A 57,671-nucleotide genomic window follows, 5' to 3' on the forward strand; every position below is an offset into this window, starting at 1 on the left:
TCACTCAAGAAGGAAAAGCGGATCAAGTGCGATGGATCACAAATGATTTTTCAATGGGGGTCTGGTGAACGGTTACCCCAGAGGTGCCACATGTAGACTTTCATGCATCCCCTTTTTTCGTACCTAGGTTAAAAAGACGGTAACTTAGCCAAGCTGAGCATTATGTGAGTGTAGGTTAATCTGACGTCTATATGAAAAAGCGCCTAATTTTCAATCTCGACTTGGATTTGGTGAGCCTAACTGAGTAAGATGGCGTCTTGTTGTTAGCGGAGTAAGCCCATGCAGGCAGTTTGTTTTGATTTTGATGGTACGCTGGTTGATTCTGAGATTTTCCATGCGCAGAACTGGAGCCATTATTTATCGGGCTTGAATATCAACATCTCAGCCCATGACTTTTTGGCTGATTTTGCTGGCGTTCCTTGGGAGATCGTCGCTAAACATTTCACTTCAATCGCTACCATACCGCATACTACTTCGACCATAGTTTCTGAAATGGAGCAGTTAACCTATCAGGCTATTATAGAAAGAGGGATCCCTGCTAAAGAGGGGGCATTTGACTTGGTCAAGTCGCTCCATGGCTCACGGCCATTGGCAGTAGTTACGGGGTCGCCAAGAAAGTATGTTGAGGGTATCTTGTCCCATCTAGGCTGGTTACATTACTTCGAGCATATATTTTGCGGTGATGACGTCACACAGAACAAACCAGCCCCTGAAATCTATCAATTGGCTTGTCATACCCTTGGTGTATCGGAACATCAGACTGTGGCGATTGAAGATAGCCATACCGGTGCGCAATCGGCGTATTCTGCAGGGTTAAGGCTGGTGGTCGTCAACGATTTACACCCGGTGGGTGTAAACATGACCCCCTATCGCTATGACAATTTGATAGAAGCACAAGCGCAACAAGCTAAATGGCTTGTCGCATAAAAGCTGTAACTATGCCTATGACATAGGCGAAGTATCTAAGATTCAGTAAATAGGCCAAGTTAACGGCCCAGAGAAAGGCATTGCTATGCAAGATGAAGATATCATGACTGGCGATATGCTAGTCGAAACGGTTGAGAACCAACTAGAAGATGGTAACCCAATAAAGGTGAAAGAAACCTTGATGCGCTTGGTGATGACGGGTACGCCAAGAGAAGAGGCGATTCAGATGATAGCCTGTGCATTATCTATTGAAGTGTTTGATGTGGTAAAAAATGGCGGTAGCTTCGATTTGAAACGTTATAGTGAAAATTTGGACGCGTTGCCTGATATGCCTTGGGAGTTTGAAGACTAACTTTTGGTGTAGTTCACAAAAAAGCCGCTTAGAGCGGCTTTTTTTGTTATTTGTTTGTTTTGTTTTTGTTTTTTTATGCGCAAGGGGGCTGAGATTCATAGCGAATTGTTGTTGATGCTTGAAATAGTTAAAACTGTTGCAGTTAACCGATTTAATGTCACTTTTCTTGAAAAAAACACTTGAAAACAACAATGAAACCGAGGGATTTCATTGCCTCTGGTAGTGTTTATGACTGCAAAACGGCTTTCATATTGGTTTAAATGACTGCCTATTGTGGTAAGGATAGGTAACTGGTCTGGTTTGTTTGTTATTGTTGGTTTTTTCTTGTGTGACGGAGTTCAAAAACAGTTTCTTGTGCTGTATCAGAATATAATTCCAGTTTGATTTGTTGGTTATAAGTTAAAAATTGGTCGCACATTCCAAGGTTTTTACTTTATTGTGTTTGTATCTTTTAATGAGGCAGCAAGGAAACAAAAGATGATTATTGGTGTACCTAAGGAAATCAAAGTTCACGAATACCGTGTGGGTATGGTCCCAGCTTCAGTAAGCGAAGCTGTTGCTCATGGACATAAAGTATACGTTGAGACCAATGCGGGTTCTGGTATCGGCTTTAGCGATCAGGACTACATTGAAGCAGGTGCCCAGATTCTGCCGACAGCCGAAGCGGTTTTTGCAGAGTCAGAAATGATTGTAAAGGTTAAGGAGCCACAAGCCGTAGAACGTGCCATGCTTCGTGAAGGCCAAATCCTATTTACTTACCTTCACCTTGCGCCAGACCCAGAACAAACGCATGACCTTATCAACAGCAAGGCTGTATGTATTGCTTACGAAACGGTGACAGACGATAAAGGACGCCTGCCATTATTGGCTCCAATGTCAGAAGTGGCAGGTCGCATGTCAATTCAAGCGGGTGCACAAGCGCTTGAGAAATCAAGAGGCGGCCGCGGCATGTTGCTAGCTGGTGTACCGGGTGTAGAGCCGGCGAAAGTTGTTATCATCGGTGGTGGTGTTGTTGGTGCCAATGCTGCTCAAATGGCGGTAGGTATGCGTGCAGATGTGGTGGTACTAGACCGTAACATCGATGTATTACGTCAGCTTGATGCTCAGTTTGGCGGCGCGGTACAGTGTGTGTACTCGACCAAAGATGCGATTGAAAAACACGTACTGGAAGCTGATCTTGTTATTGGTGGTGTTCTGGTTGCCGGTGCTGCCGCTCCGAAATTGGTTACAGCTGAAATGATCAAGAAGATGAAGCCAGGCGCTGCAATCGTCGACGTTGCTATTGACCAAGGTGGCTGTGTTGAAACATCTCATGCAACCACTCACAGCGATCCTACTTACATTGTTGACGATGTTGTTCATTACTGTGTTGCGAACATGCCTGGCGCTGTTGCTCGTACGTCGACATTCGCTCTGAACAATGTCACTCTGCCATACATACTAAAACTGGCAGATAAAGGCTACAAGGCTGCGCTGCAGGAAGACAAGCATCTGCTAAACGGTTTGAATGTATACCGTGGGCAGGTTACTTGCGAAGAAGTTTCTGAAGCATTAGATCTTGCATACATTACGCCAGAGAAAGCACTTGCTTGATTAACATCGCTTAGATTCAATCACTGATTCTAAATCCCTGCCTCGGCAGGGATTTTTTTGTTTAAAATCTGCGATAGGCGATAGGCGATAGGCGATAGGCGATAGGCGATAGGCGATAGGCGATAGGCGATAGGCGATAGGCGATAGGCGATAGGCCCCCCGTAAAGTAGACACGGCTGAACATTGGAGGTAAGGGATAAGGATTAACAGTGATATTAAAACAAAGACATACTTACTGTGAGTAATCGTTTTTACACAATGATGTCACTATTATTTGTCATCGTTGATAAACGATACTTGAAGCTTAACTTTATGAGAAAGGTTGCTTGAATAAGCAATAAATACATAATGATATATATGAGTGTCAGTTTAATTAAGCATGGGTGTAGATAAAATTAACACCACGCTATATAGCCAATAGCCAGATATAAAAACAGCAGCTTGAATAAGCTGCTGTTTATTAGACAATAATACAGGGGGAGGGAATTAAGCGTGGGCGTAGATAACACTGCCACCCTTGATGATGTCGATAATTTCTCTTGAAAGATTAGTCGGCAATGCCGGACATCCCCAACTGCGGCCTAAATACCCATGGCGATTAATGAAAGACTTGGTTGCGTAATCTGCTCCGTGGATAACGATGTATCGCTTTCTTGCCTTGTCATTGATACCCGGAGTCAACCCATCAAGACGCAGTGAATAGCCATTACCGCCATAATAGGTGGTATCTGTCAGGAAGGTCCCCAGAGACGTTTGGCGAGAGTTCACGGTGTTAGAGAACTTAGTTGCATTTTTACCACCGCTGTTAACGCCATGCGAGACGAAAGTGCGGTATAGCAATTTATTGCTCTTTAGGTCAACAACAAAGAAGCGTTCCTTCGTAGAAGGAAGGCTGTAATCAATGATAGTCAGGACGGACTTTTTACGGCCTTTAGTATTGTAATAAGCCTCGTAGGCTTCCTTAAATACTTGATAATTAATCACTCCATTTAATTTTGCTTTTTTATATACATCTTTAACTAAAATGTCAGCGTGTTGATTATTAGTATGAGGCTGACTTTTTATAACACTGGCAGTCGCCTGTAATGGCAGAATGATTAGTGCCATCACAAATAGTACGGTTAGCTTTTTCATTGTCCCTGTAAAATGTTCATTTTGTCGTTGTGGTTGGTTGAGGCTGACTCTAACACAAAAAAAATGACATTTGATGCTATGGGAAATGGAGGTGATGAGAGTGATTAAAGCAAAAAAATCCTGTTTTATTGTTTGTGCTTGCTTAAAAAATAATTAATTACAAGTAATTAAAAGCGATTGTCATTTTTATATGAAATATTGTCTTAAAGGTAAAAAAATCATCCAAATATATAACTGTTACAATTGTCAATATGATAATGTGTTGTTTGTTATAGCTAAATGCTGTGTCATATTTTGAAAATAAAGAAATGTTTGTTTTTTGACTGTTTGATTGAAAATTGAGCGCTTTATCGCAATTTTTTACTCCTCTCTTTCTCCAAGCAAGCACTTCAAGAAGAAATGTTGCGTTAGAAATATCAGTTTTGTATAAGTTATATGCTTTTTTGAAATGACGATCTGCCTGTTTTTGAGGGTTTTTGGATGAAAAATGCGCAGAGAAGGCCCTGCGCATGATATTTATCGCTTAATGGTTAAATTGTACACACAGTTGACCAGCTGCCGTCGCTCCCCGGTAATGAACCACTCCACCAGTTGGCTTGGTATACCACACCGTTGTGGATGATCTTATCACCTTGGTTTGCATGGCTGGGGTTACCCCCCCAATCAGTCTGTGGCCAGTTAGGGTAAGTGTTGATACCAGTTGTGCTACAGGTTTCGTCGCCACCCCCGTTATTGCCCCCGTCATTACCGCTGCCGATAGTGCCCAGAGGTAAATCAGGCTGCTCAGACTTGAATGCGTAGTCCTTGCCGTTAACGTTAACGCTATAGTTGGCTGGGCCAGAGATTGGTAGGTAGTACACCATATCAAGCTCATAGGTACCGCCTGCAGGAAGGCTCTTCCAAGCCGGCAGGGTGAAGGCGACTCGGTGCATCACGCCGTCGAGGCCACCGATATTATCGGCACGGCTATGGCCTGATGCAATCACAGCCAAGCCACCACCAGATTGATCCTTGGCATTGTCAGGTGCAGATGTTGGGATATCGAACTGGAATTCAGTTCCACCAGGGATATCCTGACCTGTGTTATTGGTAAAGGTCACAGTAGGGTTGATCGGGTAGTTCTGATCGCCGACCTTAAAGCCTGATACATTGACTGCAATATCAAGTGCCTCAGTTGGGATAGCCCCAGTGGCAACTTTGTTGCCATATGGCGTTGCAGACTTGAACTTCTCATAGATGGCTTTAGTCATGGTATTACCCATGTGGTATTCACCATTACCAGTTTTACATGCATTCTCTGTGGTATCGATAGAAGTGCGATTGCCGTTGGCATCGAAAACGTAGCAGTTATAGTCCCCAGCAAGCTCCCAGAACATGATACCGCCGATTTCCTTGTCGATTACATAGTCTGCTTTAACATTGATGGATGCTTTATCTTCTGTTGATAAGAAGACTTTCTTGTCTGCATTCCATAGCCATGGGGCGACGGCAACGTTGTCATAGTGACGGGTATAGTTCCCCGTTAACTGATGGGCCGGGTTGTTGGCAGGGGCTAGGTTGTAAGCTGTGCTATAGCTACCGAAGATACCTTGGGCAAGGTTCATTGCATGCCACATAGGGTTTGAGCCCGCTCCCATTTCATCACCGGCAGCATTTTTGTCATGCCATAGGTTATCAATACCCTCGGCGCCGTAGCCACAGTTATTCTTTTCACCTTCCCCAGTGCCTGGTGCACACTGTGACTGGTTAGGCAGTGCCGCGCGCCCCCATAGCCCATTTTCACCACCGGTTACACCTTGCCAGCCTCGGGTATAGTATGGAACCCCGATGTTGATACGGCCTGCTGGCATAGAACCACGGAAATAGTGGTATGCCCAATCTGTGTTTAGGTAGCCAATACCACCATAAGCGGCAGTGCCATATACGTTCCACTGTGCCAACTCAGAGTCTTTACCCGTGTCAAACAATGCTGCATTGTGACCTACGTGATCGTTCCACGCACCATGCAGGTCGTACGACATAATGTTGATGTAATCGAGGTACTTGGTGACATCAAAGTCTTCCATGCCGCGTAGCAAGTAACCAGACGAAGGTGCAGCAATAGTCAGCATGTAGTGAATGCCGTCCTGCGCAGATGCGTTATCCAGCTTCTGGCGCAATACTTTCATTAGCTCTTGATAAGAAGCCCATAAATACGCACGGCGAGGTTCCATAAAGGTGGTGTCATCAGGGTTACCGGCACCAGCCATAGAGGTCGGGTATTCGTAGTCGATGTCCAGACCGTCGAACTGGTATTGGCGCATCATTTCCACTGCCGATGTGGCAAATTTCTCGATACCTGCATGATTGATAGAACCATCAGCATTGGTGGTCATCGTATAGAAACCACCGTCTGCAACACGATTGTCGTCAGCGCCGAAATGCCCACCGGTTTCAGCCCAGCCACCGATAGAGATCAGGGTCTTAACGTCATGCTTCTTCTTGTAGGTAGCAAGCGCACCAAAGTGTCCTTTGAAGCCTAAGGCTGGGTCAATATCGACGCCCGGCCATTCTTTACCTGTCGCTGGGTTGGTAGGGTCGGCAATATTACCGACGTTCACTTTGCCATCGCTGCCAATGCTGACAAAGGCGTAGTTGATATGGGTAAGTTGATCCCATGGAATATCATTGACTAGGTAGGCTGCTTGCGGATCATCGCCACTGCGCCAGCTTGTGAAGTAGCCGATGACACGACGTGGGTGATCGGCCCCCATTATTTCACGGCCTTGATCATCATAAATTGTACAATACGGGACCGTGACCCCTTCAGTTTTATACAGGCCGTCTGGTCGGCAACTCTGTGTTGTTACCCCTCCATTAACGGCTAGAGATACCAAGCTAGAATCCGACGTTGCGCCAAGATTATCAGTGGCACGGGCTAAAAGGGTGATAGTGCCAGATTGAGTGGGCGTGTAGTCCAGCGTGTAGGGGGAAGTGGCAACGGTGCCGACTAATGAGCCGTTGGCAAAAAAGTCGACCTTCTCAATAGTGCCATCGCTGTCATCAGCTGTAGAGTTAAGGGTAACTGAACCGCCAAACTCGATACTGGATACAGACAGAGAAAGATTGACAGTTGGTTGGCTATTAGCCGTTTCCTGTACAACAACGGCGACGGATGTTTCGGATGATCCGCCTTTGTCATCGGTTACTACTGCCTTGAGTTGTTGGTTACCAGTGACGGCTGTCCAGTTAATTTGATAAGGAGGCTGGAGCGCTGACCCCAGTTTTGATGAGCCCACATAGAAGTCAACGCTTGCGACTGTCCCATCCTTGTCTGTCGCATCAGCCGCGATAGTTACAGTGTCTCCAGCAGTGAATGCTGTGTTAGCGCTAGGAGAGGTGATTGTGACGGTGGGAAGCTGGTTTGTTGCGCCAGTTGAGCAGTCATCGACAAATGACCATTCTTGGTTTGGACCTGAGTGGGCAGAAGGTGCATTCCCCTTTGTCCACCAATTAGCTTTATACACTTTATTTGTTTCTTGAACCTGAGCGCCCCCCGTATAAGCCACGGCGCTATTCCATGTTTCGACGGTTTCACATTCCATTGCTGCATGGGTATTCATCGCCGCCATGCATGAAACGGCGAGGGTACTGAGCTTAAGTGCCCGAGTTATCGCCTGTCCTTGTTTCAGGTGTTCCATTGAATATTTCCTTAATATTGAAACGCGTTAGTTGAATTTGATTACGGCATCTTGGTCTTGTGTTGCGCCGTGAAAAAAGTATAAGAGGAATACCAAGGTTGGCAGGTGATTTTGTTATAAATCACATACTGACTCGCAAAAATATGCTTTTCTTATGTAATTTAAATAGTGTTATTTTGCACCGATAACTAAATTTTTATACCAGGCACGTTAAGACCAACCTACATCAATATTTGATCAGTCTTGCAGGTTAAAATCGCAGTTCTCTGCGTTAGATATTTTGAAATTAGAGCCACTAGTTACTGCAATATCTGCCTTGATAACAACGATTTTTCCAGTGCAAATACTTGATCAACTACTTATCCAGATTGGTATAAAGATTGGCTGATGTGAAGAGGAAATAGGACGGCATGAGGGTCTGTCGATCAGGGGGGAATGAAAAAAGAGCCCGTAGGCTCTTTTTACATCGCTAGGCTCTTATTCTTGATTGATTTTCGCCTTGAAACGCGCTCGTGTCGCTTCGTCAGCCTGTGCATACCAGTAGTCCAGCATGTTTTCGGCCACATTGCGTGTTTGCTGCTGATCGACAGGCGGTTTTGGTGATGTTGATGATGGTGTTGCGGCAGGGAGTGTGACAGGTACTACCGCAGCTGCAGTCGCTGTTGTTGCTACCGCAGCGACTTTGCCTGACTGGTTATAAACAGCAATTTCTTTTTCGAAGTCACGGCCAAGCTGTAGGCCTGATTTAGTGAGTTTGTCCTGCTCAAAGCTGACTTTTTCTCCATTGGCCGCAACCAATGAGAGCTGAGGCGACTTATTGAACTTGCGTGCGTCTTGTGCGGTGCGCAATTTCGGTAGATCAAGCTTTAAGGCTTCATCACTGGCATCAAATTTAACCACGATAACGTCAGACTTATACAGGTAGTCATCGCCATTATTACGGAGTGAGTCAACGTAGGTAAAGGCAAACTGGTTGACACCATTTGGTAGCGTTAACGTGTCGTTACCATCTTGCTCTACGCCATTAACCAGAACAAGATCAGCTTGGTACGGGAGGTCAAGCTTAACGTCAGCAAGTGAAGAGAAGCTGATGCCGCATGCTGCAATAGCCATTAACGCGGTACGAAATTTCATAGCGGTTCCTTGAAAAACAATGTCCGAATAAGATTGTATTTATCGGTATTATCCTAGCAGTTTGTCGCTAGGAAGCTGAATAGGGACTGAACATTGACTTTGATGCCCTGATAATACTCAATAAATTAATCGGTAAATATAACATTTTGTTCGATGTATTGGGTATATTGCTTGTATACAAAAATACGTTACTGCTATGGATAGAACTATACAATGGATATGTCGTTATTGCAGGCTTGCCTGTTGATTGGAACCGGATTCTTGGCTGGGATCATCAATACATTAGCAGGTGGTGGCTCCAACCTTACCTTACCAGCATTAATGGTCATGGGGATGCCAGCTGAAGTGGCCAATGCGACTAACCGGGTAGGGGTTGCGGTGCAAGGCCTTACGGCCTTGCTTGGCTTTCGGCGACACGGCAAGCTGGATACATCAGATACAGGCCCTATCTTATTGCCAACCATTATTGGTGGCTTACTGGGCGCGGTAGGAGCGGCATATGCGCCTTCAACGTGGATCAAGCCGCTACTGCTAGGCACCATGCTAACTATGGCGCTGGTGATTCTACTCCGCCCTTCGATTGTTGCCCCTCCGGCGGGTAGTGAGCCCAAAAAAGTAAGAAATACCCCCAGCTCATGGTGGGGGCTTGGTTTGGCAGGCTTTTATGGTGGTTTTGTGCAAGCGGGTGTTGGTTTTGTCTTATTAGCGGCCCTAGCCGGGACGCTTCGCTATGACCTTGTGCGAGCCAATGCTTTGAAAATGTTGTGTGCCTTAGCTTTTACATCTGTGGCTTTGGTGCTGTTTATTATTGAAGATTTGGTGTTGTGGGGACCGGGATTGATTTTGGCGGGTGGGACAATGGTGGGATCGCATGTTGCTGTGAAAATGGCTATTTCGGCTAGGCCGGAAACACTGAAGTGGTTCTTGTTCTTGATGACCCTTTGCGGCTCAGCTGCGGCAATGCTGACTGGCTAAAAAAGAAGCCAGCATCAGGCTGGCTTCTTTAACGTTTTTTATTTCTAGACGGTTATACCAACCTACATAAATATTTGTTCAACTACTTATCCAGACTGGTATTAGAACGTTGTTACTTCACGTAGCAGGCAAAACCTTTCAGGTAGAAACCTTCTGGGTAAGCACTGTCTAGTGGGTGATCGGCAGCTTGACCGAAGCGCTCAATAAACTGTACCTCACGCTTGGCATCAAGAGCGGCGTCAGCAATGATTTTCTGGAACAGGTTGTTGTCCATCAGACCCGAGCAAGAATACGTCAGCAGGGTACCACCCGGCTTTAGGATCTGCATCGCAAGCATGTTGATGTCTTTGTAGCCACGGCATGCACCGACGAGCTGAGACTTCGACTCGGCAAACTTTGGTGGATCCATGATCACAACATCGAATTTCTCACCGCGTTCGCGGTATTCACGTAGCAACTTGAACACATCAGCATTGAGGAACTCAGCATTATCAAGCGGGTAGCCGTTAGCTTCAGCGTTCATACGAGCAGTGTCTAGTGCCGGCTGGGAGACATCCACATTCACCACATTGCTAGCACCGCCTTTCAGCGCATACAGGCCAAATCCACCGGTGTAACAGAAGCAGTTAAGAACACGCTTGCCGTTGACATACTTAACGGCGGCTTCGCGGCTGTCACGTTGGTCAAGGTAGAAACCTGTTTTGTGGCCACCAACAATATCGACATTGATCTTAACGCCGTTTTCTTCAATGGTGACAAATTTAGGTGGCTCTTCACCAGACAGTACACCAGTACGCTGCTTAAGACCTTCCTTCTTACGCACTGACACGTCTGAACGTTCGTACACACTACATTCTGGGTAGCAGATATTAAGCGCTTCAACCAAGGCGTCTTTCTGTGCTTCGGCACCTGCACTCAACAACTGACACACAAGGTAATCTTGGTAACGGTCAATAGTGATGCCAGGCAGGCCATCAGATTCAGCGGCGATAAGACGGTAACCTGTCAGGCCGTCACGGGCTGCAAGAATGTCACGCAGACCTTGTGCGGATTTTAGGCGGTTGACGAAGAAATCCACATCGATTTGTTCGTTTCGAACAAAAGTCCATACTCGAACACGGATCTGAGATTGCGGAGAAAATGCGCCGCGTGCTAACCACTCACCATTGTGGTCGAAGATATCAACGGTTTCGCCAAGCGATGGTTTACCTTCTACGCGTTGAATGCCACGCGAAAAAACCCAAGGGTGGCGGCGGCGAAGTGATTTTTCACGGCCTTTAACCAGATAAATTGAAGCTGTCATGACTTGCCCAGTATGGAGTAAGGAGTGGGGGCGTATTATGTTGTCGAAACCACATAAAATCAAATTTATATAGCCTATCATTAGGCCTTGCCCGCAGTGCACGGCCCAATGGGCAGGAACTAGGACTTTCAGTCCTCGTCGTCGTGATCCCAGCGCTTCAGCTTGCCTATCATCCAAGTAATTCTTGCTGAACTAAGCACCTTGAAGTTACTTGGGTATATTGCTAAGAGAGATGGGGGAGTGGTTCCTGATTGTTGTGTCGTGATTTCAATACGTTTTTGTTGGTACTCTCAACTAATATTGTTGTTGCGCTTATTGTTTTGTTTGCGGGCGATAACATATTGTTTTCGAGTGGAAAGCAGGAAGCTTGAGGTGATATATGACACAAATTTGTGTAAAGGCGTTAGTTACTGGCATGGTTCAAGGGGTTGGATTCAGGTTTCATACCGCACATGAAGGGCTGAAGTGCGGTTTGACAGGCTATGCCAAGAATTTACCGGACGGCAGTGTTGAGGTCATGGCTTGTGGCTCAGAGGAGCAAGTTAAGCAACTACTTAGCTGGCTTAAAATCGGGCCGAGGACGTCACGTGTAGACTCTCTTAGCTGGGAGCAAATCGACTGGCGACATTATGATGGCTTTGAAATTATGTAACGGGGCGCGAGCCCGGGATATATCACTGCGATGTGCAAGGTAAGTGGTGATAGGCGAGAGGATACCGCTCGCCCATATTAGCTATCACCGTAAGAGCTTAGATACACTTTACAGGCTTTGGTAGGCCGGCCAGCTTCGTTGCTTGTTTTGCTGGCCCTTTCGGGAACAGTTTGTACAAGTAGCGTGAACTGCCTTTTTCTTCGCCGTACTTTTTAGCCATCGCTTTCACCAACATTCTAATCGCCGGTGAGGTATTGAACTCTTGATAGAACTCACGAACAAAACGGACGACTTCCCAATGGGCTTCACTCAGGGTGATTCCTTCTTCTTCAGCCAAGAGAGGAACCAGAGCCTCGCTCCAGTCGTCGGTGTTTTTCAGATAACCGTGGGCATCGGTGTCTATTTGTTTACCTTCAAATTCAAGCATGTTTGCCTCGCATATAGAACGGGCAAAGCATAGTGATATTCAGGTTTGGCTGCAAGGTTACAGCAACAAAAAAAGCGCCATTTGGCGCTTTTTCATTATCTGTGACTGAATCAGAGATTAGTCGTTGCTACCCATGATGCCTAAGATTTGAAGTAGGCTCAGGAATAGGTTGTAGATAGAAACATACAACGTAACAGTCGCAGAGATGTAGTTTGTTTCACCGCCACGAACAATGCTCTGAGTTGTCAGTAGGATAGCTGCTGACGAGAACAGAACAAACATACCGCTGATGGCCAGTGATAGCATTGGCATCTGTAGGAAGATGTTTGCAACAACCATCACGAGGATAGCAACAAAGCCTGCCAGTAGCATGCCGCCTAGGAAGGACAGATCACGCTTAGTGGTCAGTGCATATGCTGAACACGCCATGAAGGTCAGAGCCGTACCGCCTAGAGCAGGGACAATTGCGTGGCCCATGCCGGCACCAATATACATATTGAGGATTGGCCCCAATGTGTAACCCATAAAGCCTGTTAGTGCGAAGGTAAATACAACACCCAAGCTGCTGTTACGGTTTTTTTCTGTCAGGAACATCAGGCCGTAGAAGCCAACCAATGTGATGATTAAGCCAGGGTGAGGCATATTCATCGCCATCGCAAAACCTGCAACGACAGCTGACCATACAAGCGTTAGAGACAGAAGAAAATAAGTGTTACGTAGAACCTTGTTCGTAGAAAGTACGCTTTCGTAAGCTGTGCCACGATTGACCATACGATCGTTCATAAATAGTCCCCTTAGGGTTAGATATGTGATTGCTAATGTAAATGTATATTGGGGCATTTCATCGCTATTGCAAGCCGTTTGTCAAATTAATGTGGCTGTCCCCAAGCAATAATCATTATTGTAACGATATGACCTGAATGATACTTAACAATTCCTTATCTTTGTGGTCAAAGTTGTAAATGAATGTTACGGCACGTGCTTGCTGCGCCTCATTAAGTGTTTGTTTTATCATGTAATCAGGAAGAAAAAGTATCAACCTTTATACGGATTAGTGCAAAATTTGGTTCAAGAATAGTTGGGTCCTGTCTGATTGTGGGTTGTCGAAAAATGCTTGTGGGGTGTTTTCTTCAATAATTTCCCCCATATCCATGAAGATAACCCGGTCGGCAACCTGGCGCGCAAACCCCATCTCGTGAGTCACGCAAATCATTGTCATCCCTTCGTTAGCAAGTTCAACCATGACATCAAGTACTTCCCGGACCATTTCCGGGTCTAGGGCTGATGTCGGTTCATCAAACAGCATTACTTGCGGTGTCATGCATAGCGAGCGAGCAATGGCTACGCGTTGCTGCTGGCCACCAGATAGCTGTCCAGGGTATTTGTTGGCTTGCTCTGGTATTTTCACCCGCTCCAGGTATTGCATGGCGATTTTTTCAGCGTCTTTCTGCGGCATTTTCTTTACCCATATGGGGGCCAAGGTGCAGTTTTCGAGCACCGTGAGATGGGGGAAAAGGTTGAAATGCTGAAAGCACATGCCGACTTCTCGACGAACCAATTCGATATTTTTCAGGTCATTGGTGAGTTCGTTGCCGGCAACGATGATAGTCCCTTTTTGGTGCTCTTCAAGGCGATTAATGCAGCGGATCAAGGTGGATTTCCCGGAACCAGAAGGGCCGCATATCACGATCTTTTCACCTTGCTTAACCGTGAGGTTGATGTCTTTCAAAACATGGAATTCGCCATACCATTTGTTGACCGCCTCCATGATGATCATTGCTGTAGAGCTATTATTGGGGGGGCTCTGGTTAACATAGCCCTTGCTTACCGTGCTGTCTGTCATACTAAATCCTTCTTGATGACTTACCGTTTATGACCGGTATGAAGTTTGTTTTCCAAATATATGCTGTATCTCGACATACCAAAGCAAAACACCCAGAATACGAGTGCAACAAAGACGTAGCTTTCCGTGGCAAAACCCAGCCATCTAGGGTCTGTATTGGCCGCCTGACCGATGCCAAGCACATCAAACATGCCGATAATCAGCACCAAGCTGGTGTCTTTAAACAGTCCGATAAAAGTGTTAACAATGGCAGGAATACTGATCTTGAGTGCTTGAGGTAATACTATCAGGTACATTTTCTTCCAATAGTTTAGACCGAGTGCATCTGCCGCTTCATATTGCCCTGATGAAATGGCTTGCAGGCCGCCGCGAACGACTTCTGCCATGTAGGCAGCACTGAACAAAACAACCCCAATCAGCGCCCGGAACAGTTTGTTGGTCTCTGTTTCGGCGCTGAGGAATAGCGGAAGCATTACGGAAGCCATAAATAGAACGGTGATAAGCGGTACGCCGCGCCATACTTCGATATACACGGTGCAGAGGCTACGGATCACCGGCATATTCGAGCGTCTCCCCAATGCCAGTGCGATACCAATTGGTAACGACACGACAATGCCGACAATGGCAATGATTAACGTGATCAGCAAGCCGCCCCAAAGGTGGGTTTCAACGACCGGTAATCCGAAAATCCCACCATAGAGTAAACCGGCAATAATGAAAGGGTAGATATTGACGAAGAACAACCATATCCATGTGCGACCTGGTGTCTTTTCATAGGCCATTAGCGTAATCAATATCGCCAGGGTGAAGTAAAAAAGCTGGGGCCGCCAAAGTTCTTCTTGCGGGTAAAAACCAAACATAAACTGTTCGAACCGAACCGAAATAAACACCCAGCAAGCTCCGTTTCGTTGGCAGTCGTCTCGAGTTGTGCCGACCCAATCAGCATTGAGAAAGGCCCAATCAACGATGTTCCAAAGTGCCACGATAGCGAAATAGCCCAGAACAAGCGTTAGGCATGTGTTAATGGCATTGGAAAACAGGTTTTTGTGTAACCAGCCGATGATACCAACAGTGTTGGCCGGTGGAGGTAAGTCTGGGCGAAATTGGTGTTGATGCATTGCCTCGTCCTCCTAGTGCTCGACCAGCGCAACTTTGCGGTTATAGATATTCATTATCAATGAAGTCAGTAGGCTCAGAGCAAGGTAAACGGCCATGGTCATGGCAATGATTTCGATAGCCTGTCCGGTTTGGTTGAGTGTGGTACCAGCAAAAACTGACACGAGATCCGGATAACCGATAGCCATTGCCAAGGAGGAGTTTTTGGTCAAGTTGAGGTATTGGCTGGTCAACGGAGGAATAATAATGCGTAAAGCTTGTGGAATGACCACCAAGCGCAGGTTTTTGCCTTGTGGGAGGCCAAGCGATAAGGCGGCTTCTGTCTGTCCGTGACTGACAGCATTAATACCGGCACGAACTATTTCAGCGATGAAAGATGCAGTGTAGACACTCAAGGCAAGCAATAAAGCGGCTAGCTCGGGAATGATGCTGATCCCCCCTCTGAAGTTAAAGCCTTTCAGTTCAGGGGCCTCCATATGAATGGGTTGTCCACTGGCGAAGTAACCGATTGTCGGGAGGATAACAAGCAGGCTAATTGACACCCAAAGGATCGGTGATTGCTTGCCTGTCGCTTGCTGTTTTCGCTTTGCATAAATTGTGTAGCCAATACTCAGTACTATCGCTGTGAGAAGAGCAAGACCTATCCAGTAGGCATTTTGCTCAAAAACGGGTTTGGAAAAATACAAACCTCGAACATTGAGGTAGACACTTTCGCCGAGGCTAATGCTGTTACGGGGAGAGGGGAGCGCTTGTAATACAGCGAAATACCAAAAGAAGATTTGCAGTAACAGGGGAATATTGCGAAACGTCTCGATATAAACTGCCGCAAAACGGCTAACCAACCAATTGGAAGAAAGCCGAGCGATACCGATAAGGAACCCAATAATAGTGGCAAGAAAAATACCTAATACAGAGACCAGAGCGGTATTGAGCAAGCCGACAAAGAAGGTACGGCCATAACTATAGGTTTCATCGTAATCAATCAGACTCAATCCTATACCGAATCCCGCTTGTTCTGTGAGGAAGCCAAACCCCGTTGCAATCCCACGTTGCTCCAAATTGACCAATGCATTGTTGATTATGGAGTAAATAAAAAAGAACAACGCTGCAGCGGCAAGTGCTTGAAACAACACTGCACGAAAAGTAGGGTTATATATTAGGTTAGATTTGTTCGCTGCCAAAACGTCACATCCTGTGTCGGTGATCCTGTGTCGGAAGGTTTTGAAAGGTGGAGAAGGGATCTCTCCACCTTTGACCGCTAATAACTGTTATTTGAATCAGAGCGGTTAGCGAATGGGTGGAGCATATTGCATACCACCGTCAGTCCATAGCGCGTTAAGTCCGCGTTTAATTTCAAGCGGGGAACTCATGCCGACAGTACGTTCAAAGCTTTCACCGTAGTTGCCGACTTGCTTGATAACCTGATATGCCCAATCATCATTGAGCCCAAGTCCTTTGCCTTTCGGACCATCGAGACCCATAAGGCGGCGGATATTAGGATCATTTGATTTATTCATATCGTCAATATTGTGGGAGGACACACCTAACTCTTCAGCATGGATCATGGCATTGAGTGTCCACTTCACAATATTAAACCACTGATCATCGCCCTGACGGACTGCTGGGCCTAAAGGTTCTTTTGAGATAATCTCTGGCAACACGACTGCCGATGATGGATCTTGTAGATTCAAGCGCAGGGCGTAAAGTCCTGATTGATCGGTGGTGAGCACATCACAGCGGCCAGCTTCAAAACCTTTGACTGTTTGAGCGGCTGTATCGAAGACTACAGGGGTGTACTTCATTTCACGATAGCGAAAGTAATCGGCCAGATTAAGCTCTGTGGTAGTACCAGACTGAACACAGACCGCAGCACCGTCGAGCTCTCTAGCGCTCTCTACCTTGAGCTCTTTTTTGATCATGAATCCTTGGCCGTCGTAATAGTTAACACCAGCAAAGTTTATCCCCAGTGCGGTATCACGATGAAGTGTCCAAGTTGTATTGCGGGATAGCAGGTCTATCTCACCAGACTGAAGGGCTGTGAAACGCTCTTTGGCGGTCAGTGGAATATATTTCACCTTGGTTTTATCACCGAGCGTTGCGGCGGCAACGGCTTGACAAAACTCAACATCAATACCCTCCCATTCGCCTTTTTCATTCGGGTTTGAGAAGCCAGGTAAACCCGTCGTCACACCACATTGGATATAGCCCTGCTTTTGAATTTGGGCGAGTGTGTCAGAACTCGCTGAAGTTGCTGGTGCACTACCATCAGACTTGCCCGCAAGTTGATTTTCAAGTTCAGCAATTTTCGCTTTGAGTTCTTCAGTTCCTGACTCAACGGCAGTCACGGCACCACCTGAAGCTTGAGCCAGCTGCTGCTCAAGTGTTTCGACTTTGTCTTGTAGCGATTGGATCATTTCTTTGTCTTGGCTGCTACCACTGCTATCACAGCCATTAAGAATGAGAGCCAGAGTAGATACTGCCAAGGTAGAGGTAAAGGTTCGCTTCATAATTACGTCCTGTTATTTCTTATCATGAGACATTGACGCTTCTTATCGCCATTACTAGCAGTTATCTTTAAAAGGGTGCCCCATGATTTAGCAATCTAATAAGCACTTTCTTTCAGCCATAAAAAATAACTGTCTGTTTTTGTGTCACTATTCAGTATAGAAACAGTTTGAAATAGTTCTAGTTAATAAGTCATTAACATTTCAATGGGCAGGATATATGGGGGAGTACGCTCGAAGTGGCTAAAGAATGAAAGCCCCGCACAGGGCGGGGCTTGATGTTATATCTATGTTAATGAGCTACTTAGCGGTAAACATTGATCTCCACGGTTGCTACATTTGACTCATGGCCTTCACTGTCTTTGACGGTGTAAGTCATATTCATGTTGTAGTCGCGAAGCGGTGTGATAGAAATGCTACCATCGCTGTGAATGTAGTAACGGCATTCAGTACGGCTAGGTGCATTGTGAATCACAATACTGCTTGGGTCGATGCCATAGTCACCGGCAACGTCGTTATCCAGTAGCTTGATAACGGTTGTGCGGCCATATTTCGCAGACACGACGTCATCTTTTGCTTCTAGGTAGTTCGGCGCATCGCCACCAGAGTTAACACCATTGAGGAAAGGCTTGATAGGTTCTAGGCCTTTAGCTGGACGGCCATAAGCACCAACCATTGGGATTTCTAGCCAGTCTTCCTCTGCGGTAATGTCGTTGAACTTCTGTACAACTGCGAACTCATCGCCAACCGCGCCATTTGGAATGAACAGCTGAGGGTGGTCGAATGGTGCTTTCTCTTGACGTACACGTTCATCCGTTAGTGACTTCATGAAGGCAACCAGCGCTTTTTTCTCGTAATCCGTCAAATCGAGGCTTCGAATATCTGGGTCGAGGTTTGAAGAGATGCCATCAAAGCCAGATGAATCACCATTCCCTTCACTGGTACGGTTACCACCACGGTTATAGAACTCAACCACTTGCTCAAGCGTTGCCATACTACCGTTATGCATGAAAGGACCAGTTAACTCTACGTTACGAAGGGTTGGGGTCTTAAATGCACCATGTACGGCGGTACGCTCTTTGCCATTTTCAACACGGCGTGTGATCTTTCTAGTTTGACGGTTTGAATTACATGGATCTTCTTCAAACACCAAAGCCTCAAAGGTACAAGGGTCAACCTCGAAGTTATCTGGTGCATTGTTACCAAGTAACTTGTCGATGTACTGCTCAGTGTGTGAAAGAGGGTTATCCCACGGGTCTCTACCACCTAGACCAATGTCTTCTTTTGTTGGTGTTACACCTATGTTGTAGAAGCCATTGTCATAAAGTGATGTATTCCCGTCGCCCATATGCATTCGCTCTACCAAACCTTCTTCTTGCTCTTCAGCAATCAGGTGGGTCATGGCTTTGGAGAATTCCGGACCACTGTGACAGTTAACACAGCTACCTTTGTCGACAAATACTTCCATACCATGTTTTTCAAGATCGGTAAGAGCATAGTCGTCACCGTCCATATAACGGTCGAAGCGTGAATCATCAGAGATCAGGGTTTTCTCGTAGAGCTGGATAGCTAGGCCCCAGAATAAGCTGAAGTTCTCTTCCATCTGGCTGTAGCCGTCAAAGTCCTCGTCTGAACCCCAGTACTCAATGTTGAAGGCGTCTTCAACCATTTCACGGTAGCTCACATGAAGCCCTTTATTGGGGTAACTGGACATATAACCCAGCTCACTATCCGTCCTGTCAACCTGCTGTAAGCCCAGGGCTTTCAAGTGAAGGAGCTTTTTACCCATATCCCTGAATGCCTTGTTGGCACAGGTCATTTCAAAAGCACTACCCGGAGGCCCAACGGCCTGAGATGCTGCACTGGAGTTGATCAGATCCACTTTTTTCAAGCTAACAGAATCTGTGTATGGGTCGTAATGAACAACCTTAGCGTCAACGTTGCGACGTCCAAATGGGTCAACCCCGTTAAAGCTGTTGTTGGCGCGACCGTCCCAGAAGTTTCGGAAGTTGAAAATGGCATTGATAACGGTTGGTGTATTACGCGGTTCCACACGACGAGTAGTCACACCGCCGACATGGAAGATATCTTTGACTGTTTCACAGCTTTCTCTGCGATCAGAGAACTTAGGTTCTCCGTAGCTACCACCATAGAGTTCATCGAATACTGCGGCAAAAACACCTTGAGATGATACGACATCATCGGTATCAAACAAGACCTCAGAGTCACGATCGTCAGGATTGGCATAGACTCGGAATGGGAAATCTTCAGGCACCAAGGTGTAGTTTGGTCCACCAACCCCGGTTTGTGTCGGATCGAAAATTTCACGCTTGGCCGGGTCGACATTATTTAGTCCCGGGCTGATTTGGTTTTTGGTTCGATTATCAGCACCGGCACTGTAGTGACAGCTTGCACAGGCCTGCCCCTGGCTACCTGCTTGCATGTCCCAGAACAAGGCTTTACCGAGTTTTATCGCGGCTTTTTCATCTTTTACGTATTCATCTAGCCCTGGTACAGGCGCCGGATCAATACCTTTTAAAGAGCCGATACCTGAAAAATCAGGTGCTTCGACTTCTTCTTCGGCATGTACACTGGCGATACCAGATGCCAACCCTAATAATGATGCAGTTACTAAGGCTGTTAGTCGATGACGTTTATATAACGTTTTGTTGTTCATCACTCACCCCTAACGTCCATTGCGAAATGTTGCTTTTATGTACGAGAAGTTCTCGTGCAATAAAGATGGATGAAATTTGATGTCTTAATTATCACTTTTGTGAAAACAATTAAGGTCAAAAAAATCGCACTAATACTTTTGAGGAGGTGAAAAACCGTAAATTGGAATAGCGCATAAAAATGATACAGTTCTTAAATATAAACAAATGAGATAACAAGGAAGTACAAGCGATATATGAGTTACTGTAAAGAGTAAATCAGGGGATGAAATATAGCCAATACATGATGTTATAGCTTTATGGCTTAAAAATAGAACTGAGGTGTTAAGTTTGCACAATTAATATTTTATGCAAAGGTGTGGAATTAATCTTGAAAGAGGGAATGTGAAATCTTGAATGAGAAGAAAAAATAAAAAGCACAGCGAGGCTGTGCTTTTTTATGATCGTCTTTAGAGATTCTTAGGCTTTTGCCAATTTCTTCTCGAGTGCTTCTGCATCAACAGGCTTGGTGATAACAGAAAGCAATACGTTAAATGCCAGCATTACCGCACAGATCGAGTATGCAAGGGTGTAGTTGCCAGAAGCGCCCATAGCGATAGCTGTGATGGCAGAACCGATGAAGCCACTAACACCCCATGCGGTGTATAGCACACCGAAGTTTGCGCCATAGTTTTTCAGGCCGTAGAACTCAGCGGTTAGCGTTGGGAATACCGCAAGTAATGTACCGTAACCAACACCAGCAAGCGCTGCACCAATCATTAGCGTGAAGCTAGAGTCAAAGCTAGCAAACAGTGCCATGTTGATACCCTGCATAATGAAGGCGATAGTCAGTGTACGTAGGCCACCAATTTTGTCAGCCAGCATACCGGCAACAACACGGCCACCTGAGTTGAAGATAGACAGAACAACAACCAGGAAAGCGGCTTCAGTAATGTGTGCCTGCTGTGAAGCAATCAGAGTGATATTACCGATAACCATTAAGCCTGCAGATGACGCAAGAGCGAACATTACCCACAGTGAGTAGAACTGTGGCGTTTTCAGCATTGCACGCCACTGGATGTCTACCGGCTTACCTGCTTTCGCTTTGTAGTTTGCAGGAACCTGTGGTTTGTAGCCTTCAGGCGGGTTGGTGATAGTGCTTGCCAGTGGAACGGCAATAAGCAGGATCGCCACGCCTAGGATCAGGAAGCTGTTGCTGATGCCAAAAGAGTCAATTAGCAGAGATGTTAACGGTGCAAGATATACCGCAGCTAGACCAAAGCCAGCGGCGATTAAACCGTTCACCAAGCCTTTCTTAGAAGGGTGGAACCACTTCATTGCAGAAGGAGCAAGGCATGCATAGCCGAAGCCGATACCGGCACCAGTCATTAGACCGAAAGTGATAAGAAGCAATAGCGGGGTGGTGGCAAAGCTAGAAATGATCATGCCTGAACCGACAAGAACCGTACCCAAGATAAGGATCTTACGCGGGCCCATGCGGTCTTGAAGTACACCAGCTACCAAAAGAGATAGAGCAAAAGTAATTACAGCAACTGAGTATGGCATAGAAGCATCTGCATCCGACCAGCCCATATCTAGAACGAGCGCTTGCTTGAATACACTCCAAGCATACAGGATGCCCATACATAGGTTGATACAGAAGCCTGCCAGCAGGATCTGCTTTGCTTTATCGAATTTAGTCATTGTTTTCTCGTCACTACAAGGGAAACAGTATGGCTTGCATACTGTGCTCAAAATTTTTTTGTCTTTATTAACAAAAGTTGATTGTCACTAAAGGTGCGCGGATTCTAACAATATTTTTTGAATAGGAAACCACTAGAAATATCTAGTTACAAATGTTTCTGTGGTGATTTTATCTGTTTACATGCCGTTAATATTGCTTTTGTCTTTTATTCAATAGCTTATGTACATTTTTGCGAGGCATTTCATATTGACGGGAAAGTGTGAATTTATGTTCACTTCACCGCTTGCAAAGCAGTGAAGTGAACATCATAAACAATGCGAACCATGCAGGATCAGTGTGACAGAATGCTGTAGATTTTATCTTTCAGTTGGACACGTTCTAATTTCAGCTGTGTGAAGTGGCGATCGTCGGTGGGAATGTTGTTGCCTTCAAGGCCTCTAATTTTATGATCTAGTTGGTGGTAACGGTCAGCCATTTGCTTGAAGCCGTTGTCGGATTGTTTTAATTCCTGAATTCTTTCTTGATGCTCAGGGTACTCGATAAATAGTGCATGATTTTCACCTAACATAGTAATACTCCCACGCTCTTTACGATCCTACCGAATTTGACGATAGGTACAGATTCAACGTTCATACCACAGAAGCTTGCGGTAAAAAGAGAGGCCGATAAATTAATAATAGCTTGGAGATGCCGAACGGCAAAGCCGGGCCTGTTAGGCCCGGCAAGAAGGGAGTTTACTGAATGAAACTGATATAGGTCTGCAGTACGATCAGGTTGGCAATGTCGATAAAGAAAGCCCCGACAATTGGTACGACCATGAATGCTTGTGGTGATGGACCATTTCGTGAAACAAGCGCACCCATGTTCATTACCGCAGTCGGTGTTGCCCCCATGCCAAAACCACAGTGACCACCCGCAATAACCGCGGCATCATAGGTTTTACCCATCAAACGGAAAGTGACAAAGTAAGCAAACGCTGCCAGCGTGATTGTTTGTACCGATAAAATCACAATCATAGGTAAGGCAAGGCCGAGCAACTCCCACAACTGAAGACTCATTAGCGCCATCGCTAAGAACAGTGACAGCGAAATTGTACCCAGTGCATCGACGGTTTCATTATTGATCTTGTAGACTTTGGTGGTCTCACAAACGTTGGTAATGAAAACACCAATAAAAAGGGCGTATACAAAGTCAGGGATACGTAGCCAGTTGATGCCAAAGCTGTCGACTAGCTCTTTGACGTGCGCAGCGCCGGCAACACAAATTAGCAAGATAAAAAGTACTTCAATAGTGTTCTTGCCGGTAATGCGATCTTCTTCGTTATCACTGTATGTTACTAAGTCAGGATGCTCGATATGGTGTTTTTCACCGGCACCAAATTCAGACTTTAGCGAGAACTTGGAGATTAGACGCTGTGCAATCGGCCCACCGATGATACCACCCATGACCAAACCAAATGTGGCGGCGGCCATAGAGAGCTCGAGGGTATGCAGGCCATAGATATCTGCAAAGGTCTGTGACCAAGCCGCGCCTGTACCGTGTCCGCCCGATAGGGTTATAGAGCCCACCATTAGTCCAATCAGGGGATCGAGACCAAGCATGGTGCTTAGGCTAACACCGACCGCATTTTGGATAATGATGTACAGCGTTGCGATTGCAAGGAATAAGAAAACCCGCGAGCCACCTTTGGCCAACAGCTTAAAGCTTGCCGCCAAGCCAACCGTAGCAAAGAACATCTGCATTAATGTGTCTTTCAGGCTTAGCTTGAAGGTAATGTCGATACCTTGAGCATGTAAAATTGCAATTAGTATGGCAACAATCAACCCGCCAACAATAGGCTCTGGAATATTGTACTTCCGGAATGCCTTCACTTTGCTATTAATGAAGTAGCCAAGAAAAAGCACAATAATCGCAATGAGAAACGACTCAAGTTCGCTTACTTGTATAACTGAATTCATGATTATGTCTTTTCATTGTTTTTTAGGCGTTAATTTTACCCCCTAAAATGGCGACTGCCTATATTGCCATTTCAACTTCAATAGTGTAGACCCGTGGTTGCGGGTTGGTTGTTTATGTTTTGATTTTGGTGTTTGTGTATATTAACAAGCAAAGCTATGGTGTGCTTTGTTATTGATGTGTTCTCATTGATGATGTTGGTGCTTCTGTGTTGATAATAAGGTTTAAAAATAAGAAAAGTCTTAAGGCGTAAACATGTCTGCTTTAAAATCAGTAGGCTAATGCTGAAGCGATGAATATCTATACGGAAACGGCGGAATATATAAACTAATAAGTATTGTAATTAATATGTTACACCACTAAATTTGTCGACTGTTTTGTAAGCAAATAGGGTGATTAGGCTTAATAATCACCTCTGTGAGTGCTTTTATATCAATATTTTTTTGAATTTTTTTATCACGGACTCTCTTAAACTACAGCTTTGATTGATTTACTGGGAGTGGTGGTTAATAAAACAGCGTATATAATCAGTGTGAGATCAATTTTTTTGCTGTTTTATCTATATAGCGACCAAGAATTCGAATAATTAGGTGATTGCTGCGTACTAATTACGCTGCAAGCGCCATTCAAGCTTACACAGTACTTTCATTAGTATGAAGATAATGCTGTTCAAACTCATTAACAGGCTGGGGACGGCCGAAGAAGTACCCTTGGAATTCTTCTACTCCGATACTGGTTAAAAAATCACATTGAGCTTGAGTTTCGACACCCTCAGCGACAACTTGCATATCTAGGTTGTGTGCTAGTTCTACAATAGAGCGGGTGATGGCAATGTTATCTTTATTCCAGGGGAGATCTTTAATGAACTCACGATCAATTTTGAGTATGTGGATAGGGAAGCGGCTAAGGTAAGCTAACGAGGAGTAGCCGGTTCCAAAATCATCGATTGCAATCTTTACACCCAGTGCTTCAAGTTTAATTAATTTATCGAGAGCGGTATCGACATCTGACATGATAACGGTCTCGGTGATTTCTACTTCGAGATACTGCGGATCACAACCACTTTGAATGATAGCCTTATCAATAGTCTCGACAATATTAGAGCTTAATAACTGTTGAGCTGAGATATTAATAGCAAAATTAAGATAAATATCATTGGATTGCCACGCTTTTAATTGTCGGCATGCTTTTTTTATCAGGTATTCTCCTGCCTCGATAATGACACCCGAGCGCTCAAGAATAGGAATAATATTAAGCGGCGATTCATGCTCGCCGTATTCATTACGCCAACGCAGCAATGCCTCTACACCGCATACACGATGATCACTGGCATTGACTTTGGGTTGGTAGAAAAACTCATAGCGATCTGAACCGACTGTTCGGCGAAGTTCTGATTCTAATTGAATTTGCAGAATACTGTTAACACCCATTTCTTGTGTGTAGAAGCAAAACTGATTGCGACCTTGTTCTTTCGCTCTGTATAGAGCGATATCTGCATACTTGCTGAGATTTTCAGCCACATCAGAATCATCAGGAAAGACGCTAATTCCGATACTCGCGGTCAAAAATAACTCTTTGCCTTCAATGACCAGTGGGGCAGAGAGATACTTGAGAATGCGAGTGGCTATAGTGGTGACATTCTGTAGTTTGGCACTTTGTGTCAGTAAAATAGCGAACTCATCACCACCGAGCCTTGCAAGGAAATCGGTTTCTCTTAATAGGTGGTGGATACGCTTGGCTGTTGTTTTGATCACTTTATCACCGACAGCGTGACCTAAGGAGTCATTAATCTGCTTGAAGTAATCCAAATCCAATGAGAGAAGGGCGATATTCTCACCTGTAATCTTATTGCATTTCACTGCCGCACAGAGTTGCTGTTGCAGTAAAGTGCGGTTTGGCAATTCAGTTAATAAGTCGTAATGAACCAAGCGATGTAAGCGGTTTTCAAATAAGACACGTTCCGTTATATCCTTACCCGTAGATATATAATGGCTGATCTTTCCGCGACTATTTCGGATTGGTGCAATGGTTTTTTCTTCGTATATGATTTGCTCATCACCCTGCTTATGCGCAATAACCCGCTCAATGACATGACCCTCTTTTAACTGCTTTTGGACATGTTTGACGTCGTTGAGGTTATTGAGTGTGTTTCTCAGCAGTTCGTTGGACTGTTTGCCGATAATATCTTTAGATGTTATCCCGTTATGCTTTTCGAAAGAGCGGTTTACATATTCCACTACGCCTCTGCGGTCTGTAATGATGATGGCATCATTACTTTGCTCAAGTGCCCGCGACATACTCTTGAGTTTTTCTTCCCGTTCAATCCAGTAGGTTACATCTCGTAGGTTTAGTAAAATCTCCCGGCTTGAGCTGTAGGTCGTTTCGGTTGCGATGATTTCTATATGTTTTGTTTTCAGGTTGTTAAACTGCAGCCGGATTTTGATTGTTGGCTGCTTTTTTTCTCTTAGTTGATGGAGTTGCTCTATAATCGCTTCGACTTGCCGCCGGGACTGTGAACCGGGTAGTAGTTTTGTCAAGGTGCAGCCGATCACTTCCTTATTACCTAAGGATAGAATTTGTATGGCTGCGTTATTGGCAGTGACAATTTTCATGTCTTGATCAAGAGTTATTAAACCGTCGGGCACATGACGTAATACTGTTGCATACTGCAAGGCTGTATCTTCAATCTTCAGTGTCAACTTACGTTGCGCATTGAGTAATTGAGATAAATGCCAAGCCAGCACCAAGCAGCCTGATACCAGGCTTATGATCAGCCCTGTAAAGATAACCAGCTTTAATATTCGCGTTTGGGTAAAAGCCAGCTCGGTGACCGCGTCTGTCATATTGACGCGTGAAATGATGGTCCATGGTAAATCTGAGCCTTGAAAAGGCAAGGTGAAGCTGTTTTCTCCACTGAAAGCAGAACCTGAAAAAAAACGAGTGAAAGTATAGAGGTGATCATCAATGATGACCTGCCCCGAATCGTTAAGGTTTATGTCTTGCCATAGCTGTGGATAACGGGTGTTGAAATCTTCCTCTTCGGGCTTGTTGATGGAGGGCATGAATTGCCATGCGCTATCAGATGTTGGCCCCAGTAGCCATTGTCCGTGATTATTGACCAACCAGTTTTGAACGTGATCCCAACCGTATTGACCTTTTAGCTCTTCTAGGTAGTCAATCCCTAAGTAATTGAGGGTGATTAGCCAGCTTTGTCCGTTTATTTTGAAATGGCTGACAAAGCGCAACATAGGCTTATGAGGGAGTTCGATTTGACCATTTTCTTGGTTTAAGTCAAATTGGGATGTATAGAAACTGCCTGGCTGGATCCTTAACGCCTGCTTGACATAGTCGCGCTGGCTTTTGTCTTGAAGCTGATTAGAAGGAAGGACTGCTGCAGTCTCACCGACTTTATTGACCCGGATAACTTCTTGGCCCTCGGCATTGAGAAGCCGAACTTGATCGTAATAGTGACGGGTGGTTGATAAGCGCTGGAAGCTGGCTGTTAGAATCTCGTGCTGCCTTTCTATACCTAATGATGTTTCTGAAAGTTCTTTGGCTTTCTCTGTTAAGTACCTCAAATCTTCAATAATTGGGGCGAAATGCAAGCGAGTAATATGGAGTGAAGACTGGTGACGGCTATTTTCACGATCTTGGATACGTTGGTTGAGCTGGTTTAAATCTTCATTGTAGATATAAAAGATAGACGCAGACGTAATAGTCAGTAGGGGAATAAAAAAGAGTAAAAACCGTATTATCGCTGTCTTCATACTTCACCATGACGCATATCAACATGGTTAGTATAGTCTTTTTGTACCTGTTGGTGCATAAGAGTAGGCAAAACTAGACATATTCATCGTAACGCATAGCTTGGATATACAAATTTGTCTGCTGTGTCACTTTTATACGAATAGGACGCTCTCTTTCTCTTGTAGTTAATCGTTTTCACTTATCTTCGATGCCTATTTCGCAGATTGAATCTGATATGGTGCCTAAATATACATTTAAATGCTTGTATTTTAGTCTTTTTCGATTTGCGCCTCACTTATTCTCTGTTTTTTGATAGCTTGGATGCTGACGATAGTGGTGAGATTTTGTGGAAACGTTTACACTGTGTGGGGATGATCACAGATTTCATTTTATGCTTGTTGTTAAAATTGTCCGCAGTTAGGAACAAGACGTTGTGATTTCTGAAGTGACTATTTCTGAAGTGACTATATCTGAGTGAGTCATTGGCAGTGAATTAGGAGAGAGTGATGAAGGTGTTGGTAACTGGTGGTATGGGCTATATTGGCAGCCATACCTGTGTACAAATGATTGAATCAGGCCTTGAGCCAATCATTCTGGATAACCTTTGCAACAGTAAAGACGCTGTGCTTGAGCGAGTTGAAGCACTGACAGGGGCAAAGCCGGCTTTCTATCATGGTGACATCCGTGACCGTGAGATTTTAGATCAGATCTTCTCTGAGAATGATATTCGCTCTGTTATCCACTTCGCTGGCTTGAAGGCGGTGGGTGAGTCCGTTGAAAAGCCACTTGAATATTACGACAACAATGTTCATGGCACATTGATGCTGGTGGATGCTATGAAACAGGCTGGGGTAAACAGCTTGGTATTTAGCTCATCAGCAACGGTTTATGGTGATCCTAAAGAGATCCCAATCAAAGAAACGACGCCTACAGGTCAAGTGACTAATCCATATGGCCGCAGTAAATATATGGTGGAAGAGTGTCTTCGTGATATTCAGGTCGCCGTTCCACAAATGAGCATAACGCTGTTGCGTTATTTCAACCCTGTTGGTGCTCATCCATCAGGCACTATGGGTGAAGACCCGCAAGGTATCCCTAATAACTTGATGCCGTTTATTGCTCAAGTGGCGGTAGGCCGTCGCGAATACCTTTCTGTCTTTGGCAATGACTACCCAACTCCAGATGGTACCGGAATTCGAGATTATATACATGTTATGGACTTGGCCGATGGTCACATAGCAGCCTTGCGGGCTGTGGGTGAAAAGGCTGGCCTTCATATCTACAACCTCGGCACAGGTAAAGGTAGCAGTGTACTTGAGATGGTTGATGCCTTTAGTCATGCATGCGGCCATGATGTCGCTTATAAAATCTGTCCACGCCGCCCTGGTGACATCGCAGAATGTTGGGCTGATCCAGCAAAAGCACGCGTTGATCTAGGCTGGGAAGCGAAAATTGATGTCACTGCGATGGCTGCTGATACTTGGCGCTGGCAGTCGGAAAACCCGAACGGCTATTAATTAGTCTCTCTATGATTTTGGGGCGCAGGCAGCGCTTTCCCTCCTATGTTTGCCTGTTCCTATTTTTATTTTTTTACAGTTAACCTGTAGTTGCGAGTTTATATAATGTCTGAACAAAAATTTAATCCCGTAGACCACCCTCACCGTCGCTACAATCCTTTGACTGGTCAATATATTCTGGTCTCACCACACCGAGCCAAGCGTCCGTGGCAGGGGGCTGATGAGACCCCAGAGCTAGCGGAAGACAAAACGTATGACAGCGAGTGTTTTCTGTGCCCGACCAATACCCGAGTATCAGGTGACAAAAACCCTGATTATGCTGACACTTATGTGTTCAATAACGACCATGCAGCCTTAACTCAAGATACGCCTGATGCGCCTGAGTCAGGCAATCCTCTGTTTCGCTGTGAAAGTGCACGCGGTTTGAGCCGTGTTATCTGTTTTTCGCCGGATCACAGCAAAACTCTCCCTGAGCTTCCTGTCGGTATGATTCGTAAAGTTATTGATACTTGGAACGATCAAATTGAAGAGTTAGGTGAAAAATACGTTTGGGTACAGGCATTTGAAAACAAAGGCTCAGCAATGGGCTGTTCACAGCCGCATCCACATGGTCAAATTTGGGCAAATAGCTTTTTACCTAATGAAATTGCACGCAAAGACGAAAACTTACGCGCTTATTACCAACAGCAAGGCTCAAACTTGCTAGTGGATTATGCAAAAGCAGAAATGGCTGATGGTTCACGCACAGTGGTTGAAACAGAGCATTGGATTGCTGTTGTACCTTACTGGGCTGCATGGCCATTTGAAACCATGTTGATGCCGAAAACCCATGTTCGTCGTATGAATGATCTCACTGACGAACAACGTGATGATCTGGCTGTGGCGATCAAAAAACTGACCAGTCGCTACGACAACCTGTTCAAGTGCTCCTTCCCTTATTCTATGGGCTGGCATTATGCGCCGTTCTTCAAAGACGGTGATACTTCGACAGATCATTGGCAGTTACATGCGCTGTTCTATCCGCCACTGCTTCGCTCTGCCACCGTGCGTAAGTTTATGGTGGGCTATGAAATGCTTGCTGAAAGTCAGCGTGATCTGACAGCAGAGCAGGCGGCAGACAAACTGTGTGCCCTTAGTGACGTACATTACCGTGAAATGACTACTTCAAATAATAAATAAGTAACCCAACAGAAAGATAGGAATATATTATGTCTAAAACACAACTGCTTATTGACGCTGTTAATACATCATTCTCTTCCGTATTGGGTTACGAGGCGACTCATCTGATCCAAGCGCCGGGCCGTGTAAATTTAATTGGTGAACACACTGATTATAATGACGGTTTTGTACTACCGTGTGCGATCGATTATCAAGCGTTTGTTGCTGCTGCTCGTCGTGATGACAACATCGTACGTGTTGTTTCTGTTGATTATGACAACCAAACCAAAGAGTTTGATCTCACGGCTGATATCACTTTTGATGAAGAGTGCATGTGGATTAACTACATCAAAGGGGTGGTGAAGTGTCTACGCGAGCGTGGTTACGAATTCACAGGTGCAGATATTGCGGTAAGCGGTAATGTTCCACAAGGCGCAGGTTTGAGCTCATCAGCGGCACTGGAAGTGGTCATTGGCCAAACGTTCAAGACTCTATTCGCGCTTGAAATTAGCCAGCAGGAAATTGCACTGAATGGTCAGCAAGCAGAAAACGAATTCGTAGGTTGTAACTGCGGCATCATGGATCAGTTGATTTCTGCCGAAGGTCAACAAAACCATGCCTTGCTAATTGACTGCCGTTCACTAGAAACCAAAGCGGTTTCAATGCCGGAAGATATGGCAGTAGTGATTATCAACTCTAATAAAAAACGTGGTTTGGTCGACAGTGAGTACAATACTCGCCGCGAACAATGTGAAGAAGCGGCACGTATTTTCGGTGTGAAAGCGCTACGTGACGTTACTATCGAGCAGTTCAACGCCCGTGTTGAGGAATTGGATGAAATGGTTGCCAAACGTGCTCGTCACGTGATCACTGAAAACGACCGTACAGAAGAAGCGGCTATCGCTCTAAGCCAAGGCGATATGAAGCGTATGGGTGAGCTAATGGCACAATCTCATGCTTCAATGCGTGATGATTTTGAAATCACTGTCCCTGAAATTGATTTTATTGTTGATACCGTGAAAGAGGTCATTGGCGATCAGGGGGGGGTACGTATGACCGGCGGTGGTTTCGGTGGTTGTATTGTGTCTATTGTGCCACCGGCATTGGTTGATGAAGTGGCAGCCGTACTTGCTGAAAAATATGAAGCGAAGACTGGCCTAAAAGAAACGATTTATGTGTGTAAAGCAAAAGCTGGTGCTGGCGCACTTGCCTAAGTTGAGATAACTCAAATAAGGAATGAATATGACACTACCTCATAAAGTGTTAGCGCTGCATGAAACCATGACCATGGAGGTGGCCTATGATGGCCGCCCTGCCAATCTGTTCACCCTGATCAATGCATCGGGAATGACCGCAACCTTCATGGATATCGGTGCAACTTGGTTAAGTTGTACTGTGCCTGTGAGTGGAGACATCGCTGAGAAGCGCGAAGTTCGTGAAGTGATACTCGGCTGTGCAACCTTGGCCGATCACCAGGCGCAAAGTGCGTACTTGGGAGCCACTGTTGGGCGTTATGCCAACCGAATCGCGAATGGTCAATTCACCATCGAGGGGAAAACAACCCAAGTTACTACCAACCAAGCGGGTAACACCTTGCATGGTGGGCCTGACGGCTTCGATAAACGTCGTTGGAGTGTTATTTCGCACAGCGACTCAAAACTGGAACTAAGCATAGTCTCAGAAGATGGTGATCAAGGCTTTCCTGGCAGATTAGAAGCAAAAGTCACATTTGAACTTACGGCTGATAATACGGTTGCCATTAGCTATCAGGCAAACTGTGATCAACCATGCCCGGTGAACTTGACCAACCATGCTTACTTCAACTTGGCTGGTGAAGCTTCAATTGAAGATTGCTTGCAGCATGAATTAATGATCAAAGCTGACTATTTTGTGCCGACGTCTGAAGTAGGGATCCCGACTGGAGAATTGAAATCGGTTGAACAAACGGGTTTTGATTTTCGTGAAAGTAAGACTATTGGACAAGATTTGCTGAGCGATCCCGAGCAGTTATTAGCAAAAGGGTATGACCATGCCTTCATTTTATCGTCTGAACTAGCAAACGGTATTCAAGATTTTGCCAAGGCTGTTTCACCGGATAAAAAAGTAACAATGACGGTGCAAACGACCAAGCCGGCGGTACAACTCTATACCGGTAATTTTTTGTCCGGTATTAAGGGGACGTCAGGGGTATATGGTATTCATCAAGGTTTTTGCTTAGAGACCGAGTACCTGCCTGATGCACCAAACCACCCAGAATGGCCGGGAGAGAGCATCTTACGCCCAAATCAAACCTATGCCCATTACACAGGTTACCGTTTTACTTTTTAGTTGTTTTCTTTTGTTTTCTTTTGTTTAAATTGGGGTTCGCCTGCTCAAGTGAGTGGGCTTTTTTTGGACATGGAGAGTTAGCGAAGTCGCGATGTACGTCATACGTTCGGCTCAACATTGTGCGATTTTCTTTAGCAAGCGGTATACTCCCGCAAAGATATGTGGGATGTGTAATTGGTTGAAGAATGAAAAAAAATACGATGAATTTTATTGTCACTTTTGTGTCGGTTTTTTGTGCAATAACGGTTAAGAACTTCTGTGTTGGCGCTTTCTTGGGGGCGAAAGAGCTACACTTCCTAGTCGATACATTGATATTACTTGTTATTTATGTCCCTATTTACTTCGTTTTCACGAGGCTAGGAAAGCGATTTGTTAGTAATGAATAAGCGAACATTTGGTTGTTAATGGTACAAGCTGGTACTTTTATTTGAGTACCAGCTGTATTAGGTAATAAGTCATTCTCTTGATGGATCTTAACCGCGATTAGCATGATTGAGAAGGTCAATGAGTTCGTTTTCGGTTTTTGGTGTTTTGTCTAATTGTATGTGAGGGGTAGTGCCGCCCCAAAGCATGTAGGCTGTATCGGTGCAGTGGTCATGGTGAAACCATTTTCCGTCTATACAGATGTCGGTATAACATCTTGGGTCTTGAATAAGCTCCATATACGTTCGTCCTTTTTGATTAACATGTATCCAACATACGGCCAACTGATTTGCAATTAATTGATCTTGGTCATTAACGCATAATTTTGGGTATTAAGTGTTTCGCATAATGATTACTAACGCACGAAATAAGAAGCCCAGCAAAATTCAGGGCTTGATTCATTTGGAGGCCAAACCTTAAAGGTTCGTTTGGCGAGAAGGTAAACCAGCCAATAGATTGCTGGAATGTAGCGACTAGGCTGCTCTATCGTCCCTTGAGCATCATGGGCTGAATGTTGGATGTGAGTGGCTATTCGGTAATCTGACGTTTGCTTATCAACATTCGTCGTCTACCTTGAAGTCACGGGGGAAGCGCCTCGTCGTAACAGTACCGTTGGGCGCTATATCAACTACTTCAACTGCAGCGATTTCACATAGGTCGTTGACAGCTTGAAAGATTCGCAAGTGTGTTTGGCAACGGAATACTCAAAAAGTTGTCCGTTATCCAAGTAAGCGCGCTGCGATACGTTCACTAAATGCTCACCTTCAGGAATAATTAACCATTGGCTTTCTTGGTGGTTAGCTTTATCTATAGTTATCGTCAGATTAGCACTGTGGATCCCTTGGTTTAGGGTGTTCGTGATATAGCCATAGATTGAATCTTCAGCTTGCTCCAAAGTTAACCCCTGCACAACGGCAGCTGGCATATAAGTATATTCAACGATGGTTGGTTGGTCATCGATTGAACGTATCCTGGTGATTTCATAAAGATGATCACCGATAGCCCCACAAACGAGCTCGGAAGTTTCATGGTTGGCTTCGACAATTCGAAATTGCTTTACCTCCGTAGCGACTTTCTTCCCCGTGCCTTCGTAACGTAACTTGGTTCCTAGTAAGTGGCTGTCTGGTTGTTGTGGCGGTGTGCTTTTAATGAATGAACCGGCCCCTCTTTTTCGTACAACCATTCCTTCTTTCACCAGAATATCCATCGCTTTCTTCAATGTGATTTCACTGCAGTCAAACTCGGCGGCGAGTTTTTTGCCTTCAGGCAGTTTCTCACTAGGGCTGTATTCACCAGATTGAATGCGAGCTTTAAGTTGCTGATAGATAGCCTGATATTTGCTCATTACTGTTCTATATCTGTTTAGGGTGGAAGAGCAGAATACCTTAAATTTGCTTTGATGGCAGCGCCCAAAAACGCACCAAGTGTGATTAACATCTAACTTTTGGTCTTGATTTGATGTAAAACCATATGGTTTTGTTTAGTGTTTCTCTATCGACGCTGTTTGCAACAAATCGCAAGGGTGTTTTTTTGCATAGTGAATACATTTAACAGTCATGACCTAGGCCACGAAAGTGGATTGCAGGGCAGATCATAGGGTGAAATATGAGTTTTCAAGATGAGTTTTTGTGGGGAAGTGCATCGGCAGCGTACCAGATTGAGGGAGCTGCAAACCTCGATGGAAAGGGGGATTCCATTTGGGACGTGTACTCCCGGGTACCGGGTAACACCTTCAAAAATACCACAGGTGAAGTGGCTATTGATTTCTATCACCGCTTTGAACAAGACATTGCCTTGATGAAGGAAATGGGCCTGCAAGCATACCGTTTTTCGGTGTCTTGGCCGCGTATCATGACTGATGGCCGTTCGGTAAATCCGAAAGGTGTGGAGTTCTATCACAAAGTTATCGATACCCTGATTGCTAATGACATAACACCAATTTTGACGGTTTACCACTGGGATCTACCTCAGGCGCTACAAGATGATTATCAAGGGTGGGAGAGCCGTGAAATCATTGAAGACTTTACCCGTTACTGCGAGATCCTATTCCAAGAATATGGTGACAAAGTGCCATATTGGGTCAGCCTTAACGAACAGAACATCTTTACAAGTTTGGGTTACCTGCAAGCAATTCATCCACCGAAAGTGTCTGACTTCCAGCGTTTTATTAATGCTAATCATATAGCCAACCTCGCGAATGCTAGTGCAGTGAAGAAATTCCGTGAAATGGGTATCGAGGCCAAAATTGGTGCCAGTTTTGCCTATAGCCCAGCTTATGCGCAGTCAGCGAAACCTGAAGATGTCATCGCTGCAGAAGATGCACAAGAGTTGCAAGATCTGTTCTGGATGGATGTGTATGCCAAAGGCCGCTATCCGAAAATTGCTTTGAAGCGGTTGGAAACATTGAACATCCATATCGACTTCCAGCCGGGAGATAAAGAGCTGTTAGCGGCGGGTGTATGTGACTTCATGGGCTTGAATTACTATCAGTCTGCGACTTTTGTTGCTGCAGGGAATAAACAAAGCACCGCGCAAACAGGGAATGCTTCTCAAGTATCAGTTGTTTCTGAAATCAGTGACATTCCTACCGATAAGCTATTTGCTCGCGCTGATAATGAATACTTGGATATGACGGATTGGAACTGGGCGATTGACCCAAACGGTCTGCGTGTTGCACTGCGCCGAATTACCTCTCGCTATGAGCTTCCTATTCTTATCAGTGAGAACGGCCTTGGGGCTTTCGATACGTTGACGGAAGAAGGTAAGGTACACGATGATTACCGAATCAACTTTCTTCGTCGCCATGTTGAGGCGATTTCAGATGCTATTGACGATGGCTGTGAGGTTATCGGTTACTGTACATGGTCTTGCCAAGATCTCTTTAGCTGGCTAAATGGTTACGCTAAGCGCTACGGTTTTATTTATGTAGACCGTGACGAAGAGAGCGAGAAAGAACTAAAGCGTTATAAAAAAGACAGTTTCTACTGGTATCAGAAAGTCATCCAGTCCAATGGTAAGCAATTAGATTAGGAAGATATTCTCGCAATAGTCTCGTTATAAACCCATGGTAATTCATGGGTTTTATTATTTCTAATCATTTATTGTTCTAATACGGAATTGATATCGTTGAACGATTGAACGGCTTATATGAGTTGTTATTTATATTTTGTAATTATTACGCATTAAATCAATAGCTATCAGTAAATTACGATGTTATTAAGTTATATGATTCTCAATAGTGAATCATTATCAGGGCGAAAAATCATGTTCGAATAATTCTAACGACATGGTTAATTCTCAATGTTTATCTATCTTAGTGTTCTTGCTAAATTTAACTCCGAACCTAAACGAATCTTCAAATGGAGAAAATGATGCTTAAATTTACAGGTACTATGATGACTGCGGCGGTATTACTAAGCTCACCAGTGATGGCCTATTTAAACCTTGATGTAACACCACAAAACGAGGGAGCCTGGGTAAAAGTGAGTGATAATGGCACCCCAGTTAGTAACGTGACAATTACTACCAATGCGCCTGGTACCGGCTCTTTTACTACTGATGAGCATGGCCGTATTTTTGTTACTATTAATATTACCGTAATAAAAAGGCCGAAAGACAATTAGGTGTCTTTTGGCCTTTTTTATATGCTAGTGATAACAACGGTTAGTTGTCGATCAGCCAGCCATTTTTAACGGCTAAATTTATTTGTTCGCAAGCGTATTGCCATAGTTTAGGCGTCACTTTTTCTAGGTACGCATTACGGTTTAGGACTTGCTGTTTGGTTACTGTGTGCTTTACCCAGCTACCACCACCGTTGGACATGTTCTGGATCAACGGCAAAATGCGATCCATCGCTTTGGCAAAGCGGGCATCAGCGGTTTCAGCTTGTTCAAATTCCAGCCATAGCGATTTCATTTCGTTGAACTGCGCTTCTGGTAGTAGTCCAAACAAACGGTTGGCTGCAGCCACTTCTTTTTCTTCTTGGCCGTCTAGTTCATGTTGCTCGGCAAAAGCAAAAGTATCACCAGCATCAATCTCAACGATGTCATGGATGAGTAGCATCATGACTGCGCGATTCACATCGACAGGCTCTTCGATATAGTCCTTTAGTACTTGTGCCATAAGAGCAATGTGCCAGCTGTGCTCCGCACTGTTTTCCTGGCGATTGTTATCTGGCTTTACCATGGTTTTGCGGTAGACCGCTTTTAGGCGATCCAATTCATTAATAAAAGCCAACTGTTTGTCGAGATTAAGCATACATTCCTCTTATTGCTTTTCGATCGTTGTGATCGCGTTACTTCTGGGTGACGGACAAGCGTCGTACGAGGGTAGGGACAAACATCCGGGTACACGCCTTGTTTTCATCACCTTTTGCCAATGACAACGATAGGTTCGCTGCTTGCTCTGCCATGATGTTGATCGGGTAACGAACTGTGGTTAGTTTCGGGCTCAAATATTTTGCGATGATACCATCATCGAAACCGATCAGAGAGATATCTTGTGGTGGGGTAAGGCCGTTTTCTTCCAGTACCGATAAACACCCTGCGGCCATGTTGTCGTTGTAAGCGGCAACCGCCGTAATTGGCAGATTTTTGGAGAGTAGATTCATCATCGCATGCTCACCACCGGCTTCATCGGGTGAGCTGTATTCAATGTAGCTGTTATCGGTCGGTAGGTTATAAGCCCGCAGTGCATCGAGGTATCCGGCGAGGCGCTGCTCGGTATCTTCAATGTCATGGTTTGAGCAGGCGTAACCGATATGCTGGTGGCCGTTCTTGATCAGGTATTCAGTCGCGAGATATGAGCCCTTATGGTTATCGAGTGCAATACAGCGATGGGCTATTTCAGGAATATAGCGGTTGATAACCACCATTCCCGGCACCTCATTGGCAAAATCAATCAGCTCTTGATTACTCAGGCCTTTGCTGTGAATGATTAGTGATTCACAACGGCTGTTGATGAGTAGTTCAATGGCTTCTTTTTCGGTCGTGGCGTTGTGATAGCCATTGCCGATCAGGGTTTGCTTGCCGTTTTGCCGTGCTATCTGGTCAATGGCTTTTAACATGGAGCCAAAGAAGGGATCAGAGACATCGCCGACAACTACGCCAATTGTATTGGTGGATTGGTTAACCAAGGCTCTGGCATTGGCATTGGGACGATAGCCAAGCTCTTTCATCGCCTGTGTCACTGATGAAATTGAGGCCTTACTGGCCTTGGGTGATTTATTGATCACGCGTGATACCGTTGCAACGGAAACACCGGCCAGTTTGGCCACATCCTTAATCGTAGCCATGGCTACACATCCTAGCTCAAATCAAACTTGCTGCCTATTAAACACCGACTGTGTAACGGGTGCAATCATATTGCAGTGAAAATCAGTGCGACTTACTATATTTATTAAAAATCAAGGAGAAAAGAAGTGTAACCGTTACCAAATGATCGTTGTTATTGTCTGGTTTTACTTACAATTTTGACGTTGTTTTAACTCAAACCGGTATAGAAAAGGGGAGCAGTCATTAACTACTCCCCATTCGTTTATATGCATCATCCAGTATTTCAATCCATTGGACAAAAATTAGATATTAAATATGTTTGTCTTAACCTACTTATCGTGCAACTTCAAACGCGAGAGCCTTCTTTTCTACCTGTCTGAAAACGAGGGTAAGCACGCCATTGACTGTTAAATAAAAGGCACCCGCGACGCTAAAGACCATTAATGTATCGTAGGTCTGAGCGTTGATACGCTGTGCATACCCCATGATGTCCATAATGGTGATGGTACTGGCAAGTGATGTGCCCTTGAAGACAAGAATGACTTCGTTGGAATAAGCGGGAATGGCGCGGCGAATCGCATAGGGTAATAGTACCCCCAGCGTTGCTTTGGTATCCATTCCCAAGGCTTTACAGGCTTGCCATTGACCAGAAGGAATCGCATTGAATGCGCCTTTGAACAGTTGGGTACTGTATGCCGCTGTATTAAGTGCGAGTGCAAGCATTGCACAGAACCAAGGCTGGCTTAGCCAGTGCCACAAAATGCTTTCTCGTACCCACTCAAACTGACCTGGTCCGTAGTAAATCAAAAAGATCTGTACCAGCAATGGCGTACCGGTAAATAAAGTAATGATCCCCCGGCTTAGCCAATGAAGGCCTGGTGTTCTCAATATAAGCGTTAAAGTCATCAATAACGCCAATGTACAACCCACGATTAAGGACACGGCTGTTAGCTCAAGACTGACGACTAACCCTTCGAGCAGTTGCCAAACGTGCTGTTCATTCATGCGCTTGCTCCTTTTACTGGATTAGCGGGTGCTGGCTTGTTTTGTACTGATTTACTTTTAACAGATGTGCTTTGTGGTGAGTTGCCATCTTGTACGCTAAATTTTTTATCGAGCTGTTTAACAACGCGTTGAGTGATCAATGTGATGACTAAATAGACGGCTGCTGCACAGGCATACCAAGTAAAACTTTCGTGGGTAGCCGCTGCTGTTAACTGGGCCTGTTTTAGTAGGTCAGTAACACCAATCAAAGAGACCAGCGCTGTGTCTTTGAGCAGCACAAGCCATTGGTTCGTCAATCCAGGAAGGGCATGTCTAACCGCTTGTGGCAGAACAATCTTAAAGAATGCACGTAGTTTGCTGATCCCTAATGCACTTGCCGCTTCGCGCTGACCGCTAGGTACAGCCTTTAGCGCGCCTCGCAATGTCTGGGAGGCATAAGCAGCAAAAATAAGGGATAAGGCAATGACCCCTGACAGAAATGGGCTAACTTCGATGAAATCTCCGGTCAGCAAAAACAATATTTGCGTTGAGCCGAAGAAGATAAACAGTACAACCAATATTTCAGGTAAGCCCCGAAGCACGGTGACCAGCGCGGTAACAGGCCAAGCTATGGCACGAAACCGTGACATTTCACCGCTGGCAAACAATACAGCCAAGACCAACCCAACAGTGACGCTGGCTAGGCTAAGCTGGATAGTCACCCAGCTTGCCTCAAGTAGCGTCAGAGCATAACCTGATAACGCCATAGATTACTCACCAAAGTACTTGTTGAAGATTTCATCGTACTGGCCATTGTTCTTCACGGTTTTCAGTGCCGTGTTCAGTTTGTCCAGCAGTTCTTGGTTGTCTTTATTGATGGCAATACCAAAACCGTTACCGAAGTATTTAGCGCTGGTTACTTGATCACCTACATAAACAAGGCTGTCGTTCTTCTTGAACCATTCAGCCACTACGGCGGTATCACCAAATACAGAGTCGATACGACCATTTTGCATATCGATAAATGCATCCTGGTAGCTTCCATATGGAACGGCGGTGACACCGTCAAGTTGTTCGGTTAAGTAGCTTTGGTGGGTTGAACCATTTTGTACACCGACACGTTTGCCGTTTAGTGCAGCTTGATCTGCAACCTTGCCGTCTAGGGCAACAAAAGCGGCTGAGTTGTCGTAGTAAGCGTTAGTGAAGTTCACTACTTGCTGGCGCTGTTCAGTAATATCAATACCTGAGATGGCTGCATCATAACGACGGAATTTTAGAGCTGGGATCAGGCTATCAAAAGGTTGGTTGTGGAAAGTACATTTTGCCTCAATGACATCACACAGTGCATTGGCCAGATCAACATCAAAGCCTTGAATCTCATTATTCTCGTCAACGTATTCAAATGGGGCATAAGTTGCTTCCATCGCAAACTTAATTTCTTCCTGAGCGGCAGCGTTAGCTGAAACCAAACCAATCAATGTAGCCAATACAATCTTTTTCATCGCGATACTCCGTGCGTCGTTAGGTGCAGCATCAAGTGGGTAGGTGATGCTGAAAATAGGGTATGTTCCCAATGTCTTTGGGTATATAAATCAATTTAGTGGGTGAGGTATTCCGCAAATTCCGGTGTGGCCGGATGGGTAAATGCCTCTTTGGTGCCGTGTTCCACCATGCGGCCTTTTTCAAGGTACAGCACGTGGCTGGCGATTTTCTTGGCGAATTCTACTTCATGGGTTACCACCACTTGGGTGATACCTGTTTCACCAAGATCATTGATGATTTTGACAACCTGATTGGTAATTTCAGGATCGAGTGCGGCAGTTGGCTCATCAAATAACAGCACTTCTGGCTTCATCATCAGGGCGCGGGCAATAGCAACTCGCTGTTGTTGCCCACCCGATAATTGCAAGGGCCAAGCTTCCGCTTTATCTGCCAGCTGTAATTTTGTCAGCAATGTCAGGGCTTCGTCGGTTGCCTGAGTCTTAGAAATCCCTGCAACTTTCATCGGCGCTTCTATCAAGTTTTCCATCACAGTAAGGTGAGGCCATAGGTTGTACTGCTGGAACACCATACCGACTTTACGTCTTAATTTTAGTGCCTGCTTTTCACATATTGACTGGGCAAAATCATAGGCTTCGTTGGCGACCTGTAGCTGACCACTGCTAGCGTTTTCCAGTAAGTTCAGCACTCTTAGTAAAGAGCTTTTGCCTGCGCCACTTGGGCCAAGCAATACCAAGGTTTCCCCTTTGCCACAGGTGAACTCAACATCATGAAGAACCTGGGTATTACCATAGAATTTATTAACACTCTTTACTTGAATACTCATGCTGACTTACTGCATTAAACGTCATTTGATGGTTATATTACCCAGAGTGAGATCTTATGCAAGAAAAATGTATAAAATATTCCGTAGGTTGCATTTTTGTTTGATTTTTGTTCTGTGGTTTGGGTTTTTTGCCATTTAAACCACTGTAAATACACAAATGGTGCGGCAGATGTGAAAGGGACAAGAAAGTGAACAAGAGAGAGGGGAATAATTACGCATTTGTTTGGCGAAAAGAAAAGCGAGAATGTTGATACCCTGCATAAAGCAGCAGATGTAAAAAAGGCCACTTAGAAAGCGGCCTTTGACTGTCTGGGGTTTACCGTGTGATGAAATTATACCGTTTGGGCAATTTCGGCTGTTTCGCGGCGGGCTTTAACGACAAACGTATAACCAATAAGTGCTACAAAACCGGTGATAAACATCGCAATGGTTACCGTTATCAAGCCGTGCATTGCGAATGCTGATACTAAGCCACTTGCTGCGAAACAGACCATTGTTTGCAGGAAGTTAAGTAAGCCTGCTGCTGTCGCACTACAGTTTTTGAAATCTTCCAATGCTTTGCTGATGATAAGCGGGTAAATTGCACCGTTAGCCACCGCTAGGAAACAGAATGGTACAAGGATAGGCCAAATTGTGGTCGGCTCTGTCTGAATCGAGATCATGAACATAATCGTTACGCTGGCAAAGAATAGCTTCAGGATCCACGGAAGCAATTGCTGGCTATCGTATTTGTTCAGTAGGGTACGGCAACCGTAACCACCGATGATGAACGCAACAGTTTGTGGCGCGTAGCTCAGGCCGATATCTGCACCCGAGTAACCCATAGCGGCCATGACAAATGGTGAGCCTGTTAGGTAAGCAAAGAAAGCAGCAGAACACGCAGCAAAAATGATCATGTTACCAATGAATTTTTTTGAACTCAGGATTTGAGCATAGTCACGGCGTAGCTGTACCATTATTTTTTCTTGTTTTTTGTCCAAATTCGCACTTTCAGTTTCCTTAAGCGTCATAATGGACAAAACAGCACCAAAGCCAACCAGAGCAACAAAGATGCTACGCCAGCCAAACTGGTGCTCAAGCATCGCGCCTGCAAGGGGAGCAAGTGCTGGTGATAGGGCAACTAATGGCATGATGGTCGCAAATACACGCTCAGAGACTTTGCCTTCGTAGCGGTCGATAACGACAGCTTGCCAGATCACGGTAGCGCTACATGCGCCTAGTGCCTGTGCAAAGCGAGCTGCCAACATAAGCTCAACATTCGGAGCAAAGGCACAGAATACAGAAGCGATACTGAAGAGCGTCATACCGCCTATTAGCACTTTGATACGACCAATACGATCAGACAGTGGGCCGTAAATAAGCTGGCCGATTGCCATACCTAACAAGAAAATACTGAGTGTTAGGCCAATAAGTGATTGTGATGTATCAAAATCCTCTCGAATTACTTCGAAAGCAGGAAGGTACATGTCAGTTGCTAGGAAGCCCAGCATACTTAAACACGCAAACCACATAGTGGTCATTTTTGAAGGTTGATTTGTCATAGTTTTATTTCATTAGCTGTTTTGTACTTTGCGGCAAGTCTATACATGGTTTTTTATGGTGTGAAACGGTAAAATTTCAACGTTGCTTTCAATAAATTTGATTTGATTGTTTTTGCATCAATGTAGCGTGCTTTACCTTGCGCACAGAGTAAGGTTGAATATTGCACAATTTGTGTTAATTGGGTGCTACTTGTTGTGTTATTGCTGTGAAAATCAGCAACTCTGGCTGCGGTTTTAACGAGCTAGGCACGAACTAAAGGAAGATCCTGATGTTTTCATATAACGACTTACAAGTGATTGATGTGGTTGCTCGGCGCGGAAGTTTTTCGGCTGCTGCTGAAGAATTACACAAAGTGCCCAGTGCAATTAGCTATACCGTCAGGGTGATTGAGGAGCGGTTAGCCGTCGACTTGTTTGTTCGGCTTCACCGGCAAGTGCAGTTAACCCCAGCTGGGGAGTTTTTTGTTGAGGAAGCCAGAGGGCTACTCAAGCAGATGGAGATGCTGAAACTGCAAACCCAGCGTGTTGCCAATGGCTGGTCACAAAGTGTGTCGGTGGCGCTTGATACGGTGGTTCGTGAGAGCCGGGTAAATACACTGGTACGAGATTTCTATCGGCAATTCCCTGATATGGAGTTACATCTGACGATGGAGGTGTTCAACGGCGTATGGGATGCGTTGTCGGATGGCCGGGCAGATATTGCTATCGGCGCAACGGCAGCGGTGCCAGTTAGCGGATATTTTGATTATCGCGACATGGGAGTTTTGGAGTGGCGGTTTGTCGTTAGCCCTGATCATCCTTTGGCTGATATAGACTATCCACTGGAAGCTAAAGAGTTGGTAGAGTATCCGGCTATCTGCCTTGAAGATACGTCACGGGTATTGCCTAAGCGAGTGACGTGGTTGATGGATAACCAGCGTCGGATCATGGTACCGAACTGGCACAGTGCGATGTCATGTTTGAAATCAGGACTTGGGATTTGTGTGGTGCCAGAGCACAAGGCCTTGCCACTTATCGAAAGCGGTGAGTTGGTGGAAAAACAACTCGCAGTAAAGCCACCAGTCAGCCCTTGTTGTTTGGCTTGGAACAAAGAAAGTCAAAACCCAGCGATTGATTGGCTGCTCGATTACCTGGGTGACAGCGAGCAGCTCCATCGCGAATGGATGCGGTAAGCCCATTCTTTGCTGCTGATGATTATTCCGCTGGTTGCTCGCCTTCAGCACTTTCAGTTGGATTCACACCTTGTGCTTGTTCAGCTTGTTGGGCTTCCGCTTCCATCTTGGCGCGTTCGGCCTTGGAGATGTAGCGTGGTTTGTTGCTGCGGTGCAGCTTGGCGTTTGTTTTCTTCTGCCTTTTCTTCAGCGCTTCGTTAATTTTCTTCTTGCGGTTCATGGTTACATACCAAATCGAAATTGGCTGGCAATTCTAGGGGGAATTGCGAAAGAAGTGAAGAAGGGATTACGTTTATGCTGTCGAGAGAGGTGAAACGCCGGACTTTGCCGGCGTTTGTGTAGTTTTCGAGAGCTGCTATTCCTCTTCTTCTAGCTCAATCGGTTCTATAGGGCATCCATCTGGAGCTGTTCCGGTTGGTACAGGTTCCTCTTCAGAGAAAAATCCAACGCCAACTTTTGCCGTTTTTGCTTTTTTCAAGCTTATTACAACTTTATCGCCAGGCTGTACATCGGGGACTGAATCACCCTTATCTGTTCGAAGGACAATACCAGCCCCACCGCATCGATTGGCGTCAGTGTCTTCGCTTGTCTCTTCCCAAGCGGCCTCTTCAGCGAGATATTTAAACATGCTTCCTTCGGCGAAAACTTTAATTACAAAGGGGGTATTGAGATCACAAAAGGTTACGTTTACGCCTTCATCGTCAATCGTTTCACAGGATGCTTGATCAACAAGGTCAACGAGTGCGCCGTTGGACTTTTGATTGTATTGATCGTTTACATTGAGACCACCAATTTCAATGATTAGACGTTTTTCACCATCATCCTCATGTCGAATGAGAGCTTCGAAATCCCATTCAAGGTTAGTTTCAGTTGCATAGTTTTTAGGTGTGACATCTGCAAAGTATCTAGTGCTACCAGCCGTTGCTGTGAATGAGAGTGTTGTTAGTAATACCGCAGTTGTTGCTGCCAACTTGAAGTTAGAAGACATAGTTTTCTCCGTGAAATGAAGTTTCTTTATTGATTGGCAACTAAAGAATAAATTGATGTTAGCTTTTGTATTTCTATTTATTGAGAAATTATGTAGCGATCAAATGGGTATATTAAAATATAAATTATTTTGTGATTTTTTATTGCTAAATACAAATTGAGATTGTCTCAAGATACCGTTGTGGAATTAAGCAAAGTTGTGATAGAGGTAATAAATAAATGACAACAAAAAGGTGAATTCACATTGGTTGCGGAAAATTACCTTTGCTTGGGTGGCCAGCTTTCTTAGACAATGGGCATCATAAGGATGGTTGGCTTTACCATATGTATATGTTTGCTAAATAAGGCATGGAAGAGCAATAAAAAAGCCAAACTTTTTTGTCTGGCTCTTATTGTTTAGAACTGTGTTTCACTCATAAGATATGAATTGCAGTGGTGCGACACCGACTGATAAACGACGCACTAATGTCGGGTTATACAATCTTGCTTGAGTCGCATTTTTATTTTCACTCGCTAGTTGTAAAGACAGTTTTGCTGCTTGTTCAGCCATAACTTGGATAGGGTAGCGTATCGTTGTCAGCTTCGGATGGACGTATCGAGCAATATCACCATCATCAAAGCCAATAACCGAAATATCTTCTGGAATGCGCAAGTTATTTTCGTGTAGAACGGATAAACAACCTGCCGCCATGTAGTCGTTATAGGTGGCAACAGCAGTCACGGGGAGGTTTTTCGACAGCAGGTTGGTCATTGCATATTCACCGCCCAGCTCATCCGGTTCACCGTACTCGATATATTCTTCGTTAGGCTCTAAGCCATGATCTTTGAGGGCTTCAAGGTAGCCAGCCTTGCGATCCCTGGCATCTTCTATGTCATGGCTGGAGCACAGGTAACCGATATGCTTGTGACCATGGCGGATCAAATATTCAGTGGCGAGATAAGATCCTTTGCGGTTATCGAGTGAAATACAGCGTGAGGCGATCTCTGGGACAATACGGTTGATCACGACCAGTCCCGGAATTTCTGTGGCTAAGTCTATGAGCTCTTGATCTTCCAATCCTTTACTGTGAATAACTAGTGACTCACAGCGGCTGTTAATGAGAAGGTTTATCGCATTACGCTCTTTGACGGGATCGTGATACCCACTTCCAATTAGAAGTTGTTTTGCATGTTGATTGGCAATGGTATCGATGGCTTTCACCATGGTACCGAAGAAGGGGGCGGAGACATCATTGACGAGCACGCCAATGGTATTGGTTGACTTACTCACGAGTGCTCTGGCATTGGCATTGGGCCTATAGCCAAGTTTTGCCATAGCGGCTTTCACGGCTTTGATTGCCGTTTCACTGGTGTGTGGTGCGTTGTTGATCACTCGTGAAGTCGTGGCGACGGAAACGCCCGCTTCTTTAGCGACATCCTTGATGGTAGCCATAGAGCCCTCTCTCTTTACTGCTGGCTCATTAAACAATGGAAAGGGTGATAAAACAAACCCTCGTCAGTGTTTTTTAACTGGCTGAATTAATAATTGTAAGTTGAGTCACCCTACTAAATCGAAGTCGTTTAATTTATCAGCAAATCAGAGAGTCAGATTAGACGGTGGGCAGATGAAAAGAAAGAGTGCCGCTCTGAGGGGGAAGTCAGCGCGGCACTGCAGAGCTAAAACCTATGTCTAGATTTTAGTGTTTACTTGGCTCTAGAGTCAGGCTGTAAGCGTACTGCTTATCAGTTAGCTTGAACTCCTCATGAACACTTGGGCTCCATGAATCATCACCGCCAACCCCCATATGCTGGTGGTCGATACGCAGGAATAGCTGTTGCTCAGGTTTCAACTCATTGGTGTGTTTTGCTTCAGTCAATTGCTGTTGATTGTATCGACTAACACTGAACTGGAAGTCACCCGAGATGTTTAGACTACCAATGGTAAGTGATTGACAGCCACAACGCAGCCCACTGTCCGTTGGGAAGATATAAGGCGTGTGCATGGCCGTGACTGCTTCAGTGTAATGACCAAAACGTGCTCCAGATAGTCTGTCGGGATAGTTTTCGAATGGACCCAGTCCGCGCCACTCAATGTTCTGCTGTTCATCCTGTAGTGGTAAGGCTAGCTCGATGCCAATACGTGGCATCGGCGGAAGCTCATCAGCAAGGTTGATTGTTACATCAACCTTGGCCTTGCCTTGGCTATCTAGGGTGTAAGTCCAAGCCGTAATGGCTTGGACATTGCCATTGAAGGTATACACAAACGTTGACGTTACCGTGACCTGGTGGTTAAGCGTATTGACCTGGCAATTGACACATTCACGGTTCCACTTACCAATGCCCGCAGCATCCCAGCGGCATACCCAGGCATTTGGGTCAACAAAATCGACTTCACTGACACCGATGTCGTTATCCAAAGGTGCACGGAAGAAGTTATCGACCGGTGAGCTGACGAATTGAGGTTTAGCATCAACGGTCCATTGCTCTAATAAGCCACTCGCTTTATTCCAGCACCAATGGTGTGTTCCATCTTCGGTACTGACTAAAATGGCTTCGCTGTTTTCCGTTGCGACAGGCGCATGACCTTGTGTCAATGAAGGGTAAGCCAACGAATTGCGGTTGATAACTGCAAACTGTTCGCTGGCAATGGTGTGGCCAGCTTCAGCCCATGCGGTTGCTTCAATCAGTTCGATGTCGGTATTTAAATGATAAACTGCCCCCGTGCGAGGTTTAAAATCGACATCCAAGCACAGCGTTCTCTGGCTGTCAGCCGGTACATTAAGCTGTTGTTCACCTGAAGCAATCACCCGCCCATCTTCAAGCAGTGACCATTTTAGCTGTTCGTTATCGGTGGTACGGAACAAGTTTTCGTTGGTTACAGTCAGGGTGTACGCTATGCAGTTAGCCAATTGTTCTTCACTATTTAGCGCGATGGTGATCATGCGCTGGCAGTGCTTGGCTTCTTCCAGTGTTGGATGCGGGGTTCGATCCGGGAACACCAAACCATTGATGCAGAACTGACGGTCATTGATAGTATCGCCAAAGTCACCCCCATAGGCCCAGAAGTGTTCGCCTTGCTCGTCATACTTGCCGATGCCTTGATCAACCCAATCCCAAATAAAGCCACCTTGTAGGCGAGGGTAATCACGGAATGCATCCCAGTATTCGTTGAAGCTACCGAGACTGTTACCCATAGCGTGAGCGTATTCACACAGGATCAATGGACGGTCTTCATTCGGTAACGAAACCCATTTCTTGATTGACCATTTTGGCACGGCTTCATCGGCAATGGTGGTATTAACCCGCGCATACATCGGGGCAATAATATCTGTGGCTGTGGTATCAGAGCCACCACCTTCGTATTGCACTGGGCGGGAAGGGTCAAAGTTCTTCGACCACGCATACATGGCATTATGGTTGCTACCGTGGCCAGACTCGTTACCCAGTGACCAGATAATAATCGATGGATGGTTCTTATCGCGCATGACCATCTGGGTATAGCGACTCATGTAAGCGTGTGCCCACATTGGATCGGCAGACAGGCGATTCATTGGCTCCATGCCGTGGGTTTCAATGTTGGCTTCGTCACACACATACAAGCCATACTGGTCACATAGTTCATACCAACGTGGGTGATTCGGGTAGTGGGCGGTACGAACAGCATTGAAGTTATATTGCTTCATTAGGCAGATATCTTTGATCATGTCTGCCTCAGTCATCACATGACCAAGCTCAGGATGGTGCTCGTGGCGGTTCACACCGCGGATCAGTAGAGGTTTGCCGTTGAGGCAAAGCTGGCCACCGATGGTTTCGACTTTACGGAAACCGACCTGATAGGCTTCACTTTCAATATGGTTTCCATTGGCATCTAGCAGTGATACCACACAGCGGTACAAATTCGGTGTTTCTGCGCTCCATTTATTCGGTTCACGTACTGCCAAGGTTTGAAAAACGACGTCGTTGTAGCTACCACGCTCATCAATGCGGCGATTATTCGGTCGGTCAATGACAGGCTCTGTGATTACTTGTTCGCCGTCAAACAGCTGAACCTGAACATAGTGCTCTGCAGTGGCGTTGATATGAGTAACAACGGCTATGCTGCCATCACGGTAGCAGGCATCTAAATTTGGTGTGATAAAGACATCTTGAATGCTCTGCGAAGGTTTGGTCAGTAGGGTCACATCACGGAAAATACCGCTTAGCCACCACATGTCCTGGTCTTCGAGGTAGCTGCCGTCACTCCAGCGGATCACCATTACCGCAAGGCTGTTTTCACCTGCAACAAGGTACTGGGATAGATCGAACTCGGCAGGTAGCCGGCTGTCTTGGCTGTAACCGACCCAGTGACCGTTACACCATAGGTGGAAGGCTGAATTTACGCCATCAAAGATAATGCGGTGGGTTTCTGATAGTTGATTTTCTTCAACCAAGAAGTTTGTGCGGTAGCAACCTGTTGGATTATCTTTTGGGACGAACGGCGGGTTAACCTCAAACGGGTATTTGACGTTGGCGTAAATCGGTTTGTCATAACCGTGGAGCTGCCAGTTTGAAGGGACTGGAATATTATCCCATTCTTGGTCATTGAAGTTAGGAGCTATGAACTCACCGTTAACGTGTTCTGGGGCGTCAAAAAGTTTGAATTTCCATTCGCCATTCAATGACTGGCGCTGGGCATTTTTCCCATCACGGGCACTGTCGACATCACGGTAGCTAGCTAATGGACTGTGCGCAGACAAACAATGGATGTTCACAGACTGTGGATTTTCCCAGTCTCGGCGCTGAATAATGTTAGTAAATGCCGTCATCGTTATCCTACTTAAAGTGATCTTACTTAATCTTGTTAATTTTAGTCGCGGTGCAGTACGGCTATGGTAGCGGCCACACTGCGATTAATTTGGTGTGCTCTATCTGTTATTGAGTCAAGGTATCCAACAGGTAATCTTTGGCCTGTGAATGTCCTGCTTCTTCAGCAAGGTTTGCCCAATCAACTGCTTGTTTTAGCTTTCCGTCATTCATTGCTTGGTCGATATGCTGTTTAAAATAGTGCCAGTTCTGAGTGTCAGCGTGACTAGCTTGCAGTTGCACAGAAGAGGCCGGTTGTATGTCCTGTTCAACGTTGGTGACAGACAATGCTGCGGTTGTTGATGCCTTTTGTGCCGTCAGGTTTGCTAGCATATCGACGACAGGGTTGCCAAAGTGTTCTTGGGTGGTGATTTCAACGATACCAACTGGAGAAAGTGTTGCGACGAGCGGTAATCGCTTGCTGCCGATGATATGTTGTGATTCAGCAAATTCTTGTTCTGGGTGGATCCGCGTGAGTTGGTTGCCTATTTGGGTGGGATCATTTTGGACCACCATATAAGCCTGTTGATTCAACTGAGTGCTGAGGATGAACTTTCCTTCAATACGTTCAACACCACTTAAGTCGCTAGTGAAATAATGAAAGTCATCGGTGGTGTATTGTTCGACCAAATTCCAGTTCCTGTCATAAATGGCGACAGCTGGTGCGATGACTTCGCTGTCTTTTATCGGGGCTCTGACAGTGAGTAAGAACGGGGAAGCAACTTGCGACAAGGCATATGCTTGGACCGGAGTCCGAGCTGATGTAAGAGGAAGCGTTTCGCTATTACCATCCAGCGTGACATATTGCTGACTGTCCAGCGCAAGAGGCTGGATAGCCAGTTCAGCGACAGAATCGCAGCAAACCGATTGGCTAAGATCGGTATTGAGTGCTGTGTCTGGAATACTGCTGCAAGCGGTTAGGCTCAGGCCAAGCAGAATGGTCGCCAACTGTTTTCTCTTCATTCTTCGTTCCTCTCAGTGCAGGTCAGGCTGACCTGCACTGTTTTGTCAGATTTCCGTTACCGGACTATTTCCGATACCGAATTCCTTACCACCAAGTTTCGACGTTAAAACCAAAGGTTACTTCGTCAACATTTTGCTTGCCACTCTCACTGCGCATTGCTGCACCGTAGGTCTCGCCACCACGATCCCATTCATCGTTTTTCTCTGAGTAGGTCGCGAAGACGCGGAGAGTAGGGCGAGCCCAGACCCCTTTTCCAGCTTGGAACATTTGGGCTACAGTGACTTTGAACATGTCATTAGTACCAGCGCCATTTTGTGCTTCAACAGTCTCGTAACCCACTTCTAGCGCTGTCGCCATGTATTCAGTCCAGCTGTACTGAGGACGAGCGCCGACACTGAACCACTTTTCACCTTCGTTATTGTCTAGGTTTTTATCTTGATAGGCGATGGAATACATAACCTGGAAGTCTTCGTTGACGTTCAAGTCACCGTGATTGAATAGACGCCAGCTGTAACCATCGTGAACTTCACCTGTACTGTATTTGCGGTTAGAGCCTCCCTCTGCACTCATCAAACCACCGGCTAGGGCATCGGTACCATACTGGAAGGCAAGAGTGTTTGAACCGTAATTCCAAGCTTGGCGATAAAGGGCAGAGAGCATGGCACCAGAGGTTGTGATGTCGGCTTCGTCATGGCTTGAGTTTTGCTCGAAGACATAGTTAAGGCCAAAGGTCAGGTCAGCTGTATCGCTCAGTGCAATATCGCTGATTCGAGCATCAATATTATGCAGGCTGCGACCATCTTCACCATTGGAATTCGGTGCCATCCATGCAATATGACCGTTACCAAAGCCTAGGTCCCAGTCCTCGACACCAATACCGGTACTGGATGTATCCCAATACTTAATATCAATCATGTGCACTTCGTGACGGCGGTAAAAGCGTTCACCTGCCCATACTTTGGCATTAGGCTGTGAAGCGATTAATCCGTGACCCGCAGACCACATTTGGATGATGCTGACATCACCCCAGCTTTCACCACTACCAAGATAAAGGGTGGTGTCAAAATAAGCGTCACCGTGTTGCCAGACATCAGCTTTCAGGCCGGCTTCCCACCAATTCAGCTCGTTACCCAAACGGTAATTACCATAACCTTCACTGGCACGGATCACATCGTTGCGCTCACCTTTGCCATTATTATGATCATCATTGTCTGTGTAGATGTTTCCCCATTTTGCATAACCAAAGTAAGTGATATTTTCCACTGCGGCTTGGCTGGCTAGTGGGGCAAGTACCAAAGCGATACCGACTGCTTTTGCTAGCATCTTTTGTTTCATGAAACGTCTCCATATTATGTTTTTTTATTTATGGGTCCTAACTCGAGGCTGATCCTAACATTGCTCTGGAAACGTTTACAGTGAGGTTTGGCTGATTTTATCAAACAAAGGCAAAACATTTGATGAAACTGTAATTTAGGTCACATAAACGCCGTCTTTTGGCTGCTTTTGAGGGTTTTTTATACGGGTGATGATGTTCGCTGTCCGGAAACGATTACATTTGGTGGGGCTGTGAGGAGAGGAGATAAATAAAAAGCCCAACAAAACATGAGGTTGGGCTTTTTTGATCAATAGAAACTAACTTCTTTTCCAAGCAGTACTGATTGCTCGGTAAGCCAAGTAAAGAAGTTATCTATGAGTGTTTTGAGTTAGGAACCCAAGGATAACGTTTCACTTTTAATCACAATAGCCACAGAATACGTCAGCTGTTAGTGCGAATTCAAGTAATATGTGAAACTCCTCGAGTGTGTGTTTAACTCAAAACACCGCATTTTTACTGGGGTGGTATCGATTTCACCCGCGGCATAAACTTAGCGAATAACCTTAGCTTTTTTCGGGGGGAAGCAGGAACACGCCATTAGGGTTAATCGTCAAGTATGCATGGTCGATGAAGTTGGCATTGAACTGTGCAGAGTTTAGTTGAAGCAATTATTCCCCCGTCAATGTTGCGGTAGACCCACACCATTATCACGCAATCCTAAGCTGAAATGGTTCCCCGGAACCAATGCGAGCTTAATCTTAGTCGTATTAGCAACCTTTTCGGATTCTGCGTTTTCAGCCAGCCTTATACAGATGAAGGTGTGAGAGCTGTCTCTAAAGTTGAATGTTAAATGTGACCATTCAATAAATGCACGTAAAAGAGGGGGTATTTATGGATATATATTTAAAAGTTGTTTTTCTTTTGTATTTAACTTATTGATATTAAATATATTAAGTGATTTCCATTTGAAATAAGTACATTTGTTCATATTTTTTATGCAATAAACACCACATTCAACGTTTCTCTTATTTTTATATAGGAGAAATGGTATGAATAAAACATCGCTATTTTGCGTTTTGGTATTGCTAGCTTCAGCGACTTCTGGACGTGCTTTTTCAGAGGAAGTATTTAATTCTCAAGGAAAATATAAAAACTTCAGTTTTGTTGGGGCTGGCTTGGCCGTGGGAGAGACTGTTTTCTCTGATAAGGGGAGTCGACCCAGTATAAAACCTTATATATTCCATCATAGTGATTATGGTTTTATCGATGGTAGCTTAGCCAACCTAGCGCTGACACCTTGGTTTGGCCTGTCTGGTAATTTACGCTTGTCTGAGGTTTCAGGTGATTTTGACGATATACCCACTGGTATAGATGATCGGGAAAGCAGCGGAGAATTAGGGGTAACCTTGGGTACAGTCGGTGCGAGGTTAACGTATTTGCATGATATTACTGATAAACACAACGGGTATGAGGTTCAGCTTCATTTCGGGCGCGCCTTTGATACTCCCTTGGAAAGACTCACTTTATCTCCTTATGTTGAACTGAATTATCGTGATAACAATCTCTCTGGTTATATCTATAGTGTTTCTGAAAGAGAATCTAACGCTTCTGGGTTTCAACAGTTTAAATCCGGTGATACTTGGGTTTATAAGGGAGGGGTGACTGGGCTATACGATATCAGCCATCATTTATTGGGAGTCTCTAAATTAGAGTTGGAATATCACGACAGTGATAGTCCGCTTGTACAGAATGATTTTGGGTGGAAGTTTAGTGTCGGAGCGGCTTATCGATTTTAATTTTTTTCCAGGCAGAATCCTTTTAGTGCGGCGTCTTGTACCTGAATGCAAAAAAGGATTGGCATTGAGCCAATCCTTTGTTGATATTTTTGTGAACATTTACTCGTAATCAGAAGCGTAAGTTTCTTCGTAAGTGTGTGAGTAAAGTTCAAACAGGTTGCCAAACGGGTCTTCTAGATAAACCATTTTGGCTGGTTTGTTATCATCTTCTGGGTGGTAGCGCATGATGTCCATACGTACTTTACCACCGAATTTTTCTACTTTTTCAATTACAGCTGCAAAGTCGTCGGTTTGCAGACAGAAGTGGAAAATACCAAGTCGAGAGAAATCGACCTCGTGGCGTTCCTGTCGCTCTTTCATCTCAAAAAGTTCGACACCAATACCATCTGTTGTAACGAGGTGGGCAATGTTAAAGCCCTTGAAGCCTTCGCCGAACACAGCGATACACATTCTACCAATAGCGGTTTCCCGCTCTTCAATAACTTTGGTGTTGTTCATTACGACTTTAAGGCCAAGAGCATTGGTATAAAACTCAACAGCTTTATCCATATCGGCGACCATGATACCAACGTGATTCATTTTCATAATTTGCTCCAGACTCAGATGATTGTGAGGTGATTTGTTTCGATGGGGAGAGTATATGGAATTGTTTATATCAATAGAAATTATCAATATTTATAGTAATGATAATTTAAAATTATTATAAGGTGTTTACTTTAGTGGCTGAGAACTGGAGCAGCTTATAATCGGTAATTCATCACATAACCAGCCTATTGCGAGGCCATTGTATGCATAGGTTAGCCAAAAACATCTATTCTTATAGGTGCCTTTTACTTCTGTAGGATCACAGCATGAAAAAGCTAATTGGTTTACTGGTAATGATGTTATTCAGTTTTTCGGTACAGGCTGGGGGAGGTTCTGGTACCGGTGGGATTCCGAGTATCCCTTGTGTGATTGATGGTAAGCTCATCCATAAACATCTTCAAATTACTGAGTGTAACGAACTGAAGAAAGAAGCAACTGATCAGAAAGCGAAAACGGTGTACTAACAACTCATGCGGTATCAATTAAACTCTATCTGTGACGGGGTCACTTTTGCCCCCGTACACCTCCACCTTATCTTCATATCCATTTCTTAACCTGAAACTGTTCTGGTAAAGCACTATCGTGCTTAAATGTTAATTGTTACTTGATTTGGTCTGGAAACGTTTCCATGGTGCGTGCTGGCTCACAGTATCTGCTGAGTATTTCATTATGATCGGATGAAATTTCATGCTTAACGGGAAACCATGACAATGGAAAAGCAAATCATTCGTCTAAGAGGTCAGCAATCTGAAATGATTGTTGAGATTGGAGAAATCGCTGAAGTACTCTACTGGGGCGAGTCTATTTCTGGCTATCCGAAGGGTGCAGCTCTTGCCTTGAAACGGCCTGTACCTTACGGCCGCTTAGATAATGATGTGCCTGTTTCGTTGCATCCTGAATTAGCAAGAGGCGTATTTGGTAGTCCAGCACTGGAAGGTCATCGTAATGGGCAAGACTGGGCTCCCGCATTTACCATCAAGTCTATTTCACACCAAAGCGGTAGCCTTATTATTGAAAGCCACGACTCTATTGCAGGTCTAGCTCTAACGGTGAATCTGGATTTGGATAGCAATGATGTTGTCCAACTTAAGCAAACACTAACAAATACCGGGGAAGGGGAATATCTGGTTAACCGGCTTGCTAATACCTTACCTATTCCTGAGCGGGCCAATGAACTGCTGACCTACTATGGTCGCTGGGTTAAAGAGTTTCAGCAGGTACGCCAAACGTTATCTCAAGGTGGCTATCAGCAAGAAAACCGCCGTGGTCGTACATCCCATGAACATTACCCGGCACTGATTGCAGGTACTAAAGGTTTTGGAGAGTGTGATGGCGATGTCTGGGGCTTCCACTTTGCGTGGAGCGGTAACCACCGTATGCGTGTTGACGTTAAAGCCGATGGGCGACGTGTTGTGCAAGCTGAAGCTATTTATTTGCCGGGTGAAATCTCTTTGCAACCAGGTGAAAGCTTGGTCACACCTGTATTGTATGCTTCGCACAGTGGAGCGGGTTTGAATAGCATGAGTCAGCAATTCCATGGCCATGTTCGCGAGTCTATCCTTGCGCCGCAAATCAGTGAAAAGCCAAGGCCAATCCACCTTAATACGTGGGAAGGCATATACTTTGACCACGATCCTGCTTATATCAAAGAGATGGCGACAGAGTCAGCCAAAATGGGCGTCGAGCGCTTCATTATCGATGACGGTTGGTTCAAGGGCCGTAATGGTGACAAAGCCGCACTGGGTGATTGGTATCTTGATGAAGCTAAATACCCACAAGGGCTTGAAGGTATTGTCAGCCATGTGAACCAGTTAGGTATGGAGTTTGGTTTGTGGTTTGAGCCCGAGATGATTAACAAGGACTCGGATCTGTATCGTAACCACCCCGACTGGCTGCTGGCTGTTGGCGGTTATGATCAGCCAACGGGCCGTAACCAGTATGCGATTGACTTACAGAATGAAGATGCCTTTGCGTACTTGCTTGAAAGATTGGATCATTTTTTGTCTCGCTACAATATCGCTTACATTAAGTGGGATATGAACCGTGAGATTGTTCAGCCTGCTCATCGGGGACGTGCCGCAGGAAATAACCAAGTGACGCGCTATTATGAACTGGTAGAGCAGATCCGAGAGCGTCATCCTGAGGTTGAAATTGAGTCTTGTGCTGCGGGTGGTGGCCGAATTGACTTTGAGGTACTGAAACGTACCCATCGTTTTTGGACATCAGATAACAATGATGCTCTGGAAAGGCAGCAGATCCAACGAGGGTTCAGCTATTTCTTCCCACCAGAAGTGATGGGTAGTCATATCGGTGCCCGTCATTGTCATAGTACTCGTCGCACCCATGATATCCGCTTTCGTGGCCTGACTGCCTTGTTTGGCCATATGGGGATTGAGCTTGACCCGGTTAAAGAAGGAGCTGAAGAAAAAGTGGGCTTTGAGCGTTATATCAAGCTGCACAAAACTTATCGTTCTTTGCTTCATAGCGGTAAGTCTGTGCGTATTCCGGTTGATGATCATGACGGCCAATTAGCGAAGGCGGTAATCAGTGAGGATGGTAATGAAGCACTGGTTATGGTGGCACAACTTTCGATGCCAACCAATTCACTGAGTGGTGTGCTGCGGATCCCGGGTTTGGATGCAGATAAAGCCTATACTATTTCGGTGATTGATCACCCTGACAACTTCCATGAAGGCTTGGTGAACCAGCAACCGGCGTGGACAAAGCAACCAACGGTGCTAACAGGGGAGTGGTGCCAAAAGATAGGTTTAGCCATGCC

The 57,671-nt window shown here is 45.2% G+C and carries 46 protein-coding genes and 1 pseudogene (1 of these 47 running past the window's edge); 15 read left to right on the forward strand and 32 right to left on the reverse strand.

Annotated features, from left to right (window positions below; translation table 11 throughout):
• Nucleotides 1–279: 279 nt before the first annotated feature.
• From NHN17_RS10170 to ald, 3 genes are all read left to right on the forward strand, one after another.
• Nucleotides 280–927 carry an HAD family hydrolase gene (locus NHN17_RS10170; protein ID WP_255042305.1) on the forward strand — a complete coding sequence of 216 codons (648 nt, stop codon included), beginning with the start codon at nt 280–282 and terminating at the stop codon, nt 925–927.
• 85 nt (nt 928–1,012) lie between these two features.
• Entirely contained in the window at nt 1,013–1,279 is a 267-nt protein-coding gene (locus tag NHN17_RS10175) for a hypothetical protein (protein ID WP_255042306.1), read from the forward strand.
• 477 nt (nt 1,280–1,756) lie between these two features.
• Nucleotides 1,757–2,872, forward strand: a complete 1,116-nt coding sequence (gene ald, locus NHN17_RS10180; RefSeq protein ID WP_255042307.1) for an alanine dehydrogenase — start codon at nt 1,757–1,759, stop codon at nt 2,870–2,872.
• Between the two features lie 486 nt (nt 2,873–3,358).
• On the opposite strand, the gene NHN17_RS10185 is transcribed toward ald, so the two are convergent.
• The 4 genes from NHN17_RS10185 to NHN17_RS10200 form a co-directional block, all read right to left on the reverse strand.
• Nucleotides 3,359–4,006 (reverse strand): murein L,D-transpeptidase catalytic domain family protein, encoded by a 648-nt coding sequence (locus NHN17_RS10185; RefSeq protein WP_255042308.1) that lies wholly within the window; start codon nt 4,004–4,006, stop codon nt 3,359–3,361.
• Nucleotides 4,007–4,163: 157 nt separating this feature from the next.
• Nucleotides 4,164–4,517, reverse strand: coding sequence for a hypothetical protein (locus tag NHN17_RS10190; RefSeq protein ID WP_255042309.1), 354 nt, complete (start codon nt 4,515–4,517; stop codon nt 4,164–4,166).
• A gap of 19 nt (nt 4,518–4,536) precedes the next feature.
• Entirely contained in the window at nt 4,537–7,686 is a 3,150-nt protein-coding gene (locus NHN17_RS10195) for a chitinase C-terminal domain-containing protein (RefSeq protein WP_255042310.1), read from the reverse strand.
• 477 nt (nt 7,687–8,163) lie between these two features.
• Nucleotides 8,164–8,820 carry a YccT family protein gene (locus NHN17_RS10200; RefSeq protein WP_255042311.1) on the reverse strand — a complete coding sequence of 219 codons (657 nt, stop codon included), beginning with the start codon at nt 8,818–8,820 and terminating at the stop codon, nt 8,164–8,166.
• Nucleotides 8,821–9,033: 213 nt separating this feature from the next.
• Between NHN17_RS10200 and NHN17_RS10205 the strand changes: the two genes are divergently transcribed.
• Entirely contained in the window at nt 9,034–9,795 is a 762-nt protein-coding gene (locus NHN17_RS10205) for a sulfite exporter TauE/SafE family protein (protein ID WP_255042312.1), read from the forward strand.
• A 112-nt stretch (nt 9,796–9,907) separates the two neighbouring features.
• On the opposite strand, the gene NHN17_RS10210 is transcribed toward NHN17_RS10205, so the two are convergent.
• The gene (locus NHN17_RS10210) at nt 9,908–11,098 is read right to left on the reverse strand and encodes a class I SAM-dependent methyltransferase (RefSeq protein WP_255042313.1); all 1,191 of its coding nucleotides are present in this window, start codon (nt 11,096–11,098) and stop codon (nt 9,908–9,910) included.
• Between the two features lie 379 nt (nt 11,099–11,477).
• On the opposite strand from NHN17_RS10210, the gene yccX reads away from it, so the two are divergent.
• Nucleotides 11,478–11,750 carry an acylphosphatase gene (gene yccX / locus NHN17_RS10215; RefSeq protein ID WP_255042315.1) on the forward strand — a complete coding sequence of 91 codons (273 nt, stop codon included), beginning with the start codon at nt 11,478–11,480 and terminating at the stop codon, nt 11,748–11,750.
• Between the two features lie 97 nt (nt 11,751–11,847).
• Here yccX and tusE read toward each other — a convergent pair whose 3' ends face one another.
• From tusE to NHN17_RS10270, 11 genes and pseudogenes are all read right to left on the reverse strand, one after another.
• Nucleotides 11,848–12,177, reverse strand: a complete 330-nt coding sequence (gene tusE, locus NHN17_RS10220; RefSeq protein ID WP_255042317.1) for a sulfurtransferase TusE — start codon at nt 12,175–12,177, stop codon at nt 11,848–11,850.
• Nucleotides 12,178–12,294: 117 nt separating this feature from the next.
• A complete protein-coding gene (locus NHN17_RS10225; RefSeq protein WP_255042318.1) occupies nt 12,295–12,960 on the reverse strand; it encodes a Bax inhibitor-1/YccA family protein in 666 nt (221 codons plus the stop codon).
• Between the two features lie 268 nt (nt 12,961–13,228).
• On the reverse strand, nt 13,229–13,954 hold the full coding sequence (locus NHN17_RS10230) for an amino acid ABC transporter ATP-binding protein (RefSeq protein ID WP_255042391.1): 726 nt from the start codon (nt 13,952–13,954) through the stop codon (nt 13,229–13,231).
• Between the two features lie 86 nt (nt 13,955–14,040).
• Nucleotides 14,041–15,138: an amino acid ABC transporter permease gene (locus tag NHN17_RS10235; protein WP_255042319.1), complete on the reverse strand. Its 1,098-nt coding sequence runs from the start codon at nt 15,136–15,138 to the stop codon at nt 14,041–14,043.
• 12 nt (nt 15,139–15,150) lie between these two features.
• Nucleotides 15,151–16,317, reverse strand: a complete 1,167-nt coding sequence (locus tag NHN17_RS10240) for an amino acid ABC transporter permease (protein ID WP_255042321.1) — start codon at nt 16,315–16,317, stop codon at nt 15,151–15,153.
• Nucleotides 16,318–16,422: 105 nt separating this feature from the next.
• Nucleotides 16,423–17,346 (reverse strand): annotated as a pseudogene (locus NHN17_RS10245) (amino acid ABC transporter substrate-binding protein); the annotation flags it as partial.
• A gap of 598 nt (nt 17,347–17,944) precedes the next feature.
• Complete coding sequence (locus tag NHN17_RS10250) at nt 17,945–20,317, reverse strand: cytochrome-c peroxidase (protein ID WP_255042323.1); 2,373 nt, start codon at nt 20,315–20,317, stop codon at nt 17,945–17,947.
• Between the two features lie 457 nt (nt 20,318–20,774).
• The gene (locus tag NHN17_RS10255; protein WP_255042324.1) at nt 20,775–21,998 is read right to left on the reverse strand and encodes an L-lactate MFS transporter; all 1,224 of its coding nucleotides are present in this window, start codon (nt 21,996–21,998) and stop codon (nt 20,775–20,777) included.
• Nucleotides 21,999–22,330: 332 nt separating this feature from the next.
• Nucleotides 22,331–22,567, reverse strand: a complete 237-nt coding sequence (locus tag NHN17_RS10260) for an HP1242/YdcH family protein (protein ID WP_255042326.1) — start codon at nt 22,565–22,567, stop codon at nt 22,331–22,333.
• Nucleotides 22,568–22,733: 166 nt separating this feature from the next.
• Nucleotides 22,734–23,957 (reverse strand): sodium/glutamate symporter, encoded by a 1,224-nt coding sequence (gene gltS / locus NHN17_RS10265; RefSeq protein WP_255042327.1) that lies wholly within the window; start codon nt 23,955–23,957, stop codon nt 22,734–22,736.
• Between the two features lie 630 nt (nt 23,958–24,587).
• On the reverse strand, nt 24,588–27,722 hold the full coding sequence (locus tag NHN17_RS10270) for a sensor domain-containing protein (protein ID WP_255042328.1): 3,135 nt from the start codon (nt 27,720–27,722) through the stop codon (nt 24,588–24,590).
• Nucleotides 27,723–28,208: 486 nt separating this feature from the next.
• Here NHN17_RS10270 and galE point away from each other — a divergent pair, with 486 nt between their 5' ends.
• The 4 genes from galE to galM all read left to right on the forward strand — a co-directional run bounded on the left by galE (nt 28,209) and on the right by galM (nt 32,705).
• Nucleotides 28,209–29,219, forward strand: coding sequence for a UDP-glucose 4-epimerase GalE (galE, locus tag NHN17_RS10275; RefSeq protein WP_255042329.1), 1,011 nt, complete (start codon nt 28,209–28,211; stop codon nt 29,217–29,219).
• A 105-nt stretch (nt 29,220–29,324) separates the two neighbouring features.
• Nucleotides 29,325–30,398 carry a UDP-glucose--hexose-1-phosphate uridylyltransferase gene (locus tag NHN17_RS10280; RefSeq protein ID WP_255042330.1) on the forward strand — a complete coding sequence of 358 codons (1,074 nt, stop codon included), beginning with the start codon at nt 29,325–29,327 and terminating at the stop codon, nt 30,396–30,398.
• A gap of 29 nt (nt 30,399–30,427) precedes the next feature.
• Nucleotides 30,428–31,591 (forward strand): galactokinase, encoded by a 1,164-nt coding sequence (gene galK / locus NHN17_RS10285; RefSeq protein WP_255042331.1) that lies wholly within the window; start codon nt 30,428–30,430, stop codon nt 31,589–31,591.
• A gap of 28 nt (nt 31,592–31,619) precedes the next feature.
• Nucleotides 31,620–32,705 (forward strand): galactose-1-epimerase, encoded by a 1,086-nt coding sequence (gene galM / locus NHN17_RS10290; RefSeq protein WP_255042332.1) that lies wholly within the window; start codon nt 31,620–31,622, stop codon nt 32,703–32,705.
• A gap of 473 nt (nt 32,706–33,178) precedes the next feature.
• Here galM and NHN17_RS10295 read toward each other — a convergent pair whose 3' ends face one another.
• Both NHN17_RS10295 and NHN17_RS10300 read right to left on the reverse strand, forming a co-directional pair.
• The gene (locus NHN17_RS10295; RefSeq protein WP_255042333.1) at nt 33,179–33,367 is read right to left on the reverse strand and encodes a hypothetical protein; all 189 of its coding nucleotides are present in this window, start codon (nt 33,365–33,367) and stop codon (nt 33,179–33,181) included.
• 389 nt (nt 33,368–33,756) lie between these two features.
• Nucleotides 33,757–34,473: a GntR family transcriptional regulator gene (locus NHN17_RS10300; RefSeq protein ID WP_255042335.1), complete on the reverse strand. Its 717-nt coding sequence runs from the start codon at nt 34,471–34,473 to the stop codon at nt 33,757–33,759.
• Nucleotides 34,474–34,733: 260 nt separating this feature from the next.
• Here NHN17_RS10300 and NHN17_RS10305 point away from each other — a divergent pair, with 260 nt between their 5' ends.
• Together NHN17_RS10305 and NHN17_RS10310 are read left to right on the forward strand one after the other, a co-directional pair.
• Entirely contained in the window at nt 34,734–36,158 is a 1,425-nt protein-coding gene (locus NHN17_RS10305; RefSeq protein WP_255042336.1) for a glycoside hydrolase family 1 protein, read from the forward strand.
• Between the two features lie 329 nt (nt 36,159–36,487).
• On the forward strand, nt 36,488–36,751 hold the full coding sequence (locus NHN17_RS10310) for a hypothetical protein (RefSeq protein ID WP_255042337.1): 264 nt from the start codon (nt 36,488–36,490) through the stop codon (nt 36,749–36,751).
• A gap of 40 nt (nt 36,752–36,791) precedes the next feature.
• On the opposite strand, the gene NHN17_RS10315 is transcribed toward NHN17_RS10310, so the two are convergent.
• The 7 genes from NHN17_RS10315 to punC form a co-directional block, all read right to left on the reverse strand.
• Nucleotides 36,792–37,385 (reverse strand): HD domain-containing protein, encoded by a 594-nt coding sequence (locus NHN17_RS10315; protein WP_255042338.1) that lies wholly within the window; start codon nt 37,383–37,385, stop codon nt 36,792–36,794.
• A 37-nt stretch (nt 37,386–37,422) separates the two neighbouring features.
• Nucleotides 37,423–38,421 (reverse strand): substrate-binding domain-containing protein, encoded by a 999-nt coding sequence (locus tag NHN17_RS10320; protein ID WP_255042339.1) that lies wholly within the window; start codon nt 38,419–38,421, stop codon nt 37,423–37,425.
• Nucleotides 38,422–38,734: 313 nt separating this feature from the next.
• Complete coding sequence (gene artM, locus NHN17_RS10325; protein ID WP_255042341.1) at nt 38,735–39,406, reverse strand: arginine ABC transporter permease ArtM; 672 nt, start codon at nt 39,404–39,406, stop codon at nt 38,735–38,737.
• Nucleotides 39,403–40,152, reverse strand: a complete 750-nt coding sequence (artQ, locus tag NHN17_RS10330) for an arginine ABC transporter permease ArtQ (RefSeq protein ID WP_255042342.1) — start codon at nt 40,150–40,152, stop codon at nt 39,403–39,405. Before artQ ends, artM begins: the two co-directional genes overlap by 4 nt.
• Before the next feature lie 3 nt (nt 40,153–40,155).
• Complete coding sequence (locus tag NHN17_RS10335) at nt 40,156–40,887, reverse strand: lysine/arginine/ornithine ABC transporter substrate-binding protein (RefSeq protein WP_255042343.1); 732 nt, start codon at nt 40,885–40,887, stop codon at nt 40,156–40,158.
• Between the two features lie 95 nt (nt 40,888–40,982).
• The gene (artP, locus tag NHN17_RS10340; RefSeq protein WP_255042344.1) at nt 40,983–41,711 is read right to left on the reverse strand and encodes an arginine ABC transporter ATP-binding protein ArtP; all 729 of its coding nucleotides are present in this window, start codon (nt 41,709–41,711) and stop codon (nt 40,983–40,985) included.
• 332 nt (nt 41,712–42,043) lie between these two features.
• Nucleotides 42,044–43,252: a purine nucleoside transporter PunC gene (punC, locus tag NHN17_RS10345; RefSeq protein ID WP_255042346.1), complete on the reverse strand. Its 1,209-nt coding sequence runs from the start codon at nt 43,250–43,252 to the stop codon at nt 42,044–42,046.
• A 269-nt stretch (nt 43,253–43,521) separates the two neighbouring features.
• Between punC and punR the strand changes: the two genes are divergently transcribed.
• Nucleotides 43,522–44,424 carry a DNA-binding transcriptional activator PunR gene (gene punR, locus NHN17_RS10350; RefSeq protein ID WP_255042347.1) on the forward strand — a complete coding sequence of 301 codons (903 nt, stop codon included), beginning with the start codon at nt 43,522–43,524 and terminating at the stop codon, nt 44,422–44,424.
• Nucleotides 44,425–44,446: 22 nt separating this feature from the next.
• Here the strand turns inward: punR and NHN17_RS10355 are convergent, their stop codons facing one another.
• The 6 genes from NHN17_RS10355 to NHN17_RS10380 all read right to left on the reverse strand — a co-directional run bounded on the left by NHN17_RS10355 (nt 44,447) and on the right by NHN17_RS10380 (nt 52,531).
• Nucleotides 44,447–44,644, reverse strand: coding sequence for a DUF2986 domain-containing protein (locus tag NHN17_RS10355; protein ID WP_255042348.1), 198 nt, complete (start codon nt 44,642–44,644; stop codon nt 44,447–44,449).
• A 135-nt stretch (nt 44,645–44,779) separates the two neighbouring features.
• A complete protein-coding gene (locus NHN17_RS10360) occupies nt 44,780–45,412 on the reverse strand; it encodes a hypothetical protein (protein WP_255042349.1) in 633 nt (210 codons plus the stop codon).
• A gap of 408 nt (nt 45,413–45,820) precedes the next feature.
• Entirely contained in the window at nt 45,821–46,843 is a 1,023-nt protein-coding gene (locus NHN17_RS10365; protein ID WP_255042350.1) for a substrate-binding domain-containing protein, read from the reverse strand.
• A 244-nt stretch (nt 46,844–47,087) separates the two neighbouring features.
• The gene (locus tag NHN17_RS10370) at nt 47,088–50,195 is read right to left on the reverse strand and encodes a beta-galactosidase (protein WP_255042351.1); all 3,108 of its coding nucleotides are present in this window, start codon (nt 50,193–50,195) and stop codon (nt 47,088–47,090) included.
• Between the two features lie 106 nt (nt 50,196–50,301).
• The gene (locus tag NHN17_RS10375) at nt 50,302–51,195 is read right to left on the reverse strand and encodes a MalM family protein (protein WP_255042352.1); all 894 of its coding nucleotides are present in this window, start codon (nt 51,193–51,195) and stop codon (nt 50,302–50,304) included.
• Between the two features lie 85 nt (nt 51,196–51,280).
• Nucleotides 51,281–52,531, reverse strand: coding sequence for a carbohydrate porin (locus NHN17_RS10380; RefSeq protein WP_255042353.1), 1,251 nt, complete (start codon nt 52,529–52,531; stop codon nt 51,281–51,283).
• 1,029 nt (nt 52,532–53,560) lie between these two features.
• Here NHN17_RS10380 and NHN17_RS10390 point away from each other — a divergent pair.
• The gene (locus NHN17_RS10390) at nt 53,561–54,307 is read left to right on the forward strand and encodes a MipA/OmpV family protein (protein ID WP_255042354.1); all 747 of its coding nucleotides are present in this window, start codon (nt 53,561–53,563) and stop codon (nt 54,305–54,307) included.
• A gap of 99 nt (nt 54,308–54,406) precedes the next feature.
• Here NHN17_RS10390 and NHN17_RS10395 read toward each other — a convergent pair whose 3' ends face one another.
• Nucleotides 54,407–54,892 (reverse strand): VOC family protein, encoded by a 486-nt coding sequence (locus NHN17_RS10395; RefSeq protein WP_255042356.1) that lies wholly within the window; start codon nt 54,890–54,892, stop codon nt 54,407–54,409.
• Nucleotides 54,893–55,158: 266 nt separating this feature from the next.
• On the opposite strand from NHN17_RS10395, the gene NHN17_RS10400 reads away from it, so the two are divergent.
• Together NHN17_RS10400 and NHN17_RS10405 are read left to right on the forward strand one after the other, a co-directional pair.
• Nucleotides 55,159–55,356, forward strand: a complete 198-nt coding sequence (locus NHN17_RS10400; protein ID WP_255042357.1) for a hypothetical protein — start codon at nt 55,159–55,161, stop codon at nt 55,354–55,356.
• Nucleotides 55,357–55,596: 240 nt separating this feature from the next.
• Nucleotides 55,597–57,671, forward strand: partial view of an alpha-galactosidase gene (locus tag NHN17_RS10405; protein ID WP_255042358.1) — the 5' portion only. It continues 49 nt past the right edge of the window; the window shows 2,075 of its 2,124 coding nt (coding positions 1–2,075); its start codon is at nt 55,597–55,599; the stop codon falls past the right edge of the window.

The sequence above is a fragment of the Photobacterium pectinilyticum genome (assembly GCF_024357955.1).
GTDB lineage: Bacteria > Pseudomonadota > Gammaproteobacteria > Enterobacterales > Vibrionaceae > Photobacterium > Photobacterium pectinilyticum.

Coding starts and splice junctions, on each gene's coding strand:
- NHN17_RS10195 (WP_255042310.1), bottom strand. CDS start 7,686: ATGGAACACCTGAAACAAGGACAGGCGATAACTCGGGCACTTAAGCTC.
- NHN17_RS10190 (WP_255042309.1), bottom strand. CDS start 4,517: ATGCGCAGGGCCTTCTCTGCGCATTTTTCATCCAAAAACCCTCAAAAA.
- NHN17_RS10200 (WP_255042311.1), bottom strand. CDS start 8,820: ATGAAATTTCGTACCGCGTTAATGGCTATTGCAGCATGCGGCATCAGC.
- artQ (WP_255042342.1), bottom strand. CDS start 40,152: ATGGCGTTATCAGGTTATGCTCTGACGCTACTTGAGGCAAGCTGGGTG.
- NHN17_RS10235 (WP_255042319.1), bottom strand. CDS start 15,138: ATGCATCAACACCAATTTCGCCCAGACTTACCTCCACCGGCCAACACT.
- NHN17_RS10250 (WP_255042323.1), bottom strand. CDS start 20,317: ATGAACAACAAAACGTTATATAAACGTCATCGACTAACAGCCTTAGTA.
- NHN17_RS10320 (WP_255042339.1), bottom strand. CDS start 38,421: ATGGCTACGATTAAGGATGTGGCCAAACTGGCCGGTGTTTCCGTTGCA.
- NHN17_RS10225 (WP_255042318.1), bottom strand. CDS start 12,960: ATGAACGATCGTATGGTCAATCGTGGCACAGCTTACGAAAGCGTACTT.
- NHN17_RS10175 (WP_255042306.1), top strand. CDS start 1,013: ATGCAAGATGAAGATATCATGACTGGCGATATGCTAGTCGAAACGGTT.
- galK (WP_255042331.1), top strand. CDS start 30,428: ATGTCTAAAACACAACTGCTTATTGACGCTGTTAATACATCATTCTCT.
- NHN17_RS10270 (WP_255042328.1), bottom strand. CDS start 27,722: ATGAAGACAGCGATAATACGGTTTTTACTCTTTTTTATTCCCCTACTG.
- NHN17_RS10185 (WP_255042308.1), bottom strand. CDS start 4,006: ATGAAAAAGCTAACCGTACTATTTGTGATGGCACTAATCATTCTGCCA.
- NHN17_RS10230 (WP_255042391.1), bottom strand. CDS start 13,954: ATGATCATCATGGAGGCGGTCAACAAATGGTATGGCGAATTCCATGTT.
- NHN17_RS10335 (WP_255042343.1), bottom strand. CDS start 40,887: ATGAAAAAGATTGTATTGGCTACATTGATTGGTTTGGTTTCAGCTAAC.
- punC (WP_255042346.1), bottom strand. CDS start 43,252: ATGACAAATCAACCTTCAAAAATGACCACTATGTGGTTTGCGTGTTTA.
- NHN17_RS10370 (WP_255042351.1), bottom strand. CDS start 50,195: ATGACGGCATTTACTAACATTATTCAGCGCCGAGACTGGGAAAATCCA.
- NHN17_RS10305 (WP_255042336.1), top strand. CDS start 34,734: ATGAGTTTTCAAGATGAGTTTTTGTGGGGAAGTGCATCGGCAGCGTAC.
- NHN17_RS10210 (WP_255042313.1), bottom strand. CDS start 11,098: ATGACAGCTTCAATTTATCTGGTTAAAGGCCGTGAAAAATCACTTCGC.
- yccX (WP_255042315.1), top strand. CDS start 11,478: ATGACACAAATTTGTGTAAAGGCGTTAGTTACTGGCATGGTTCAAGGG.
- NHN17_RS10310 (WP_255042337.1), top strand. CDS start 36,488: ATGGAGAAAATGATGCTTAAATTTACAGGTACTATGATGACTGCGGCG.
- galM (WP_255042332.1), top strand. CDS start 31,620: ATGACACTACCTCATAAAGTGTTAGCGCTGCATGAAACCATGACCATG.
- NHN17_RS10375 (WP_255042352.1), bottom strand. CDS start 51,195: ATGAAGAGAAAACAGTTGGCGACCATTCTGCTTGGCCTGAGCCTAACC.
- NHN17_RS10400 (WP_255042357.1), top strand. CDS start 55,159: ATGAAAAAGCTAATTGGTTTACTGGTAATGATGTTATTCAGTTTTTCG.
- NHN17_RS10390 (WP_255042354.1), top strand. CDS start 53,561: ATGAATAAAACATCGCTATTTTGCGTTTTGGTATTGCTAGCTTCAGCG.
- galE (WP_255042329.1), top strand. CDS start 28,209: ATGAAGGTGTTGGTAACTGGTGGTATGGGCTATATTGGCAGCCATACC.
- NHN17_RS10260 (WP_255042326.1), bottom strand. CDS start 22,567: ATGTTAGGTGAAAATCATGCACTATTTATCGAGTACCCTGAGCATCAA.
- artM (WP_255042341.1), bottom strand. CDS start 39,406: ATGAATGAACAGCACGTTTGGCAACTGCTCGAAGGGTTAGTCGTCAGT.
- NHN17_RS10365 (WP_255042350.1), bottom strand. CDS start 46,843: ATGGCTACCATCAAGGATGTCGCTAAAGAAGCGGGCGTTTCCGTCGCC.
- tusE (WP_255042317.1), bottom strand. CDS start 12,177: ATGCTTGAATTTGAAGGTAAACAAATAGACACCGATGCCCACGGTTAT.
- artP (WP_255042344.1), bottom strand. CDS start 41,711: ATGAGTATTCAAGTAAAGAGTGTTAATAAATTCTATGGTAATACCCAG.
- NHN17_RS10355 (WP_255042348.1), bottom strand. CDS start 44,644: ATGAACCGCAAGAAGAAAATTAACGAAGCGCTGAAGAAAAGGCAGAAG.
- NHN17_RS10315 (WP_255042338.1), bottom strand. CDS start 37,385: ATGCTTAATCTCGACAAACAGTTGGCTTTTATTAATGAATTGGATCGC.
- NHN17_RS10280 (WP_255042330.1), top strand. CDS start 29,325: ATGTCTGAACAAAAATTTAATCCCGTAGACCACCCTCACCGTCGCTAC.
- NHN17_RS10205 (WP_255042312.1), top strand. CDS start 9,034: ATGGATATGTCGTTATTGCAGGCTTGCCTGTTGATTGGAACCGGATTC.
- NHN17_RS10380 (WP_255042353.1), bottom strand. CDS start 52,531: ATGAAACAAAAGATGCTAGCAAAAGCAGTCGGTATCGCTTTGGTACTT.
- NHN17_RS10360 (WP_255042349.1), bottom strand. CDS start 45,412: ATGTCTTCTAACTTCAAGTTGGCAGCAACAACTGCGGTATTACTAACA.
- NHN17_RS10170 (WP_255042305.1), top strand. CDS start 280: ATGCAGGCAGTTTGTTTTGATTTTGATGGTACGCTGGTTGATTCTGAG.
- punR (WP_255042347.1), top strand. CDS start 43,522: ATGTTTTCATATAACGACTTACAAGTGATTGATGTGGTTGCTCGGCGC.
- ald (WP_255042307.1), top strand. CDS start 1,757: ATGATTATTGGTGTACCTAAGGAAATCAAAGTTCACGAATACCGTGTG.
- gltS (WP_255042327.1), bottom strand. CDS start 23,957: ATGAATTCAGTTATACAAGTAAGCGAACTTGAGTCGTTTCTCATTGCG.
- NHN17_RS10300 (WP_255042335.1), bottom strand. CDS start 34,473: ATGAGCAAATATCAGGCTATCTATCAGCAACTTAAAGCTCGCATTCAA.
- NHN17_RS10395 (WP_255042356.1), bottom strand. CDS start 54,892: ATGAAAATGAATCACGTTGGTATCATGGTCGCCGATATGGATAAAGCT.
- NHN17_RS10295 (WP_255042333.1), bottom strand. CDS start 33,367: ATGGAGCTTATTCAAGACCCAAGATGTTATACCGACATCTGTATAGAC.
- NHN17_RS10255 (WP_255042324.1), bottom strand. CDS start 21,998: ATGACTAAATTCGATAAAGCAAAGCAGATCCTGCTGGCAGGCTTCTGT.